The 56,731-nt window shown below is 64.1% G+C and carries 55 protein-coding genes, 1 rRNA gene and 2 pseudogenes (1 of these 58 cut by a window edge); 23 read left to right on the top strand and 35 right to left on the bottom strand.

Translation table 11 applies throughout. From position 1 onward, the window contains the following. From CH305_RS16850 to CH305_RS16835, 4 genes are all read left to right on the top strand, one after another. A protein-coding gene (locus CH305_RS16850; RefSeq protein WP_256983817.1) for a helix-turn-helix domain-containing protein crosses the window boundary here: on the top strand, window positions 1–748 show its 3' portion. The gene continues 197 nt to the left of window position 1, outside the view; the window shows 748 of its 945 coding nt (coding positions 198–945); its start codon lies beyond the left edge, outside the window; its stop codon occupies window positions 746–748. Window positions 749–815: 67 nt separating this feature from the next. Then, window positions 816–2,192, top strand: a complete 1,377-nt coding sequence (locus CH305_RS16845; RefSeq protein ID WP_094704316.1) for an NAD-dependent succinate-semialdehyde dehydrogenase — start codon at window positions 816–818, stop codon at window positions 2,190–2,192. A 67-nt stretch (window positions 2,193–2,259) separates the two neighbouring features. Continuing rightward, the gene (locus CH305_RS16840) at window positions 2,260–2,553 is read left to right on the top strand and encodes an antibiotic biosynthesis monooxygenase (RefSeq protein ID WP_094704315.1); all 294 of its coding nucleotides are present in this window, start codon (window positions 2,260–2,262) and stop codon (window positions 2,551–2,553) included. Between the two features lie 47 nt (window positions 2,554–2,600). Then, entirely contained in the window at window positions 2,601–3,464 is an 864-nt protein-coding gene (locus CH305_RS16835; protein ID WP_094704314.1) for an alpha/beta fold hydrolase, read from the top strand. Between the two features lie 2 nt (window positions 3,465–3,466). Here the strand turns inward: CH305_RS16835 and CH305_RS16830 are convergent, their stop codons facing one another. After that, complete coding sequence (locus tag CH305_RS16830) at window positions 3,467–4,819, bottom strand: cytochrome P450 (protein WP_094704313.1); 1,353 nt, start codon at window positions 4,817–4,819, stop codon at window positions 3,467–3,469. 85 nt (window positions 4,820–4,904) lie between these two features. Between CH305_RS16830 and CH305_RS16825 the strand changes: the two genes are divergently transcribed. Further along, window positions 4,905–5,522 carry a TetR/AcrR family transcriptional regulator gene (locus CH305_RS16825; protein WP_179278318.1) on the top strand — a complete coding sequence of 206 codons (618 nt, stop codon included), beginning with the start codon at window positions 4,905–4,907 and terminating at the stop codon, window positions 5,520–5,522. A 73-nt stretch (window positions 5,523–5,595) separates the two neighbouring features. Here the strand turns inward: CH305_RS16825 and CH305_RS16820 are convergent, their stop codons facing one another. From CH305_RS16820 to CH305_RS16795, 6 genes are all read right to left on the bottom strand, one after another. After that, window positions 5,596–6,960, bottom strand: coding sequence for an acetamidase/formamidase family protein (locus CH305_RS16820; RefSeq protein WP_094704312.1), 1,365 nt, complete (start codon window positions 6,958–6,960; stop codon window positions 5,596–5,598). An 81-nt stretch (window positions 6,961–7,041) separates the two neighbouring features. After that, window positions 7,042–7,482, bottom strand: a complete 441-nt coding sequence (locus CH305_RS16815; RefSeq protein WP_141215857.1) for a hypothetical protein — start codon at window positions 7,480–7,482, stop codon at window positions 7,042–7,044. A 212-nt stretch (window positions 7,483–7,694) separates the two neighbouring features. Beyond that, entirely contained in the window at window positions 7,695–9,383 is a 1,689-nt protein-coding gene (locus CH305_RS16810; RefSeq protein WP_032404086.1) for an ABC transporter family substrate-binding protein, read from the bottom strand. 35 nt (window positions 9,384–9,418) lie between these two features. Continuing rightward, window positions 9,419–11,320 carry an ABC transporter ATP-binding protein gene (locus CH305_RS16805; RefSeq protein WP_094704310.1) on the bottom strand — a complete coding sequence of 634 codons (1,902 nt, stop codon included), beginning with the start codon at window positions 11,318–11,320 and terminating at the stop codon, window positions 9,419–9,421. Next, window positions 11,313–12,233 carry an ABC transporter permease gene (locus tag CH305_RS16800; RefSeq protein ID WP_080730695.1) on the bottom strand — a complete coding sequence of 307 codons (921 nt, stop codon included), beginning with the start codon at window positions 12,231–12,233 and terminating at the stop codon, window positions 11,313–11,315. Before CH305_RS16800 ends, CH305_RS16805 begins: the two co-directional genes overlap by 8 nt. Window positions 12,234–12,265: 32 nt before the next feature. Continuing rightward, a complete protein-coding gene (locus tag CH305_RS16795) occupies window positions 12,266–13,246 on the bottom strand; it encodes an ABC transporter permease (RefSeq protein WP_032394960.1) in 981 nt (326 codons plus the stop codon). Window positions 13,247–13,566: 320 nt separating this feature from the next. Between CH305_RS16795 and CH305_RS29500 the strand changes: the two genes are divergently transcribed. Then, window positions 13,567–14,523 (top strand): hypothetical protein, encoded by a 957-nt coding sequence (locus tag CH305_RS29500; RefSeq protein ID WP_256983816.1) that lies wholly within the window; start codon window positions 13,567–13,569, stop codon window positions 14,521–14,523. Next, window positions 14,520–15,182, top strand: a complete 663-nt coding sequence (locus CH305_RS16785; protein WP_094704309.1) for a hypothetical protein — start codon at window positions 14,520–14,522, stop codon at window positions 15,180–15,182. The genes CH305_RS29500 and CH305_RS16785 overlap by 4 nt, the downstream gene beginning before the upstream one ends. Here CH305_RS16785 and CH305_RS16780 read toward each other — a convergent pair. From CH305_RS16780 to CH305_RS16770, 3 genes are all read right to left on the bottom strand, one after another. Then, window positions 15,115–16,383, bottom strand: a complete 1,269-nt coding sequence (locus CH305_RS16780) for a DUF4185 domain-containing protein (protein WP_094619725.1) — start codon at window positions 16,381–16,383, stop codon at window positions 15,115–15,117. The genes CH305_RS16785 and CH305_RS16780 overlap by 68 nt on opposite strands. Before the next feature lie 142 nt (window positions 16,384–16,525). Continuing rightward, window positions 16,526–16,939, bottom strand: coding sequence for a hypothetical protein (locus tag CH305_RS16775; RefSeq protein WP_094704308.1), 414 nt, complete (start codon window positions 16,937–16,939; stop codon window positions 16,526–16,528). An 83-nt stretch (window positions 16,940–17,022) separates the two neighbouring features. Then, window positions 17,023–17,589, bottom strand: a complete 567-nt coding sequence (locus tag CH305_RS16770) for a peptide deformylase (RefSeq protein ID WP_094704307.1) — start codon at window positions 17,587–17,589, stop codon at window positions 17,023–17,025. Here CH305_RS16770 and CH305_RS29695 point away from each other — a divergent pair. The 4 genes and pseudogenes from CH305_RS29695 to CH305_RS29750 all read left to right on the top strand — a co-directional run. Then, window positions 17,471–17,740, top strand: a pseudogene (locus CH305_RS29695) (DUF2256 domain-containing protein); the annotation flags it as partial. The gene CH305_RS16770 and the pseudogene CH305_RS29695 overlap by 119 nt on opposite strands. A gap of 15 nt (window positions 17,741–17,755) precedes the next feature. Next, entirely contained in the window at window positions 17,756–18,007 is a 252-nt protein-coding gene (locus CH305_RS29490) for a DUF3253 domain-containing protein (RefSeq protein WP_230592547.1), read from the top strand. A 46-nt stretch (window positions 18,008–18,053) separates the two neighbouring features. Then, on the top strand, window positions 18,054–19,481 hold the full coding sequence (locus CH305_RS16760; protein WP_256983814.1) for a DUF222 domain-containing protein: 1,428 nt from the start codon (window positions 18,054–18,056) through the stop codon (window positions 19,479–19,481). A gap of 9 nt (window positions 19,482–19,490) precedes the next feature. Then, window positions 19,491–19,673: pseudogene (locus CH305_RS29750) on the top strand (HNH endonuclease); the annotation flags it as partial. A gap of 7 nt (window positions 19,674–19,680) precedes the next feature. Here CH305_RS29750 and CH305_RS16750 read toward each other — a convergent pair. Further along, complete coding sequence (locus CH305_RS16750) at window positions 19,681–21,177, bottom strand: acyl-CoA synthetase (protein ID WP_094704306.1); 1,497 nt, start codon at window positions 21,175–21,177, stop codon at window positions 19,681–19,683. A gap of 89 nt (window positions 21,178–21,266) precedes the next feature. On the opposite strand from CH305_RS16750, the gene CH305_RS16745 reads away from it, so the two are divergent. Then, on the top strand, window positions 21,267–21,800 hold the full coding sequence (locus CH305_RS16745; RefSeq protein WP_094704305.1) for a DUF2231 domain-containing protein: 534 nt from the start codon (window positions 21,267–21,269) through the stop codon (window positions 21,798–21,800). A gap of 38 nt (window positions 21,801–21,838) precedes the next feature. Here the strand turns inward: CH305_RS16745 and CH305_RS29485 are convergent, their stop codons facing one another. Then, window positions 21,839–22,288 (bottom strand): hypothetical protein, encoded by a 450-nt coding sequence (locus CH305_RS29485; RefSeq protein ID WP_256983813.1) that lies wholly within the window; start codon window positions 22,286–22,288, stop codon window positions 21,839–21,841. 173 nt (window positions 22,289–22,461) lie between these two features. Between CH305_RS29485 and CH305_RS16735 the strand changes: the two genes are divergently transcribed. Continuing rightward, the gene (locus tag CH305_RS16735; RefSeq protein ID WP_218828597.1) at window positions 22,462–24,765 is read left to right on the top strand and encodes an excinuclease ABC subunit UvrA; all 2,304 of its coding nucleotides are present in this window, start codon (window positions 22,462–22,464) and stop codon (window positions 24,763–24,765) included. Window positions 24,766–24,838: 73 nt separating this feature from the next. Continuing rightward, window positions 24,839–25,762, top strand: coding sequence for an ABC transporter substrate-binding protein (locus CH305_RS16730; RefSeq protein ID WP_094704303.1), 924 nt, complete (start codon window positions 24,839–24,841; stop codon window positions 25,760–25,762). Here the strand turns inward: CH305_RS16730 and CH305_RS16725 are convergent, their stop codons facing one another. The 4 genes from CH305_RS16725 to CH305_RS16710 are packed head-to-tail and all read right to left on the bottom strand — an operon-like array spanning window position 25,763 to window position 28,513. Then, window positions 25,763–26,293 carry an LpqN/LpqT family lipoprotein gene (locus tag CH305_RS16725; protein WP_179278317.1) on the bottom strand — a complete coding sequence of 177 codons (531 nt, stop codon included), beginning with the start codon at window positions 26,291–26,293 and terminating at the stop codon, window positions 25,763–25,765. Beyond that, entirely contained in the window at window positions 26,290–27,237 is a 948-nt protein-coding gene (locus CH305_RS16720; protein ID WP_143545289.1) for a hypothetical protein, read from the bottom strand. The genes CH305_RS16725 and CH305_RS16720 overlap by 4 nt, the downstream gene beginning before the upstream one ends. Further along, window positions 27,234–28,217 (bottom strand): hypothetical protein, encoded by a 984-nt coding sequence (locus CH305_RS16715; protein WP_094704300.1) that lies wholly within the window; start codon window positions 28,215–28,217, stop codon window positions 27,234–27,236. Before CH305_RS16715 ends, CH305_RS16720 begins: the two co-directional genes overlap by 4 nt. Further along, window positions 28,214–28,513 (bottom strand): type VII secretion target, encoded by a 300-nt coding sequence (locus CH305_RS16710; protein ID WP_094704299.1) that lies wholly within the window; start codon window positions 28,511–28,513, stop codon window positions 28,214–28,216. Before CH305_RS16710 ends, CH305_RS16715 begins: the two co-directional genes overlap by 4 nt. 155 nt (window positions 28,514–28,668) lie before the next feature. Here CH305_RS16710 and CH305_RS16705 point away from each other — a divergent pair, with 155 nt between their 5' ends. Then, entirely contained in the window at window positions 28,669–29,787 is a 1,119-nt protein-coding gene (locus tag CH305_RS16705; RefSeq protein WP_094704298.1) for a YbfB/YjiJ family MFS transporter, read from the top strand. 16 nt (window positions 29,788–29,803) lie between these two features. Here CH305_RS16705 and CH305_RS16700 read toward each other — a convergent pair whose 3' ends face one another. Continuing rightward, window positions 29,804–30,478 (bottom strand): GntR family transcriptional regulator, encoded by a 675-nt coding sequence (locus tag CH305_RS16700; protein ID WP_037148513.1) that lies wholly within the window; start codon window positions 30,476–30,478, stop codon window positions 29,804–29,806. Window positions 30,479–30,677: 199 nt separating this feature from the next. Here CH305_RS16700 and CH305_RS16695 point away from each other — a divergent pair, with 199 nt between their 5' ends. Together CH305_RS16695 and CH305_RS16690 are read left to right on the top strand one after the other, a co-directional pair. Beyond that, a complete protein-coding gene (locus tag CH305_RS16695) occupies window positions 30,678–32,096 on the top strand; it encodes an MFS transporter (RefSeq protein WP_094704297.1) in 1,419 nt (472 codons plus the stop codon). 3 nt (window positions 32,097–32,099) lie between these two features. Then, window positions 32,100–32,765, top strand: coding sequence for an aspartate/glutamate racemase family protein (locus tag CH305_RS16690; protein ID WP_037148516.1), 666 nt, complete (start codon window positions 32,100–32,102; stop codon window positions 32,763–32,765). Between the two features lie 4 nt (window positions 32,766–32,769). Here CH305_RS16690 and CH305_RS16685 read toward each other — a convergent pair whose 3' ends face one another. The 10 genes from CH305_RS16685 to CH305_RS16640 form a co-directional block, all read right to left on the bottom strand. Next, window positions 32,770–33,396 (bottom strand): SRPBCC family protein, encoded by a 627-nt coding sequence (locus CH305_RS16685; RefSeq protein WP_032402924.1) that lies wholly within the window; start codon window positions 33,394–33,396, stop codon window positions 32,770–32,772. After that, the gene (locus CH305_RS16680; protein WP_032402925.1) at window positions 33,393–33,896 is read right to left on the bottom strand and encodes a (2Fe-2S)-binding protein; all 504 of its coding nucleotides are present in this window, start codon (window positions 33,894–33,896) and stop codon (window positions 33,393–33,395) included. Before CH305_RS16680 ends, CH305_RS16685 begins: the two co-directional genes overlap by 4 nt. Further along, a complete protein-coding gene (locus CH305_RS16675) occupies window positions 33,893–36,259 on the bottom strand; it encodes a xanthine dehydrogenase family protein molybdopterin-binding subunit (RefSeq protein ID WP_094704296.1) in 2,367 nt (788 codons plus the stop codon). Before CH305_RS16675 ends, CH305_RS16680 begins: the two co-directional genes overlap by 4 nt. Beyond that, on the bottom strand, window positions 36,256–37,107 hold the full coding sequence (locus CH305_RS16670) for a xanthine dehydrogenase family protein subunit M (protein ID WP_032402927.1): 852 nt from the start codon (window positions 37,105–37,107) through the stop codon (window positions 36,256–36,258). The genes CH305_RS16675 and CH305_RS16670 overlap by 4 nt, the downstream gene beginning before the upstream one ends. Further along, window positions 37,107–38,537 (bottom strand): MFS transporter, encoded by a 1,431-nt coding sequence (locus CH305_RS16665; protein WP_242640194.1) that lies wholly within the window; start codon window positions 38,535–38,537, stop codon window positions 37,107–37,109. Before CH305_RS16665 ends, CH305_RS16670 begins: the two co-directional genes overlap by 1 nt. Further along, the gene (locus CH305_RS16660) at window positions 38,534–39,793 is read right to left on the bottom strand and encodes an FAD-dependent monooxygenase (protein ID WP_037148522.1); all 1,260 of its coding nucleotides are present in this window, start codon (window positions 39,791–39,793) and stop codon (window positions 38,534–38,536) included. Before CH305_RS16660 ends, CH305_RS16665 begins: the two co-directional genes overlap by 4 nt. 1 nt (window position 39,794) lies before the next feature. Further along, window positions 39,795–40,826 carry a hypothetical protein gene (locus CH305_RS16655; protein ID WP_032402929.1) on the bottom strand — a complete coding sequence of 344 codons (1,032 nt, stop codon included), beginning with the start codon at window positions 40,824–40,826 and terminating at the stop codon, window positions 39,795–39,797. After that, window positions 40,804–41,697 carry a carbon-nitrogen hydrolase family protein gene (locus CH305_RS16650; protein WP_052077594.1) on the bottom strand — a complete coding sequence of 298 codons (894 nt, stop codon included), beginning with the start codon at window positions 41,695–41,697 and terminating at the stop codon, window positions 40,804–40,806. Before CH305_RS16650 ends, CH305_RS16655 begins: the two co-directional genes overlap by 23 nt. Then, the gene (locus tag CH305_RS16645) at window positions 41,694–42,326 is read right to left on the bottom strand and encodes a flavin reductase family protein (protein ID WP_052058148.1); all 633 of its coding nucleotides are present in this window, start codon (window positions 42,324–42,326) and stop codon (window positions 41,694–41,696) included. The genes CH305_RS16650 and CH305_RS16645 overlap by 4 nt, the downstream gene beginning before the upstream one ends. A 159-nt stretch (window positions 42,327–42,485) precedes the next feature. Then, a complete protein-coding gene (locus tag CH305_RS16640) occupies window positions 42,486–43,520 on the bottom strand; it encodes a formamidase (protein ID WP_037148524.1) in 1,035 nt (344 codons plus the stop codon). A 112-nt stretch (window positions 43,521–43,632) separates the two neighbouring features. Here CH305_RS16640 and CH305_RS16635 point away from each other — a divergent pair, with 112 nt between their 5' ends. After that, window positions 43,633–44,703, top strand: a complete 1,071-nt coding sequence (locus CH305_RS16635) for a LacI family DNA-binding transcriptional regulator (RefSeq protein WP_052077595.1) — start codon at window positions 43,633–43,635, stop codon at window positions 44,701–44,703. Here the strand turns inward: CH305_RS16635 and CH305_RS16630 are convergent. The 4 genes from CH305_RS16630 to CH305_RS16615 are packed head-to-tail and all read right to left on the bottom strand — an operon-like array spanning window position 44,659 to window position 48,865. Then, window positions 44,659–45,597: a PfkB family carbohydrate kinase gene (locus tag CH305_RS16630; protein ID WP_037148526.1), complete on the bottom strand. Its 939-nt coding sequence runs from the start codon at window positions 45,595–45,597 to the stop codon at window positions 44,659–44,661. The two genes, CH305_RS16635 and CH305_RS16630, sit on opposite strands and share 45 nt — an antisense overlap. Next, entirely contained in the window at window positions 45,594–47,060 is a 1,467-nt protein-coding gene (locus tag CH305_RS16625) for a cytosine permease (protein WP_032402932.1), read from the bottom strand. Before CH305_RS16625 ends, CH305_RS16630 begins: the two co-directional genes overlap by 4 nt. A gap of 30 nt (window positions 47,061–47,090) precedes the next feature. Beyond that, window positions 47,091–48,092 carry an ADP-ribosylglycohydrolase family protein gene (locus CH305_RS16620; RefSeq protein WP_094704293.1) on the bottom strand — a complete coding sequence of 334 codons (1,002 nt, stop codon included), beginning with the start codon at window positions 48,090–48,092 and terminating at the stop codon, window positions 47,091–47,093. A gap of 35 nt (window positions 48,093–48,127) precedes the next feature. Next, window positions 48,128–48,865, bottom strand: coding sequence for a GntR family transcriptional regulator (locus CH305_RS16615; protein ID WP_179278316.1), 738 nt, complete (start codon window positions 48,863–48,865; stop codon window positions 48,128–48,130). A gap of 285 nt (window positions 48,866–49,150) precedes the next feature. Between CH305_RS16615 and CH305_RS16610 the strand changes: the two genes are divergently transcribed. Together CH305_RS16610 and CH305_RS16605 are read left to right on the top strand one after the other, a co-directional pair. Continuing rightward, on the top strand, window positions 49,151–50,902 hold the full coding sequence (locus CH305_RS16610; protein WP_094704291.1) for a pyruvate dehydrogenase: 1,752 nt from the start codon (window positions 49,151–49,153) through the stop codon (window positions 50,900–50,902). A gap of 197 nt (window positions 50,903–51,099) precedes the next feature. Next, the gene (locus CH305_RS16605) at window positions 51,100–51,804 is read left to right on the top strand and encodes a tellurium resistance protein (RefSeq protein ID WP_094704290.1); all 705 of its coding nucleotides are present in this window, start codon (window positions 51,100–51,102) and stop codon (window positions 51,802–51,804) included. Here CH305_RS16605 and CH305_RS16600 read toward each other — a convergent pair whose 3' ends face one another. Further along, complete coding sequence (locus tag CH305_RS16600; protein WP_094704289.1) at window positions 51,805–52,872, bottom strand: DNA polymerase IV; 1,068 nt, start codon at window positions 52,870–52,872, stop codon at window positions 51,805–51,807. Between the two features lie 34 nt (window positions 52,873–52,906). On the opposite strand from CH305_RS16600, the gene CH305_RS16595 reads away from it, so the two are divergent. Continuing rightward, window positions 52,907–53,335 (top strand): DoxX family membrane protein, encoded by a 429-nt coding sequence (locus CH305_RS16595; protein WP_094704405.1) that lies wholly within the window; start codon window positions 52,907–52,909, stop codon window positions 53,333–53,335. Here the strand turns inward: CH305_RS16595 and CH305_RS16590 are convergent. Beyond that, window positions 53,329–54,321 (bottom strand): isopenicillin N synthase family oxygenase, encoded by a 993-nt coding sequence (locus CH305_RS16590; RefSeq protein ID WP_094704288.1) that lies wholly within the window; start codon window positions 54,319–54,321, stop codon window positions 53,329–53,331. The genes CH305_RS16595 and CH305_RS16590 overlap by 7 nt on opposite strands. A gap of 87 nt (window positions 54,322–54,408) precedes the next feature. Here CH305_RS16590 and CH305_RS16585 point away from each other — a divergent pair, with 87 nt between their 5' ends. Both CH305_RS16585 and CH305_RS16580 read left to right on the top strand, forming a co-directional pair. Then, window positions 54,409–55,077: an SIMPL domain-containing protein gene (locus CH305_RS16585; RefSeq protein WP_094704287.1), complete on the top strand. Its 669-nt coding sequence runs from the start codon at window positions 54,409–54,411 to the stop codon at window positions 55,075–55,077. Window positions 55,078–55,100: 23 nt separating this feature from the next. After that, entirely contained in the window at window positions 55,101–55,850 is a 750-nt protein-coding gene (locus tag CH305_RS16580; protein WP_256983810.1) for a YqjF family protein, read from the top strand. Here the strand turns inward: CH305_RS16580 and CH305_RS16575 are convergent. Both CH305_RS16575 and rrf read right to left on the bottom strand, forming a co-directional pair. Then, complete coding sequence (locus tag CH305_RS16575; RefSeq protein ID WP_179278314.1) at window positions 55,829–56,449, bottom strand: DUF6188 family protein; 621 nt, start codon at window positions 56,447–56,449, stop codon at window positions 55,829–55,831. The two genes, CH305_RS16580 and CH305_RS16575, sit on opposite strands and share 22 nt — an antisense overlap. A gap of 183 nt (window positions 56,450–56,632) precedes the next feature. Continuing rightward, window positions 56,633–56,731 (bottom strand): 5S ribosomal RNA (gene rrf, locus CH305_RS16570); the annotation flags it as partial.

Raw genomic sequence — 56,731 nt, 5'->3', positions numbered from 1 at the left:
GGCGCCGCTCGACGCAGTGTTCGTCAACCTCCAGCTGAAAGGAACATGCCTCGCGGAGCAGGACGAACGCCGCTCGCTGATCACGCCTGGTTCGATCACCGTTTTCGACACCACCCGCCCGTACCAGATGGAGTACCGCGAGACCGAGAGCAGAGAGATGTGGAAAGTGCTCTCGTTCCGAATCCCGCGGGAGCTGTGTAATCCCGACGCGGTGACGGGCACCAGCATCGACACCACGACGGGTGCGGGTGCACTGGTGGGATCGATGATGTCGGTTCTGTGGAAGGAGAGCTCGACGCTCGACCCCGGCGCGCTCGCGACACTCGATCGATCGTTCGTCGACGTGCTGACCGCGGTGGCCGGATCGACGACGAACACACGCGAGTCGGAGACACGCGACAACGCCACCCGAATGATGATGCGCCACTACATTCGCACAGCCCTACCGTCCGGCCGCGTCAGTGCCGACGCCGCAGCGCGCGAGGCGATGATCTCGACCCGCACGATGCACCGCCTACTGAACGCAGCAGGCACCACCTTCTCCGAATGTGTGCGCCACGAACGCATGAACGGCGCGATACGAGACATCCTCACCGCGGATCCCGCTGTCACCCTCGGCGAGATCGCCGCCCGGTGGGGCTTCTACGACAGCTCGCACCTGACGCGTACATTCCGTCGTCAATTCGATTGCACGCCCATGGAGTACCGGACGCGTCACCGCGACGCCGGAACTCGGACCCCTTCCTGACCACCGCCGGAGCATCCGATTTGCCCGATTAGGAACAACGGGCCCCTCCCCGACCGTTGAACGGATCATGACGACCTACAAAACTGTCAATCCTGCCGACGGCACAACTGTCAAGGAATTCGAGACTCTCGACGCGGCCGGCGTCGAGCGCGCACTGGCCGACGCACATGCCGGTTTCCAGACGTGGCGCAAGACCTCACCTAAGCACCGTGCCGAAATTCTGCACAAGGTCGCCGACCTCTACACCGAGCGTTCCGACGAACTGGCCCGAACCATCTCGATCGAAATGGGCAAGCCCCTCACCGAATCCCAAGGCGAGGTGGAGCTGTCCTCGAACATCTACCGCTACTACGCCGACAACGGCCCCGCGCTGCTCGAGGACGAGACGCTCGACGTGCCCGGCGCGGAAGACACTGTGCTGCAGCGCAAGCCGGTGGGAGCCCTCGTCGGCGTCATGCCGTGGAACTTCCCGTACTACCAGGTGGCCCGGTTCGCCGGCCCGAACCTGATGGTGGGCAATACGATTCTGCTCAAGCACGCACCGAATTGCCCGCAGTCGGCTTTGCTGATGGAGGAGATCTTCCAGCAGGCCGGACTCCCCCAGGACGCGTACATCAACATCTTCGCGACCAACGACCAGATCGCCGACATGATCGCCGACCCACGCGTGCAGGGTGTTTCGCTCACCGGTAGCGAGCGGGCCGGCACCTCGGTCGCCGAAACCGCAGGACGCAACCTCAAGAAGGTCGTGCTCGAACTCGGCGGCTCGGACGTGTTCATCATGCTCGACTCCGACGACATGGACGCCACGGTCGAGTCCGCAACCCGGGCGCGGCTGTCCAACGCAGGCCAGGCCTGCAACGCCGCCAAGCGCATCCTCGTCGCCGAGGAGTACTACGACGACTTCGTCACCAAGCTCACCGCATCGTTCGAGGCCGTTCAGACCGGTGACCCGTTGGACGCGAACACCACCCTCGGCCCGCTGTCGTCGCAGACCGCCGCCGACACGTTGATCGAGCAGATCGACGACGCCGTCGCCAAGGGCGCAACACTGCTCACCGGTGGCAAGAAGATCGACGGGCCGGGTGCATTTGTCCAGCCGACGCTGCTCACCGACGTCACCCCGGACATGCGTGCGTACAGCGAAGAGCTGTTCGGACCGGCAGCGGTGATCTACAAGGTCGAAAGCCCGCAGCAGGCAATCGAACTGGCGAACTCCTCGGCATACGGCCTGAGCGGCTCGGTGTGGAGCGCAGACCTGGACAAGGCCCGCGACGTCGCCGAGCAACTCGAAGTCGGCATGGCCTTCGTCAACGAACACGGCACCACACTCCCCGGCCTGCCGTTCGGCGGCGTCAAGCGCTCCGGCGTCGGCCGCGAACTGGGACCGTGGGGCATGGACGAGTTCATGAACAAGAAGCTCGTCAGAGTTTCAGCGAAATAGATCTGTTGACATGGCTCCCCGGGCAGTTGTCCGGGGAGCTTTGTCATGCCGCGGTCATACTGTTCCGATGATCGTCGAACATGCTTTGTTGCACGTCCCCAGTCGAACCGACGAATTCGAGGCCGCGTTCGCCGACGCGAAGTCGATCATCTCCTCGATGCCGGGGTTCGTGAAGCTGACACTGTCCAAGGGCATCGAGCAGCCGAATACGTATCTGCTGCTGGTGCAGTGGGAACGCCTCGAAGACCACACCGAAGGCTTTCGACAGTCCGACCGGTATCGGGACTGGAAGACCCTGTTGCATCACTTCTACGAGCCGTTTCCCGTCGTCGAGCATTTCGAACCGATATCGAAGGCCTAAGAGATAGGTTCGAGTCTCGTCCCCATCGCCGCTCCGAGGAGATTTTCGTGGCCAACGCTTCGTCGTTCGTATCCAAGCAGGACGACATCGAGATCAGCACCTACACCTGGACCACGTCCGTCGATCCGGCTCGCGGCGTCGTACAGATCGCGCACGGTCTCGCCGAACACGGCAGCCGCTACGCCCGCTTCGCCGCTGCACTGAACGACGCCGGATTCCAAGTCGTCGCGTCCGATCATCGCGGCCACGGAGAGTCGATCGTCGACACACCGGGCGACTTCGGGGCTGCCGCGTTCGCCGGGTTGTGGGCCGACATCGAGCAACTCGGCGAATCGTTGCTGAACGAGTACCCGGACCTGCCACTGTTCCTGTTCGCTCACTCGATGGGTTCGTTTGCCGCGCAGCATGTTCTGATCGAGCGATCGGATCTGTACGAGGGTGTGGTGTTGTCGGGATCGACCACGCTGGACGTTCTCGCCGCCGGAATGGCCGACGCCCCCGCCGGGGACCTGAGCGTGTTCAACGTCGCCTTCGAGCACCGCACCGGATACGAATGGCTCTCTCGCGACGAGGCCGAAGTGGACGCCTATGTCGCCGACCCGCTGTGCGGCTTCGACCTCCCCGAGTCGACGGTCCCTGCCTTGTTCGGTGAGGCCGAGAAGCTCGCCGATCCACACAACCTCGAGCAGATCCGCTCCGACCTGCCACTCCTGATCACGTCGGGAACCGACGATCCGCTCGCGGGCGGAGGTCAGTTGATCGAAACCCTTGCTGCCCGATACCGCGAGGCCGGCATGAGCGACGTGACCGTCACTCTGTACCCCGGTGCCCGCCACGAAATTCTCAACGAAACCAACCGCGACGAGGTCACCGCGAACATCGTCGGCTGGCTCACCGACCGCGCCGGATAGACCTACCGCTTTCGCAGCTGCACGGGCTGCCCGTCCTCGGGAAAGGGCAGGGACGTGAAGTTCAGTGGCGCAACGTAATCGGGATCGACCGACCAGTCGAACCGCAGCAGCAGGTGATGCATGATCGTCTTGATCTCCGCGCCGGCGAAGAACATCCCGATGCACTTGTGCACACCGCCGCCGAACGGCTCCCACGCATAGCGATGAACCTTGTCCTCACGACGGTCGTCGGCGAATCGGCCGGGGTCGAACTCCTCGGGGTTGGGCCAGTACTGCGCCATGTGGTGCGTGAAGTGCGGGGCGACCGACGCATACGTCCCCGCGGGGACGAACTTGCCCTGCACCTCGGTGTCCTTGATTGCGCGGCGGGCGACCACCGGGGTCGGCGACACCAAACGCAAGCATTCCTTCATGACCAGGTCGACGCTGGGCAGTTCGTCGAGCTGCGCCAGCGTCGGCGCATCGGTGCCCAGCGACTCGGACTCGGCACGACACTTGTTCTGCCACTCCGGATGCTGGCCGAGGTACTGCATCATCGTCGAGAGCGTGATCGTGGACGTGTCGTGCGCAGCCATGAGCAGGAAGATCATGTGGTCGATCACTTCGTCGTCCGAGAAACGCTCGCCGTTGTCCCCTTCGATGTGGCACAGAACCGAGAAGAGGTCGTCGGTTTCCTGTGCGCGCCTCGCCGGTAGGTAGCGGCGGAAGAAGTCGTCGAGCACAGCCCGGCCGTCCAGCCCCCGCTTCCAGCGGGTACCCGGAACCCGATAGCGCACGATAGAGGTCGCGGCCTGGACACACGCCACGAAACTGGCATTGAGTTCTGCGATGTCGGCATCGGTACTGTCCTCGGCCCCGCCCATGAAGATGGATGTTGCGACCTCGAGCGTCAGCGCTTTGAGCGCCGGGTAGACCTGAAAGTCGCGTCCGCCCTGCCAAGCGTCCAATCCTGTTGCCGTGACGGGGTTCAACGCGTCGACGGATTTGGTGAGCCGATCGCGAGTGAACGCCTGCTGCATGATTCGGCGGTGCCGGAGATGCACCTCGGAGTCGAGCAACATCAGCCCGCCGTGGAAGAACGGTCCGATCAGCAGAGACCATCCGTCACCGTTGACGAACGCTTTGTCCGCGTTCTGCAGCACCTGCTGGCACGCGTTCGGCCCGAGGACGGTGATCCACTTCTGGCCGGCCATCGTCAACCACGACACCTCGCCGTACTTCTCCCACCGACTACCCAACAGCTTGAGGGGGTCGCGGATGTACTCGAGGGTGTGACCGATTACCGGCAGACCGCCATCGCCGAACACCGGCTCGAGCGTTGAATCAACAGGTGGAGCAGCCAAAGCACGTGCCATTGTCGACCTCCATCCATCTGACAGAGCGGCCTGTCAGATGAGATGTAGTCTGCGTCACACGCGCTCCGTCTGTCAAGATCTATCCATGGCCTCCACCACGCGCCGCTACAACGGCATGAGCGCCGACGATCGCCTTGCCGACCGTCGGGCCCGTTTGCTCGATGCCGGGCTCGAGGTATTCGCGGCTGCCGGGGCCAAGGGTGCAACCATGACCGCCATCTGCGCGCACGCCAAGCTGACCGAACGCTATTTCTACGAAAACTTCAGCAGCAGAGACGATCTACTCGAACGAGTGGTGGATTCGATATCCGACGAGATCCGAGCCAAGGCGCTCGACGCGCTGCACTCCCCCGCACCTACCGTCGAGGAACAGGTGCACAACGCCATCGCCGCGTTCGTCGGCGTGCTCACCGAGGACCCACGTAAGGGCCGCGTCGCGATGATCGAATCGCTGGCCGTCGACTCACTCCGGGCGTACCGACGAAAGTCCATGCGCGCCTTCGCCCATCTGGTTGCCGAACAATCACGCGAACTCTACGGTGAGCAGGCTTTTCCGCAACCGCAATCGGAGATCAACGGCCTGCTGTTCATCGGCGGACTCGCCGAACTCGTGATTGCCTGGCTGAACGACGAAATAGACATCACCCCAGGCGACATCGTCGACGCCGCAACCCGGCAGTTCATCGCGACGGCGCACCGCTGAGGTGCCTTCGGCAGTGGTGTGATCAGGTGCCCGCTGAGGCACTCGAACGCACCACTGCGCCGAAGGCGCACTCCTACCGGTCGAAGTGTGCCTTCGAGATCTGGCCGTGCACGCCGACCGTCTTGTCGACCACCTGCGAGACGGTGAAGTTCGCGGCCGCGGAGAGGTACGCGTAGGCCGTCGCGCGGTCCATGCCGAGATCCGTCTCGAGGAAATCCAAAGCGTTGACCACGGCGCGACGCATGGCGGCGTTGAGGTCCGAACTCTGGCCTCCGACGGCACCGTCCGGATCGGACAGGCCGATCGGGATCCACGAATCCTCGTTCTCGGCAAAGGGATACGAGTACGCGACGGACGGTGCGTCTCCACTGCCTGCCTTGCAGACGGTGAGACGGAAGGTGCCGCGCAGCGACCCCTCCATCGCGGTGAGCGCCACCTCGCCGTCGCCCATCGCCATGTGTGGATCACCGACGTAGAACAACGCTCCCTCGGCGAACACGGGGAGATAGAACGTCGATCCGACGCCGAGCAGACCGACATCGATGTTGCCGCCGCCGAGCGTCGGGGGAATCGAATTGGCGTTCGGTGACGTCAGACCCGGGTCACTGGCGAACGCAACGCCCATCATGCCCATGAACGGTCGCAGTGGAAAGCGCACGGCCGCATCGCCGTACCGCATCACGCCCTGCCCGTCCTCGACCGCGGTGAACGTGGACACGTTGCCGTACTGCGTCGGGTCACCCGACTTTCTGCCATCGCTTCCGATCGGCGGCATGACTTCGTCCAGGCTGATGCCCGCAGGTGCCTCACCGGACGCGGTGACCGCCAGAGATCCCTTGCCGTGCCTGCTCGACACCACGCCATACGGAACGCGTGGAATCACCTCGAGCGTCTCGATCTTGAGCACGTCGCCGCGCTGCGCACCCTCGACGAACACCGGACCCGTCACCACGTGCGGTCCGTCGACGTCGAAGTTGCGGACCGTCCGGTCGTACCCGCCGGCAATGTCGATCGCGTCCTGCAGCACATCGGACTCGGAAACACCTTTGCCGCCGAAGAACTCGACGGGGTCGCGGCCCTGGTCCTCGAGGATCCCCTCATGGCTGAGCGCGTCGATGGTCACCGTTTCACCGGACTTCATCTGCAGCACCGATTCGGACTCGACCGTCGGGACATAGCCCCACAGGACCTTGTCGACCTCCGAGCTCAGGTAGTGATCGCCGGAGATGTCGCCGGCTCCGGGCTGAAGAATCCCTGCAGCGGTAGGTGCCGGTGCCGACGAACTCGCGGCGGCGGTGCTCGTCGACGACGTAGAACACGCTGCCGTTCCGGCGATCCCGACACCCGCGCCCAGTGCGGCCACCGCCTGGATGAATCCGCGACGACCGATCCCCTTGGTGATCGTCTCCGCTGCCTGCTCCGCCATCGACCGCGCCATGGTGCCTCCTGAATTGTCCGAATCTCGAACGTAGATCAGGGGTGTTTCTCGGCAGTTACGAACGCGCGTCGCCCCAATTGCTCAGCTGGGGTCGCTGCCCCCGATTGCCGACCACCAGAGCGCGGTGACTGCAGCCAGCAGAGTGACTGCGAGGAACTGAGCGAATCCTCCCCCGTCGACGATCAGCCACAGCAGGCCGATGATCGGGCCGGCCACCGCGGCGGGGGCGTCGAGCATGATTCGGCGGCGCAGCGATCCGAATCTTTCACTGCGCGTGCGTAGATCGGACTCGTTGAGACGAGGGGCATCGAGGGGTGTTCCGGGAGGTAACGAGGTGCGACGACGCCCCGACGGCAGCGCAACTATCCCCGGTTCGACGACAAAGGCGCGGCGTCCGAGGATCGACCTGCTCGCGTGCGCGCCAGCGTCCGGGATGATCGCCAGCAGCCCGGTGTGAAAGTAGATCGGGTACCAGGCCCGCCCTTTGTTCTCGTGGACCTCCAGGTAACCGCGCGACCGCATGCGGTGTTGAAACCGAACTCGCCGCACGGTGGTTCGTACAGGCCCGGACTTGGCTGACCGGCGGGCGAGTACGGCGCACGCCATCGACCAACCCGTCCAGACAAGGACGACGAGCGCAACGAACACGCTCAGTGGTGCGATGACGACAACGGTCGATGCCGCGACAACCAGAGTGGCTGCCGCGACACCGACCGGATAGCCGAGCCCGTTCTTTATTTCAGGAACCCGACCTTCGAGTAGTCGAGATCGCCGAATCCCGGTGCTCCGAAGTTCGCGAGATTCGACTTCGTCGCGTAGGTGAACGGACGCTGGAACATCGTCAGGCTGTGGCCTTCCGCCCAAATCGCCTTGTCCGCCTCGTTGTAGTCGGCGATACGTGCATCGTCGTCGAGCTCGCCGGCCGCCTTGTCGAGCAGACCGTTGATCTCCTCGGACCCGACCTGGCCGTAGTTCTGCAACGTACTGCCGGGCGTCAAACGGAAGATGCCGTCACTGCTGGAGGTGTACGGCGTTCCTTCCCAGGTGAAGTGCGTGACGTCGAAAGCACCGACCAGAATGTACTTCTCGAAGAAGTCGTCCGACGGCACCGCATCGATGATGAGGTTGGCGCCGACAGCCTTGAGGTTCTGCTGGATGATCTGCGCTTCCTGCGTCGCATTCGGGGTATCGGCAGGAATGATGTCGTGTAGATCGAGCTGCTGGCCGTCCTTCGAGCGGAACTCACCGTTCATTGTCCAACCAGCTGCGTCGAGCTCGGACTTGGCCTTCTCGGGGTCGAAGGTGATATCGCCGTTGTTGGCCTGATAGCCCTTCTGACCGTCGACGTAGATGTGGCTGTTGAGCACCGTCGGATTCGACGTGATCTGACCGAGCTGCGACGTGGCCAAATAGTCGCGGTCGATTGCCTTCATCAGGGCCAGCCGCACGGCCTTGTCGGACGTGATCCGACCCGGCGCACCGTTGAAGTCGAAGTGCCGGTACTGCGACCCGAGGCTCTGCCGAAGGTCGACGTCCGGAATGCCTCGGGCAACCTTGAATGCATCGGCACTGCTGCCCAGTTCGAAGTAGTCGATCTCGCCGCTCTGCAACGCGCCGATGGAGGCCGTGGTGTCGAGAGGCAGGTACGTGATGGTATCGAGCACAGCCGGATTCTCGCCCCACCAGTCGGGGTTGCGCTCAGCAACAATGCGTTTGCCACCCGGCTCGATGGTCCGGATGCGGAACGGTCCTGCGGTGGCGGGCATCGTGCTCACCGACCCGGTGTTGAATGCGTCGACACTGCTCATTGATTCCGCAGGCATCAGGGGCACGAACAGCGAACGCCAGTCGCCGAACTTCTCGGCGTACGTCAGGATCACCTGCTGGTCGTTCTCGCCGCGGACGACCGATTCGACCTTGTCGTACCCGGCCGTCGACGATGCCTCGTACGCCGGGTCCTTGCCGCTGTTAGCAGTCCATTGGGCGATGAGGTCGGTGTAGTCCAACGGACGGCCTGTGCTCCACTTGGCCTTCGGGTTGATGTTGTAGGTGATGACCTGCTTGCCGTCGACCTCCGACTCGGTGATGTCGGTGAAGAAATCGGTCGCGGTCGACAGGCTCGCGTCGGGCGCTGCCTTGAACGCCGTCGGCATCAGCGCGGCGTAGTACCGCGCGGCATCGACCGTTGTGCCGTCGATTTGGAAGTAGTTGTAATTGGTCGGCACCTGCGAGAGCGGGAAGTTCATGTTCCCGCCCTGTTGCAGATCGCTGATCGGATGCGGATTGATCTGTGCACCGCTGTCGAAGGACGCAGGAGCATCGGGGTTGGGCCCGGTATCGCCGGAGCTGCACCCCGCCACCAGTCCCACAGTGGTCACGGCCACCGCGATCGGGACCAGTGCCCGAAATAGCTTGGCTCTCATCAGTTCACCTTTCTCAGTGTGCCGTATCTTGCGGGTCAGATGGCGTCGGCCAGTTTTGCGGCCTCGGCGATTCGGGCTCGTTGGAGCACGGGATCGGGGATGGGGATGGCTTTCAGTAGTGCCCGTGTGTACGGGTCCTGGGGTGCGTCGAAGATCTGCGCCGTCGGGCCCTTCTCCACGAACACTCCGTTGCGCATCACGGCCACTTCGTCGGCGAGGTGGCGCACCACCGACAGATCGTGCGAGACGAACAGATATGCCAGACCGAGCTCCTCCTGCAGATCCTGCAGTAGGTTCAGCACGCCCGCCTGGATCGACACGTCGAGCGCAGACACAGGCTCGTCGAGGACCAGGATCGACGGCTTCAACGCCAAAGCCCGTGCAATACCGACACGTTGACGCTGCCCGCCGGAGAACTGGGTGGGATACCGATCCGCGAGCTCGGGACGCATTCCGACGGTGTCCATCAGTTCCCGAACCCTGCGGGTGCGCTCGTCGACCGGGACGCCGTTGATCTTCAACGGTTCGGCGATGATCTCCCCCACCGGCATGCGGGGATCGAGCGAGCCCATCGGGTCCTGGAAGACGATCTGGATGTGTGCGCGCAACTTTCGTTGCTCGGCGCGGCTCAGGCTGTAGGGCTCGACGCCGTTGATCTCGATCGAGCCTTGCTGCGGCTTCACGAATTCCATGATCTCGAGCAGGGTCGTCGACTTGCCGCACCCGGATTCACCGACGATGGCCAGAGTGGATCCGGCGTGCACGTCGAAGCTGATGCCTTGTACGGCAGGCACGTCCCCGGCCCGACGCCGCAGCACGGAGCCCTTGAACATCGGGTAGCTCTTGTGCAGATCGGTCACCGACAGCACCGGAGCATCCTTCGGCACGGTCACCACCAACTCCGCCGGTGCCTCCGACCGCGGGGCACCCTCGAACTCGGCCTCCACCGACTCGGCTGTGGCCGCATCGATGCGGATGCACGCCGCGCTGTGATTCGGGGCAACCTGAATCAGCGGCGGTTCACCCTTGTCGCAGGCCTCCGTGTGCAACGGGCATCGAGGCCCGAACGGGCAGCCCGTCGGAAGATTCACCAGCGCGGGCGGCGTACCCTCGATGGGCACCAGCCGCTCCTGCGCAGGACGGTCCGGGCGAGGGACGGAGCCGAGCAAGCCCACCGTGTAGGGCATCGACGGGTGTGCGTACAGCTCGTCCACCGGAGCAGTTTCGACGGCGCGCCCGGCGTACATCACCATGGCCCGATCGGCAACTCCGGCAACGACTCCCAGGTCGTGCGTGATGAACACGACGCCTGCTCCGGTGACGTCACGGGCCGTGCGCAGCAGGTCGAGGATCTGCGCCTGGATCGTCACGTCGAGAGCAGTGGTGGGCTCGTCGGCGATGATGAGATCGGGATCGTTCGCGATGGCCATCGCGATGACGACGCGTTGGCGCATACCGCCGGAGAACTCGTGCGGATACGACTTCGCCCGCGTTTTCGGATCGGAGATGCCGACCAGATCGAGCAACTCCAGGGTGCGCTCCTCGACCTTCGCCTTGCTCAGCGACGGATTGTGTACGGAGATCGCTTCGGCGATCTGATCGCCGATGCGGTAGATGGGAGTCAGCGCCGTCAGCGGGTCCTGCGAGATCATCGCCACCGAACACCCACGCTCACGAGACATCTCGCGATCGGACAGTCCGAGCAGCTGACGGCCGTTCAGCTCGATGGACCCGGTGACGCGTGCGCTCTGCGGGAGCAACCCCATGACGGCCAGGGACGAGACCGACTTTCCGGAGCCGGATTCGCCGACGATTGCCATGACCTCGCCCTTGTCGACCTGGTAGTCCAGGCCACGCACTGCCGTGACACGGCCTTCTTCACTCGGGAAGCTGACTTCGAGTCCGCTGACCTTCAACACCGGCACAGTCTCAGCCACGTGCCTGTCCCCTCGTCGAGTTCGGATCGAATGCGTCGCGCAGGCCGTCGCCGACGAAGTTCGTCGCGAGCACGATCAATACCAGTGCGCCACAGCAGAACGCGAACAGCCACGGATACGTCAACGCGGACGACGTACCGTCCGCGATCAGTGTGCCGAGCGAGACGTCGGGCCGCTGGACACCGAAGCCGAAGTAGCTCAGCGACGCCTCACCGATGATGGCGATACCCACGTTGAGCGTGACGTCGACGATGAGGATCGAGGCCATCGACGGCAGCACGTGCTTGCCGATCACGCTGCTCGGCGTTGCACCCATGTACTTTGCGGCACGGATGAATTCGCGCTCGCGCAGAGATCGCGTCATCGCCCGGATGATGCGCGAGGTGATCATCCACGCGAACGCCGCAAGCAGCAGCACCAGGATGAAGAAGCTCTTGTCGCGGAACAGCGGTGAGCAGATCGCGATGACCAGGAAGCTAGGGACGACGAGCAGAACATCGGCGACCCACATCAGCGCGCGGTCGGTCCAACCGCCGAAATACCCCGCCACCGCACCGACGACACCGGCGAGCACCGTGGAGATCAACGCGACGAGCATGCCGATGATCAGCGACTTCTGCAGACCACGCAACGTCTGAGCCAGGACGTCCTGCCCGATCTGGTTGGTGCCGAACCAATGCCGGGTGGTCGGCGGCGAGTTGAGCGCGTACGCGTCGAGTTCCTCGTAGGTGAACGGGATGAAATGCGGGAGCACGAATGCGCCGACGAACATCGCCACGAGTACCACGATGCCCACCAGCGCCGGCCGGTTGCGCAGGAACCGGCGCAGCACCAAGCGCCTGCGGGTGATCGGAGCCGTCGAATCGCTCGGGCCGTCCACCGCGGTGATCTCGGGAACCACGGGTGTCGCCATCGCCAGTCCTTTCTTTCGTCCGAGGTGGTGGGTCAGTCCGCGTAGCGAACGCGCGGGTCGAGAGCGGCGGTGAAGATGTCGGTCAACATGCCGGAGACGAGCACCGACAGAGCCGTGAACAGCGAAACCGCGAGCGTGATGTTGATGTCCTGACTGGTGATGCCGTAGATCAGCCAATCCCCCATGCCGTACCAACCGAAGACGCGCTCGGTGAACGTGGCACCGGTGATCACCGCGCCCATACCGAACGCGAACAGCGTCGCCATCGGGATCAGAGCAGTACGGAAACCGTGCTTGAAGATCGCACGGCCGCGGGTGAGCCCTTTGCCGCGGGCCGTGCGGATGTAGTCCATGTTCAGCTCGTCGAGCATGGAGCTGCGCATGTAGCGGCTGTAACCGCCGATGGTGAACAACATCAGCACGACGGTCGGCAACAGCAAATGCTGTGCGCGGTCGATAATTTCGTTCATCAGACCGGGGGCGAGCGTTGTCGACGTCTCACCGGTGTATTGGAAGAACTGGCTTCCGGTGCTCTGATTGACCTGCACAGCAAGGTATTTGAGAACCGGTGCCAGAACCAGGATCGGAGTGCTGATGAGGATGAACGTCACGACAGTCGCGACGTGATCGAAGATCTTGTACTGCCGGACGGCACCGTACGCACCGACGAGCGTGCCGAGCACTGCGCCCAGGACGGTGCCGAGCACTACCAACCGCAGCGAGACGAGGATGCGTCGCCACAGTTCGTCGTTGACGGAGCCGGCCGCGATGGTCTGACCGAAGTCGCCATGAAGCACAGCCCACAGCCACTTCAGATAGCGCAGCACGGGGTTGTCGTCCAGATGCAGCGCCGCGCGCTTGGCGTCGAGTACAGCGCTCGAGGGCGGCGGATTGCGACTGAGCAGATTGGACAGCGGATCGAACGTGAGCGAGGCCAGAAGGTAGGTCAGAAACGTCGCGATGAGCAGTAGGACGACGTAGTTCAGCAACCTCCGCGCAAGATAACCGCCCACGCGCAACCACCTTCCATCGAGCACCACGGCCGTGCCCGATGGCACTGCTCTCGGCATTGTTCACACCGCGTGTTACCTGCTTGTTTCGTTAGCGGTGGAAACAGACATTCCACAAGATAGCACCACGAATTCGTCTTTCGTTCACGGTAGCGGAAGTACCTCCGGTACATCGGACAATGCGGAACAGGCGGTGCCAGAACAAGTCTGAACGTCGAGTTTACGAAGGTTCACCTAAATCATCGGTTTCTGGAACGAATTCCCGACATTGCGGACAAGGCCGGAAATAGGTGCTTTCATCTCACATCGGTAGATTCTCGACCATGCCGACTGATTCCACACCCGACGGGTTCGCCTTCGAGCGGTTCGATGTCATCGATGCCGGATCCATCGCCACGACCTTCGCGGCCAAGGATCACCGATCCGGGCTGTACGTCCTGCACTTCACGAACGACGAGGCCTTCGTCGGATACTCCCACTCCGTGGCAGCCCAATTCGCCGCCGACCGCGTCATCTGGGCCGACATCGAGTCGCTCGACTTCACCCCCGGAACCGAGGACAAGCTCGAGCAGTTGACAGCGCTGGTCTCGCAACTGACCGACCTGCGTCAGCGTCCGGCGGAGCCGACCGCGATCGGCGACGCACCGAGCGCGAAAGCCGCATTGCCGAAGGAACGCGCCAAGCGCGCAACGCTGCTGGACGCGGCCGTCGGGCAGAGCCGTCGACGGTTCTGGGAGCTCTCCGACCACATCGCTTACCCCGCCATCCGCAGCATCGTGGCCGACTACATCAACTCCTCGATCCCCGATCCGGCGAACACCGAGAAGTACCTGTGGCAGATCAGCGCCCTGTCCGACGCACAGGACGACACCGGTCCGCGACGTCTACTGACGCTGACGTGCGGCGGATTCGAGACCCTCCGCGTCGACGAGATCATGCACGACGACGACACGATCGAGCTGGACCTGCGCATCAATACCAACGTTCCGCGCGACCGGACCGACGAGCAGCTCGAGATCTCCAACGAGACCGTCAGCGCCGGACGCGGACCGTATCGAGACGAACGCGTGTGGTCGTGGTCGATCGACCTCGGGGCGCTGCTGGAAGAGGACGTGGACGTCGACCTGGGTATCGACGACGACACGTTCGACGACCTCGCCTACGGCCTCAACGCTCGACTGATGCGGTCCGGAAACTCAACGGGCGCAGCGGCACACAACCACGATCTCGCGGCCGACCTACTCGCCGAGGCGTACCGGCAGCTGTTCGAGGCCGAATGAGCGAACGGCTGTGGTACGTCTCGTACGGGTCCAATCTGCTGCGCGAGAGGTTCTATACCTACCTGACCGGATCCGACGAGCACTCGGAGTTCGGCGCGCACCCGCCGGCACCCACCTCGTCACTACCTGCCGAACAACGGTGGCTGTGGATCGATCATGCGCTGTACTTCGCGGGAGTATCCCGGCGCTGGACCGGAGCATCCGCCTTCGTGTCGACGACGGTCGATCCTACGAATCGTTCTGTAGCGCACGGCTATCTGATCGAACGAGCCCAGTTCGCTCACCTGGCCGCGGTCGAGAACGTCGTCGCAGCCATCGATGTCGGGGCGACGGAGTCGCTCGCCGTCGGACAGTGGTCGCAGCTGGAAGTGGATCGCGAGGGCGAGAGCTTCCACGGGAAATACGATGCACTGCTGCGGCTTCCGGACATCGACGGAATTCCGGCCTTCACGCTGACCAGCTCGATCGTGCGGGAGCCCGGCGCACCGTCGAGCAGATATCGCTCGACGATTCGCCGCGGGCTGCTCTCCGCAGCGCTCGATCAGGACGTCGACGCCTACCTGGAAGCCGCCATCGAACGATCGGCGAAGCTCACTTCAGCGCATCGAGGTTCGTCTTCAGCAGCAGCACGTTGTAGTCCGACCACCGAGATGCAGTGAAGTACAAATCTTTTCCGCTCGACATCGGATGAATGAACGGTGCGTAGATACCGCCGGCCGTCTGGTTGGCATCGAGGATCGTCTTCGGCGCGCTCCACGGCCCCTCTGGATTCTCGGCAGTACGCGCGACCAACGTACGAGAGTTCTCGTCCCCGTACATCATCACGTAACGGCCGAGGTAGTCGCTCCACGCAACGGACATCTCGCTGACCGGTCCCTTGACGATAGCGACGGTATCGCCGATGTTCTTGGACCACTGCTTGGTTGGGTCGGGATCCTGCGTCGAGTACTCGTACGCGTCGAGATTCTCGATGTCGGCCGACGCGACTCGTGAGACGAAGGCATCACCGAATCGCCCGTTGGGGGTGCCGAACTGGTACAGGGTCTTGCCATCGCGGCTCAGTACGTAGGCACTCTGCTGGAATTTCCCTTGGCTCTCGTGGACATTGGTGAAGCCGGGGATCGTGACGCCCTTGTTGACGCGGATCGTCTTGGGATCCGTCGTCCAATTCTGGCCGTTGTCGGTCGATTTGGCCGTCGCGGAGTAGTTCGTGATCCAGCGACCGGGTGCGCCCCAGCTCTGCACGGACATGTAGTTGATGTACTGGGTGCTGCCGATCGCGATGGCCGCCGTGGGGATGGTGGTGTCCTCGACGCTCGGTAGCTTTGCGCTCGAGATGATCTCGGCGGCGTAGCGTGGATTGTTGGCTCGGACAACAGCACCCGAGGTGCTGTTGTTCGGGTCGGCCGGGCCGATCTTGATTCCTTGTGAGAGATCGGTCGACGCCTTGTCCGACCGGAACAGAGCATTGCTGCGCCACTGCGCATTTCCCGAGGAGCAATCACCGAACGTGTCGCCGAACGCCGTCAGGATCTGGCCGGAGCCGTTGTCCCAGCTGATGCCCAGGTCGGTTCCCGACATCGCCAAAGTGTTGTAGGTGTCGTTCACGCTCTGCGGGCCGGTGACCCAGGCGATGCTCTGCGTGTTGCCGGTGATGCGCGGAAGAGGCCCCTGCGGACCCTGGGGGTTCTTGCCCGACATCCCCGCGCTGCCCGAGGACCCGAAGAGCGGCGACGAGCCCGGTCCGCCGAGACCACCACACGGCTCGGCCGAGACGGTAGGCGCGGTCAGAGCGCTGAGCCCGCTCACTGCCAGTGCCAGGACAGCCCCGACAGCGATCTGCCGACTACGTACACGCATGGACGAACCCACCGTTTCCCGTGTGACTCACGATACTCATGTGACTGATGGGACGAGTGTTACGCAAATCTACTTATCGCGCAACAAATGGGGCGTGTTGGTACTTGACAAATCGACTACGGCGGGAATGACACTCGTGTGATTAGCCGCTGATCATGCGGGCGTGCGCCGTGTCCAGAACCAGCAGGGCTACGCCTTGGACCACAACTGCTGTTCCGTGGCCCAACGCCTGGTCGGCAGTGATCCGGCGGCCGAAGCGAGGCTTCCTGACGGCGATGTGCGCACCGGTCGCGATGTAGAGGACGTCGAGACCGGCATTGATCCACAGCAGCCGGCTCAGGCTCGCAGCCGTCGGCGGCTTCGAACTCAGTGCGCCGGCACCCGCGATCGCGAGATCGATCGCACCCCACCCGGCCGTCTGCAGACCGAACGCTCGTCGTGCGGGCGACGAGCCGCGCAACGCCAACACCGCTCCGGCGAGCACACTTCCACCACCCCACACCGTGAGGCGACGGCCGAGCCGCTCGGCGACGATGGGAGCTTCGATTGGGGTCATGGTTTCCAGTGTGCCGTGTTCGGCGGCAGCGCCGTTTGAATAAGGAGCGTTCGACAGCGTGCGCCGTCACCGGGGCGTGCTGATCACCAACCGAACGGATTCGAGTCGGATCCGGGCAGCCAGCTGTTGCCTGGTACCGACCACCCATTGGCTTTGATCATCTTCTTCGCTGCACGCTGATTGCGGCCGATCAGACGGTCGAGATACAGATGTCCGGCGAGATGGTCGCACTCGTGCTGCAGACACCGAGCCAAGTAGCCCTCGCCCTCGACCGTCACCGCGTTCCCCTCCATATCGACGCCGGTGACGCGGGCCCACTCGGCGCGTCCCGTGGGGTACCGCTCCCCCGGGACCGACAGACACCCTTCGGAGTCCTCCGGGGCGGGCATCGTCTCCGGGATCGGCGACGTCTCGAGCACGGGATTGATCACGTGCCCGCGGTGACGCACTCCGCCGTCGCGCAGGTCGTAGACGAAAGCTGCACGCGGATCACCGACCTGATTGGCAGCGAGGCCCGCCCCGTGTGCGGCGATGTTCGTCTCGAACAGGTCGTCCACGAACGCCGCCAGTTCCGCATCGAACTCGGTGACGGGAGTGGCTCGGGTCGTCAGACGCGGGTCGCCGGCAATGAGGATGGATCGAATCGCCATGCGACGAGGTTACTGTCGAAGTATGGCTCACTCCCGTCGCTCCCCCACGGCTCACCCCGCGGACAAGGTCTGCGCATCGTGCGGGCGGAGAATCGAGTGGCGCAAGAAGTGGGAGAAGAACTGGGATGACATCAAGTACTGCAGCGACACATGCCGGCGACACAAGGTGAGCACCACCGACAAAGAGCTCGAAGACAAGATCCGCACCCTGCTCGACGCCAGATCCCGCGACGCCACGATCTGCCCCTCCGACGTGGCACGAGCACTGTCCGACGACGGATGGCGCGAGCTGATGGAGCCGGTCCGCCGCGCTGCTCGCCGCATGGTCGACGCGGGAGAAGTCGAGATCACCCAGAAGGGGTCCGTGGTCGATCCCTCGACTGCGAAGGGCCCGATCCGTATTCGTTGGAAGCGTTGACCGGCGTCGTAAAAACGTGTCGGTGGGTGGGTATAGCTTTCGTTGTGTGAAGACATGGGGGGATGTGTTCGGGCTCGCGAACCAGGAATTGGTCTCCGAGCTCTCTGACGTGACCTCCCTCGAAAACGCACTCGCTGCAACCAGATTGACACTGCTCGCCGAAATCGACCGACGCGGCTTGGCGATGAAACTCGGTCACTCGTCCGTCACCCGCTGGTACGCCCGATCGGTCCGAATCACCGACGGATCAGCGGCCCGCCAGAACGCACTGGGGTACTGGCTGCACGATCACCACACTGTGCTCGATGCCCTCGCCTGCGGTGAGATTCACGCCGCTCACGCCGCAGCAATCGCCGAGGGCTACGACGTCGTCCTGCTGGCAGACCCCACCCTCGACGAGCAACGACGCGACGCAATCGTCGCCGAACTCCTCGACACCGCGATACGCAATACCGCCGGTCAGGTCACCTCACGTGCGCAAGCACTGGCGCACTCTGCGGCGGACGACGCCCGAGCTCGACACGAGAAGGACCGACGCGAGCAACAACAACGAGAGCAGGAAAAGAGGGAGCCGGAGCATCAAGATCAGGCGGGACGGAGCGATCACTCAGCGACTCCAAGCGGCAGGCTGCCCAATCCGGAACCGCCTGCACCCGAGCCTGTTCCGCCGACTCCCGCGCCGGCACCGGTGTCGGAGAACCCGGACCTGAACCGATTCGATCTTCATCCCCTTGCCAACGGCCGCTATCAATTCGGTGGCAACGCCGACCGGCTTCTCGCCGAGAAACTGCTCACCGCTTTGTCGCCGTTGACTGCACCGCGGCCAGGTCCCGGTGGCGAACGCGACCCACGTGGTCCCTCGCGACGTCGGGCCGACGCACTCGATCAGATCCTCGACCGACACCTACACGGCAGCACCCGCGGAACTGCAGGTGAGTCGCGGGCGTCGGTGCACCTGATCGTCCCACTACGAGACCTGCTCGCCCACGGCGGCAAAGAGCAACCCAGAAGCGCAACAACGGATTCGACGGGAACCGGTGCCGGCCACGACAGGGTCGGTTCCAGCGTTGATGCAGTGCGCCGCGAAGAGGGCGACAGCACCGGTCCCACCGACCCGCGTTCCGATGGCGCTGCCCGAGGCCATACCGACGCTCGCGGCGAAGCAACAGCCGGTGGTGATACTGCCGGTGGTGATCGTGCCGCGCAGAAGTCTGCGCCCGAGCCGGGCGACGCCGACTGGCCGTTCCACCTCGACTGGACCGGCCCGATCAGTCGCTTCCTTGCAGAACTTCTCACCTGCGACGCAGACCTGACCCCGGTCATCGTCGACCACCACGGTGTCCCTCTCGCGCTTGGGCGCACCACCAGACTCGCCAGCGACGACCAACGCATCGCCCTGACCATCCGCGACACCTGCTGCGTGATGTGTGGCCGCCCCGCGCAGTGGTGCCAAGCCCACCACGTGAAATTCTGAGAAGACGGTGGCGTAACCGATCTGAACAACCTCGCGCTGGTCTGCGGAGAATGCCACCGACTCGTCCACCACGGCGACTGGCAAATGATCATGGGCGACGACGGACACCCCTACGCCATCCCACCCGAATCCGTCGACCCCCCAAGACAACCCATCCCCAGCTACCACCGACGAAAACGGCGAGCAGCCTGAGGACAGGTCAACCGCGCAACTCTCGCTTGAGCAGCTTCCCGCTCTGGTTGCGCGGTAACTCGTCGACGAACGTGACGGTCTTGGGCACCTTGAACGGCGCGATGCGACCCTTGACGTGGTCGATCAACGCCTCCGCCGACAACTCCTGCCCGTCTTTCAGCACAACGACAGCCGTCACCGCCTCGATCCACCGGTCGTCGGGGGTCCCGATCACCGCGACCTCGGCCACCGCCGAATGGGTGTAGATCGCATCCTCCACTTCGCGTGACGCGACGAGAATGCCGCCGGTATTGATCACGTCCTTGATCCGGTCGACCACGGTGATGAACCCTTCGGCATCGCGGGTCACCAGGTCGCCGGAATGAAACCACCCGTCCGAGAATGCATCTGCCGTCGCCTCCGGCTTGTCCCAGTAGCCGTCACACAACTGAGGGGAACGGTAGAGGATCTCGCCGGGCTCACCGTCCGGCACATCGTTGCCGTCGGCGTCGACGACGCGGGTCTCGACGAAGAACACCGCGCGGCCGCACGACGCCGGCCTCGCTTCGTGCTCGGCAGGCTGCAATACCGTTGCCAGCGGCCCTATTTCGGACTGCCCGAAACAGTTGTAGAACTCGATGTCCGGATACCGCTCTCGCAGTCGGGTGAGCACTGTGACCGGCATGATCGACGACCCGTACTGCGCCTTCTTCAACGACGAGAGGTCGCGCGTCTCCAGATCGGGGTGATTGGCCAGCGGAACCCAGACCGTCGGGGCCAGGAACAGCGACTTGATCTTCTCTTCTTCGATGCGGCGCAGGATTTCCGGAACGTCGGGCTTACGCATCAAACGCACAGTGGCACCCACAGACAGGTACGGGAGCATGAACACGTGCATCCCCGCCGAGTGGTACATCGGCATCACGAGCAGCGGATCGTCGTCCTGGGTGAACCCGAGCGCGATGACACACGAGACGTACTCCGCAACCAGCGCACCGTGAGACATCATCGCGCCCTTCGGTTTCGACGTCGTTCCGGAGGTGTAGAGCAACTGAGCGAGGTCGGTCGAATCGGCGGCGGGTTCGAGTTCGGAGCCGTCGCCGTCTATGCCCAGTACATCGGGAAGGGAGACCACGTGCTCGATCGTCAGGTCTCCACGAACGGACTCGAGGGTTGCCGTCAACGCCGGGTCCACGAGAACCACGCGGGAGCCCGACTGTTCCAGCAAGTACTGCAATTCCTCGCCCACGAGCGCGTAGTTGATCGGAACGTGCACCAATCCGGCTCGCGCACAAGCAAGGAACGCAACGACGTACGCATCCGAGTTCACGCCGTACGCCGCGACGCGGTCACCCTTGTTCAATCCCAACGCGATCAGTCGTCGGGCGGCACGGGTAACCGCGATATCGAGTTCTCCGTAGGTGTGACTGCGTCCCTCGAACGTCACGGCGAGACGGTCGGGGAATTTCGCTGCCGACCGTCGCAGGACGCCGTCGACGGTGTTCACTCGTGTTCCGCTGCTCATCACCCGACGTTATAGGACGTCCAAGCATTTCTTCCCGTGTTTGGCTGCCCTTACGGTTCGCACCGGACAAGTGGGGCATGCGGGAAGGTATGACAGCCAAACAAGCACTCGACAGCCTCGAATCGGCCTCCTTCCTCGACGGAGCCGGCAACGCGATCAACGGAGTCCTCGCGCCCGCACTCGACGACACCGCCGTCGGTTCCGCGCTCCGCGGCCGGTGGATCGGACACCCGATCCACCCAGCGCTGGTCAACATCACCATCGGCAGCTGGACGAGCGCAGTGGTTCTCGACCTGATGAATCACCAGTCCCGGGCGAGCAAACTGGTCATCTCCGTCGGGCTGGCGTCCGCGCCCGCCGCTATCGCCACCGGTTGGGCCGACTGGTCGACGATGAACGTTCGCCAGCGGCGGGTCGGGATGATCCACGCGGCCTCGAACGCGACCGGCGTATTCCTGTACCTCGGCTCCTACCTACGACGCCGCAAGCACACCGACGGTGTTGCCAAAGCGCTCGCCGCGGCTGGTCTCGCTTCCGCCAGCGTGGGTGGACTCATCGGAGGTCACCTCGCCTACAGCTCCACCGGGGAGGAATCAGCCCTGACCGGCAAGCACGACATGTGATTCGCGCGGTGCCGACGCCGGCGGGTGCCCGCAGCCTGTCAGCAATTGTTCGGCTCACCGACCTTCACCGCGGACAGCAGTGCATCCCCCTCACCGATGAGAGTCCCTGCGGGTGGATCCTGCGCTACGACAATCCAGTTCGAGTCGTTGACCTGCATCCGGCTCGCACCGGACGCATCGACACTCCGGGAGTAGAAGACCCCTGCCGCCTGAATCGCATTCTGAGCAGTCTGCAGATTCATACACACGACCGGAGGCATGGCGACGAGGACGGGCTCCGCAGCAGGCGGTTCGGACGCGGTGGTGTCCGGGACGACAGTCCTTTCGGCCGTTGTGGGCGCGGGAGCGGTCGCCTCCACGGTCACTGTCCGCACTTCGGTTCGAACCTCGGGTTCGGTGGAGTCCGTGGATCCGCAGCCCGCGAGGACGAACACAGGAAGGGCGAGCACGATGGTCGATCGCACGCGGAAACGACTGTTGCTCGTCATGAATACCTTTCGACACGACCGACAGCCTGATGCAACCGGTGCCCATGAGAGATCGCCAAACCGGTAAGTCTGTTACGGCTGGTGCTCTCCGAGCATTTCCGTACGCCGTACGGTAGACTGCGGCGGCCCCGGGCGAACCAGCGCCGGGGGCGGCGAAAGGCGACTCCCGCGCAATGACTCCAGCCCAGCCGATGATCTCCACTCCGCCAGCGACACCTGCCCACGATCTGTCCACCATCGTCGTTCGAGGTGCCCGCGAGAACAATCTTCGCGATGTGAACCTCGACCTGCCCAAACGCTCGCTCGTCGTGTTCGCGGGCGTCTCCGGGTCGGGGAAGTCATCACTCGTGTTCGACACCATCGCTGCCGAAGCTCAACGGCAGATCAACTCCACGTTCACCGCGTTCGCGCAGACGTTCCTTCCGTCCTACGGCCGTCCCGACGCGGATCTGATCGCCAACCTGTCGGCCGTCGTGATCGTCGATCAGAAGCGACTCTTTGGTGGCCCGCGTTCGACGGTCGGCACCATCACCGACATCGGCGACTGGCTGCGCATGCTCTGGTCCCGAGGCATCACTCCGTCGATCGGGTACGCCAACGCATTCTCGTTCAACGACCCCGCCGGCATGTGCCCCGAGTGCGAGGGGCTCGGCGAAGCAAAGGTCGTCGACCTCGGCGAACTGGTGGACGAGTCGAAGTCCTTGCGAGAAGGGCCGTTCAAGCATCCGGACTTCGAGGTCGGCAAATGGCCGTACCGGGTGTTCTCCGACTCGGGTCTGTTCGACCTGGACGTCCCGATCGAGCAGTACTCGGCCCGCGAGCGCCACATCTTCTTCGACGCCAAGCCCGGCGAGGTCGAGGTGACGAACCCCGACGCAGTCATGAAGAGCTACGAGGGCATCGTCTCCCGCTTCCGACGCAGCTATCTGGCGAAGGACGCCGATGCGCTCAAGGGAAAGTCCAAGCTGGCGTTCGAGCGCATCGTCACCCGGGGCACCTGCGAGGCCTGCGGCGGCTCCCGCTACAACGAGACCGTCCGAGGTGCCACCCTCGAGGAGCTTTCCCTCCCCGAGGCGTTCGCCATGCAGGTATCCGAACTCGCCGATCGCATCGACGGTTGGAAGATCAAGGGCTTGGGCACCTTCACGAGCGAAATCGTCACGCAGCTCCGCAGACTCGTCGATCTCGGACTGGGCTACCTCAGCCTGGACCGCGCTACGTCGTCGCTCTCCGGTGGTGAATCTCAGCGCATCAAGATGGTCCGGCACCTGGGAGCCACACTCAACGACATGCTCTACGTTTTCGACGAGCCGACCACCGGGTTGCATCCTCGCGACGTGCACCGCCTCGACGACATGCTGCTCGCGCTCCGCGACAAGGGCAACACCGTCCTCGTCGTCGAGCACGACCCCGAGGTGATGGCCATCGCCGACCGCATCGTCGAGATCGGACCCGGTGCTGGAAAGGCCGGCGGCACAGTCGTGTTCGAGGGAACCTACGACGAGCTGCGTGACGCCGACACCCGGACCGGTGCCGCACTACGACGCGAGAACATCGAATTGCGCACTCCGCGTGCCCCTTCCGGCTGGTTGAGCATCACCGGAGCAAGCACCCACAATCTGCGCGACGTCAGCGTCGACGTTCCGCTGGGGGTGCTGACCGCCGTCACCGGGGTCGCCGGTTCCGGAAAGTCTTCGCTCATCCACGGACACCTCCGCGAGGCCGCGCCGGACGCCGTGATCATCGACCAGGCACCCATCCGCGGCTCGCGCCGCTCCTCCCCCGCGACGTACACCGGACTCCTCGACCCGATCCGCGCGTACTTCGCCAAGAAGACCGGCCAGCCGCCATCGCTGTTCTCACCCAACTCCGACGGTGCCTGCCCCGACTGCCAGGGCAGTGGCGTGATCTTCACCGACCTCGGTTTCACCGACCCGGTGACCAGCACGTGCGAGACGTGCCAGGGCAGGCGATTTCGGTCGGGCGCGATCCGGCACACCGTCGACGGCATCAGCATCGCCGACATCTTCGAGATGTCCGTCGAGGACGCGCAGGACTTCTTCGACATCAAGAAGATCCGCGACATCCTGCGGCGGTGCCGAGACGTGGGGCTCGGCTACCTCTCCCTCGGCCAGAACCTCTCCTCGTTGTCCGGTGGCGAGCGCCAACGCCTCAAGCTCGCCACCGAGCTGGTCGGATCGTCACCGGTGTTGGTACTCGACGAACCGACGACCGGTCTACACCCGTCGGACGTGTCGAATCTGATCGCGTTGCTGTCCGGGATGGTCGACGAGGGCAGATCGGTGATCGTCATCGAACACAACCTGGACATCGTTGCCGCCGCCGATTGGGTCATCGACCTCGGCCCCGACGGCGGGCACAACGGCGGCCTGATCACGTTCACCGGACCGGTGGACGGGCTGCTCACCTCGGACACCCACACCGGGCGGTACCTGGCGCGCAGCCTGGGACGGTGACCGAAGACCCGATAGTGTTGGCCCTCCAGGGACATCGGACACAGGAGTTGCAGTGCAGCGTCGATCGGCACGAATGATCTCAGCAGGGTTCGCGGCCGTCGCGCTTCTCGCAGCCGGGTGCGGTGGCGCGACGACCGATACCCCGGCCACCACCTCAGCCGCCGCGCCGACCGGGGAATTCCCCAAGTCGATCGCGTCGGGCTCTGACGGTGGGACCGTCACCATCGACGCGATGCCCCGCACGATCGTCTCGCTCAGCCCGACGGCGACGGAGACCCTGTTCGCCGTCGGCGCGGGTGAGCAGGTTGCGGCCGTCGACGATCAGTCGGACTATCCGGCCGACGCGCCCAAGACCGGCCTGTCGGCATTCACGCCGAGCCTCGAGGCGATCGTTGCGTACGACCCCGATCTGGTGATCACCTCCACCGACTTGGGCATCGTGACATCCACCCTGGCCGAGGCGGGGGTCCCGACGCTGTTGCTGCCGGCCGCGGCAAGCCTTGACGACGCGTACTCGCAGATCGAACAAGTGGCCGACGCGACCGGGCACGACGCCGAAGGCGACGCAGTGGTCGCGCAGATGCGTGACCGGATCGATGCGGCCGTCGCCAGCGTGCCGACGCGCGAAGAGCCACTGACGTACTTCCACGAACTCGACGACACGCTGTACACCGTGACCAGCCAGAGCTTCGTCGGGCAGATCTACGGCCTCTTCGGTCTGCAGAGCATCGCCGACGGCTCCGATGCAGGCGACTACCCGCAGCTGTCCGCAGAGACGGTGATCACCGCGGACCCCGACGTCGTCTTTCTCGCCGACGCCCAATGCTGCGGAGTGACAGACCGATCCGTCGCAGCTCGGCCGGGGTGGGGGTCGATGCGCGCCGTCCGGGACGGCAGGATCTTCCCGATGGACGAAGATCTGTCGAGTCGATGGGGTCCTCGAATCGCGGACCAGGTGGAGGCCGTCGCCGCGGTGGTGCAGCAGATTCCGACGTAATCACTCGTACCCGATCCGCACCTCGTCTACGAACTCCTCTGCTGCCCAACCCAATCGAGCCCTGGTCACGTCGGGCAGGGTGACCGTCATCTGTACGAGGTACAGATCGACAATGTGGTGGACGACGACATAGCGGGTCCGGGCGAACAGCGTCCGACCGTCCCAGTCGTATCGACCGGCGATCGAGACGGACGGGAGTCCGCGCAGCGGTGCTCGGTCGCGACTGACCTCGGCCCAACCGGGCAACGCCCGTGAGTCTCCGAACCCGCACTCCAGCAGCGATATCGGATCCACCGATCGCGTGAACTTCCCCACCAGAGCCATTGCATTCGGCACGAACCCGTCGACGGCATTCGCCGGCGAACACAGCACCGCGGTGGCATGCGGGAACAAGTGCTCGGGAACCAGGTCCCAGCCCGGCATTGTCGGCAGTTCGAGACCGAACCTGTTGCATTCGCTGCGATGCACGGGCACGAGCTCGACACCCTGCTGCTCGAGGAAACTTTCGATCGAGCCCTCTCGAACCGTCACTGAACAGCATCCCTTCGAGCGGAAGTAGATGCGGCTCGGTCGGCGCGGATACGCTCGATCAGACCGGGCGGACGCAGCAATTCACGCGCATCGTCCTGGCCCAGCTGCGCACGAGCCCAGGGATTGTCGCGACACCATTGCAACAGGGCATACAACGAGTTGGGCTCGACTTTCTTCTCGCACACCATCAGCGTCAGTTCCTGATCCGATTCGCTGTCGGCTGCGCGGTACGCGACTCGGATAGTGGGGTACCAGTGCGGATGTGACAGGGCCGGATTCGGATGCGTCTGCGGTTGCAGCTCGACGATCCCGTCCCACGGCACGACGGTGACGGCTGTGGTGACCTTCCACCCGCGGCGACGATAGATCTCTTGCACAATGCCATCGGGATGCAGTGAAATTCTGGTCCGGTTGACGACGAGCACACTCAACGCGAAGAACAGCAGACATATCGGAGCGCCGAAGTGCGACATGACTACGATCTTCAGCTGGTGCCGCGCAGCACCTACGGGTTCGTCTGCTCCCCACTGGACGTAAGTCATGCCGGCCACCAACGCGAATGCAAGTATTCCGCTGCGGTACAACACATTCCCCCGCCCCGGCACTGCCACGCCCCGGCCGACTCCGGCGACGTTCACCGGTCGCACGAAACGTGAAAGCCGGGCAGATCCGATGCCGGACAACAATACTGCGAGGGTGAGCGGCAAGAGCATCAACAACGTCAGCCAGGACATGGAGAGGAGTGTGTCCGCGTCGATTGTTCTCAGCAGCCCGGCAGTCACGATTGTCGCCACAAGGACGACAGACAGAACGCCGAGAGCTACGAGCCACCCCAGGTGAACACTGCGCCACGTTCTCACCCACAGTGGATACTTCTGTCCTACCACGCTTTTGCTCAGCACATCCTCACGCTGTGGCGTCCGGCTGTGCCTGTACTCGCTCATTTCCCTGCCGCCTCGAACAGCTTGTCCACTCCGTAGCTGACGAGTCCGCCCAGAGCGATTCCGGCAGCAGCGCCGGCCACCGTGCCCGGCCCCGGAAGAAAAGAACCCGCCAGGCCGCCCACCGCACCGAACGCCCACGTCGCAACTGCTCCAGCGGCTATCGGTGTGGCCTCGACGACGACCGCTTCGGCCGGGTTCATCCCGTCATCAATTTTTCCCGCGATCCCGGGAATCGCGCCCGCAACGACTCCGAAGACCCCGAGCCCACGGCCGATGTTCTTGGCAACATCGTCGACGGAATCGACACCGGGAAGTTCCAGCGCCCGCCTCGTCACGGCTGCCATGCCGCCGATCACCGTCGATGCTACGGTCGTCGGCCAGTCCGGCATCCACGAGAACGATCCGTCCGGGTTCTCGACGAACTTTCCCGGCGGGCTGCCCAGCGCAAGAGCGGTCAGCAGCTTCGTGGGCTCGGCCAACTGCTGCGCAGCATCGAGCGCCGCCCGCTCTGCCTGCTTCAGAGCATCTTGGATGTCTTCCGTCAACTGCGCTGCAGCAGAGCGCAGTTCGTCGGCCTGGCGTACTTTCTCTTCACCCAGGCTGTCCGGAATCAGCGCGATCATCCCGTCGGGATCGACCACACCGTCTGTCTGAACGGCGAACCCGCTCGCGGTCGCCGCCGACACCTGCGCCTGCAGGTGCGCCTTCGCGGCGTCGACCATTCCTGCTGCGGTCTCGAATGCCTGACCGAGTGAATCGATCTCACCGCACACCGAGCTCATCCGGGAGCATTCGGTCACCACGCGTTCTGCCGCGGCGCTCGCTGCCTCGCCGGTCCACGTCTCGGCCAGCACATCCTGCTCCTCCAACACCCCGGTGCGCTGGCCGTTGACGCGCTCGACGATCTCGGCCAGTTCGATCATCGTCTTGCGCATCGACTCCGGCTCCCAGCCCGCAACGTGCGGCACGGTCGGCGTCATTTCGGCTGATCCATCGCAGCGAGGCGGCGGGAGAGTTCGTCGTCGGCGATCTCGTAGTTCTGCGCGACGCCGCGGGCGATGTCTGCGACGCATTCGGCCCGGCCGGCCAGTGCTGAAACGGCTCCCGCCGCCGCTGCCGCGGCCGCCGCACATGCTGCGCCGAAGTCGGTACCCTGCAGCGCATTCTCGGACTCGCGGAACGGGGCGAGGGTATCCAACTCGGCGATCGCCTCCCCCGTTCCCGACAACACATTCGAAAACTGCCGCAGGATCACTGGATCCACATTCACTGTCATGACGCTCCCCCGAGTCGCACCGTATCGACGCCCGGTGAATCGGCGTCATCGGGTTTGACGCCCGTGGGCTCGGATCGGTTCCGTCCGGTCCGATTCCGGAGTCGTGAATGCGGCGGGTACCGTTGGCCCGGCTAACGACCCAAGGGGGCAACCGCATGAACGGCCGTCGACTGTCGTTCGCTGCCGCAGCCGGACTCGCGGCGGCGATGGGCGTCGGGCGATTCGTGTTCACGCCGCTACTACCGATCATGGTCGACGCGGCGGAGGTGACACCGAGCAGCGGTGCCGTCATCGCGACCGCGAACTACGCCGGCTATCTCGTCGGCGCAATCGTGCTGTCCGTGCGCCCGTCGATCAATACGACGACATCGTTCCGACTGTGGACAGTGGTCCTCGTCGCCAGCGAGTTGGCCATGGCTACAGTCCATTCCACCGCAGCGTTCTCTGCACTGCGATTCCTGGCGGGCCTGGCGAGCGCCGCAGTCTTCATCGCGTGCGCGAGCACCGTGACGAAGCATCGCGCCGACGGTGCCTCACCCGGTATCGCGTTCGGCGGTGTCGGCGCAGGCATCGCGGCGTCGGGAATTCTGACGCTGCTTCTCGGACCGCACCTGTCCTGGGAGGCGCTGTGGGTGTGCTCGGCGCTGCTGACGGTGGTCCTCATCGCCCCGGCGTGGACGCTTTCGGTGCATCCCGAGCCCACAACGCGTGCTGTACCCGGCGAGTTCGACCGCAGAACCCGAACCGTATGGCGGACATTGCTGTTCGCGTACTTCCTCGAGGGTCTCGGCTACATCATCGTCGGTACGTTTCTCGTGGCGACGGTCGGTGGCCACGGCAGCACATCGGTGGGTCCGACGGTGTGGATCGTCGTCGGATTCGCCGCGGTACCGGCGACGGTGCTGTGGCAGGCGGTCGCCCGCAAAACCAGCATGCGCAACGCCCTGGTGGCAGCGTTCGCTTTGCAATCGATCGCAGCGGTACTCCCCGCCCTGACCGGGAACACCGTCGCCGCAGTGTTCTCGGCTCTGCTGTTCGGCGGAACGTTCATGGGCATCACGATGCTGACGATGAGCACCGCTCAGACACTGCCCATCGGACGTACCGCGGCGACGCTGACCGCGGTCTACGGCGTCGGGCAGGTACTCGGCCCACTGATCGTCGCACCTGCCATCGGCGACTCCTATTCGATTGCCTTCGCTGTCGCGACGGGAGTGCTCGTGCTCGGGACTGCCGGGGCCGTACAGGTGTCCCGACTGACCGCGTGGCGCTGAGGACAGAGCACTCGGCTCAGTGCTGTGGGTCGTAACCCGGAACTTGTGCCAGAGTCTCGAACGTGCGTGCCCGGCCCCATTCCACGTGGGCGAACGCAACAGCGGCAGCCAAGTCCGGGTCCCCCTTGGCGATGGCGTCGACCAGAGAGACATGCTCCCCGTGCCGCAGCGACGGATCCCTTTCGAGGTTGGCCATGTTGAGGCGATTGCTGCGCTCCCGCAACGGTTCCATGATGACCGGGAACAGCCTGTTGGCGGACAATGCCTCGATCCCCGAGTGCACTCCTGAGCTCGCGTGATGAAATTCGAGTAGATCGCCCCGGTCGAGCGCTGCACCTGCACGGGACACGGCATCGACCAACGACGAGGAATCCGAACCCGCCGCCACCGCGGACGCTGCCCGTCGAGCCACGAGTGGCTCGAGCGCAGACCTGATGTCGTACAACTCGTCGACCGAACTTCGGGTCACGGCCGTGACCACGGCAGGACGTCTCGGCGACAGCGTGACCAACCCGGCTGCTTCGAGCAACGGAAGCGCCTCCCGAATCGGCACCCTCGACACCTGGAGCTCAGCTCCCAGGTTGCGCTCGCTCAGCGTTTCACCAGGCTCGAGGCGGCCGTCGAGGATGCGTGTTCTGATCGCTTCGAACACCGAACGCGACAGCGATTCGCGACCTTCAGTGGATGCCATGATGCTTGTATACCAGCGAACTGAAGGTATACCGCGTATCCACAGGTGACATCGGCAGACTTTGCCTGACGAAGACCTAGACAGGAAGCGGCAGGTGAGAGGACCTGGAAACACAAGTGTTACCGCCGAGAAACCTTCCGTGGCGCAGAGCTCAGTAAATTCTCCGCTGTTGGTATACCACTGAACGAGAGGCACTGGGATGAGCGTCCCGACCACGAACGAGAAGCCGTCACCGATCGACCCACCGCCCGAGCAGAGCAGTCTCAGCGAACAGATCGAGGCGTCGTACTCGAAGATCGGCCTCACCACAGCTCACTTCGGCATCGTCGCCATGGTCCTGTTCGGTGTGTTCTTCGACGCCGTCGAACAGAATGCCGTCGGCATCACCGGTCCGCTCCTGCGTGAATCCTGGGGTCTCGGTGGCACCGAGATCGGACTGCTGAACACCGCGACGTTCACCGCCGTCGCACTCGGGCGCATCCTGGCCGGAGCGGTGATGGACCGTTTCGGTCGTCGAACCCTCCTCGGTGCCAACCTTCTCGTCTTCGCGTTCGGCTCGCTACTGTGCGCATTCGCACCCAACTACGAGGTGTTGGTGGGCGCTCGATTCCTGGTCGGTCTCGGACTCGGCGGTGAAATCGCCGTGGCGGTGATCATGCTCTCGGAGTTCTTCTCCGCCAAGCATCGTGGTACCGCGGTCGGCATGATCAACGTCGCGGCTGCCGGCCTGGGCAACATGCTCGCTCCACTGTTCGGGGTCATCGTCTTCGCGATCTTCACCGGTGACGACCGCTGGCGTTGGCTGTTCGGTCTGCTCGTACTGCCCGCACTCGCGGTCGTGTTCTATCGCCGCTCGCTTCCGGAAACACCTCGCTTCCTCGCCGCGACGGGCCGTGTGGCCGAGGCCAATACCGTCATCAACCGTCTGGCGCAGGGCAAGCTTCGCGGCACCCTCGACTCCGAGCTTCAGTACTTGAACATCGATACCTCGGTCGACGATCACGCCGCACCGCGCGCACGGTGGACGGAAATGTTCGGGCGGCGTTACCGCAGAAGCACTCTCGCCCTCGGCATCGCCGTCTGCATGTCCTACGCAGCACAGATCTCGATGCTCACGCTGATCCCCGTCATCCTGACCGAGCGGGGCATGTCGATCTCGAGTGCGCTCTGGTACACCCTCGTGATGCAGTCCGGGTCGCTGATCGGCGCGCTGACCGCTGCGCTCATCGCTCGCAAACTCCCCCGCAAGGTCACGCTGACCGGTGGCGCTGTGCTCGGTATTGTCGCCGGACTCGGATTCGGCTTCTTCGCAACGTCCATCGGCCTCGTACTGTTCTTCGGTGCTCTGTTCAATTTCTCGGTCATCATCCTCAACACGACGATCTGGCTGTTCGCACCCGAGCAATACCCGACTCGCATTCGTGGCCTCGCGACGTCGGTGATCCTGGCGCTGGGCTCTCTCTCCGGCGGACTGTTCCCGCTCATCGCCGGAGCCGTTCTCGACTCGTCCGGCGTCGGCGCGATGTTCGGGATGCTGGCAGGGCTGTTCATCGTATGCGCGATCGCCGTTCAGTTCCCGAAAGAGACCTTCGGACAACCCATGCCGGAAGATGGCTGAACCGTGAAGATTCTCCTGATCAATCCCAACTCGAACACTGCAACGACGCAGCTGCTCGTCGACGTCGCGCGGCGTTGGCTCTACGACACAGAGTTCACCGTCATCGGGGTCACCGCGGGTACCGGACCGGCGATGATCACCGGCACCGAACAGTTGCGTGCTGCCGGAGCGGATGTCGTAGCAGCGGCCCTCGACGCGATCGAGCACCATGACCCGGCCGCCGTGATCGTCGGCGCGTTCGGTGATCCCGGTGCGGCCGAACTCCGAACCCTCGTCGACATTCCGGTCGTCGGGATCGGCGAGGCAGGAATCCTGCACGCCGCACGAGGCGGTCGCCGCTTCGCGATCGCCACCACCACAGCCGATCTCGCCGCCCCACTCGATGCACTGACTCGTGCCACCGTGCCCGACGGCGATTTCGCGGGTGTGTTCCTCACTGCGTCATCGCCGTTGGTCCTGGCCGAGGACCTGGCATCGAGCGTTGTCGAACTGGGAACAGCGGTCGATGCAGCAGTGGCCGCCGGAGCGAGCGCCGTCGTCATCGGCGGCGGACCGTTGAGCGATTCGGCTCGGCGGCTGGCGCTGCGCACCGACGTGGACGTCATCGAGCCGGTTCCGAGTGCCGTTGCGATGGTCGTCGACAGAATCTCGAGCGCGGTGCGCAGCTAGATCTCTACCGACGCCCGAAGGCCCTGGACACCAGCCAGCCCTCGACCATTCCGGCGAGGAAGATGCCCGCGATCGGTGCGTACTTGCGCACCGGTTCGGGCATCAGGCTCATCGCGTTCAATTCGCCGCCCATCGGGCTCGCAACAGCAGTCCTCACCGCTGTGGGCGTGTTTGGATCGGCCGTAGCCGAACCACCGAGCAGCGCACCGAGATTGACGGCGAACTGCTGCAGCACCTTGTTCGAGACCGCGACGATCGCGCCCTTGCCGAACGAGACGATCTTTCCGCTGATAACCAGATCGGTGTTCAACGTCAACCGCGAGCGGTCGCCGATCGCCTCGACCGACAGATCCACCTGAGCCTCGGCATCGCCGTTTCCGTGCGAGTCCGCGCCCTTGGCTTCGAGTGAGAGCGTGCGGGTCTCGGCGTCGACGTCGAGGAACCGAATGGTGCCGGCGTACGAGGCGCTGATCGGCCCGACCTTCACTTTGACTCCGCCGAGAAAAGTCTCGCCGTCCTTGCCGGTGATGGCGGCACCCGGCACACAGGTCGCCACCTTCTCGACGTCGTTGATCAGCCGAAAGACGTCATCGGCCGATGCGTCGATCTCGAGGGTATTGGTCAGTATCACTGGGAAACTCCGTTCACACAGCCGACGCAGCGGCGCTGTTCGGCGCACGAGTCGATGGCCTCGACGATGGTCTGGTATCCGGTGCAGCGGCAGTAGTTCGAGGCGACCACCTCGCGGATCTCCTCCTTGGTGGCGTCCGGATGCTCGGCGAGATAGCCCTCGGCCAGCATCAGAAATCCAGGCGTGCAGAATCCGCACTGCAGGCCGTGGTGGTCTGCGAATGCCTGCTGTAGGTCGCTCAATTCGCCGTCCCGGCCGAGTGATTCGACAGTCCGGATCTCCGAACTCTCGACCTGCGCCGCGAAGGTCAGGCAGGCGCGAGCCGGTTTGCCGTCGATCAGAACGGTGCAGGCACCGCACACGCCGTGCTCGCAACCCACATGAGTTCCGGTCAGCTGCAGATCGTGCCGTAGCACGTCGACCAGGGTGCGTCGTGGTTCGGTGATCACTTCGTACTCGGTACCGTTGACGGTCAGTTCGATCAGTTGCTTGTTGCTCATGGCCTTCCCTTCGCCAGTGCCGCCTGTACTGCGACGGGAGTGATCGGTGTGTCGTTCAGTTCCACTCCGGTGGAACGTAATCCGTCGTTGACTGCATTGAGGACCGCGGCCGGTGCGCCGATCGTTCCACCCTCACCTGCCCCTTTGGCTCCGGATTCGGTGAACAGGCAGGGAGTTTCGAGGTGATGGATCTCGATGTCGGGAATCTCGCACGCCGTCGGCACCTTGTAGTCGATGAAGCTGGCGCACAGCGGGTTTCCATTCTCGTCGTAGGACACCTGCTCGAACAACGCACCTGCGATACCCTGCGCGATCCCGCCGCGGCACTGGCCCTCGACGATCTTCGGATTGATCGCGACTCCGCAGTCCTCGACACAGACGTACTTCAGGATCTCCACTTGTCCGGTGCCCTCGTGCAATTCGACGACGACGCCGTGGGTGGCGTTGGAGAACGTGCCGTCGTTGAACACGTCGAAACTCGCCGTCGCGGACAACCCCGGCTCGACCCCCTTGGGCAGCAACTGCGCCTTCAGATACGCGACGTCGGCGATGTCCCGGTAGGTGACGCACTTCGAGTGGTCGTCACGCTGACGCACCCGCCCCGAGGCCAGCTCGACGTTGTCGTCGCGAGTCTCCAGCAGGTGCGCGGCGATCTCACACAGCTTGTCTCCCAATTTGGTCGACGCCAGCGCCACCGCACTGCCGCCGATGGTGATCGAGCGAGAGGCGAACGATCCGAAGCCGTAGGTGATCCGGTCGGTGTCGCCCTGCACGATCTTGACCTGATCGACCGTGATTCCCAGTCGGTCGGCCACGATCTGCGCCATGGTGGTCTCGTGGCTCTGGCCGTGGCTCATCGTTCCGGTCGTCACGACAACGGTGCCGGAGGTGTCCATCCTGACCTCCGAGATGTCGAATCCCGGGACCACGTTCATCTTGCGGGCCGCAAAGGCGCTGCTGCCGTAGCCCGTCCGCTCGCTGAAGCACGAGTACCCGATGCCGATGTGTCGGCCGTCGGCGGTAGCGCGCTCCTGAAGGTCGTACCAACCGCCGTCGCGCAGCGTCTGCTCGCACAGGTTCAGCGCCTCGAGGTACGAGCCCGGGTCGTAGGTGATGTTGTTGACGCCGGTGTACGGGAAGGCGGTGATGACGTTGCGACGCCGGATTTCCACTGCGTCGAGAGCCAATTCGCGGGCTGCTCGCTCGAACAGTCGCTCCATCACCATGACGTACTGCGGCCGGGACACCCCTCGGTACGGCGCGGTCGGTGCCTTGTTGCTGAACACGGAACGGCCCCGCACCCGATATGCCGGAACCTGATACACCCCCGGCATTTCGGCCGAGGCCATGAGCGGCTCGATGCCCGCGGTGAAGGGGTAACACGAGTACGCACCCATGTCGCACACGACATCGGCGTCGAGGCCGAGAATGTGCCCCTCGGAATCGAACGCGGCCCGCACGTCGTACTGCTGCTCGCGTGCCAGGAACGATGCCGTCAGTGCGTCCTTGCGATCCTCGATCCACTTGACGGGACGACGGAGCTTCAATGCAGCTGCCGCGACGGCGATCTCCTCACGGCCGACGACGCACTTCTGTCCGAACCCGCCGCCCATGTCGGGCACGACGACCCGAACCTGGCGTTCGTCGAGACCGAGGCACTGTGCGGTGACGGTGCGAACCTGGTGCGGGACCTGCGTGCAGATGTAGATGATCAACTGCTCGTCGCGGTCGTCCCAGTACGCGATGCATCCGCGGGTCTCGAGCGGCAGTGCGTTCTGACGCCCCGTTCTGGACTGCACGGACACCACGGTGTGCGCGTCGTGAAAGATCTCGTCGATGGCCTCGGTGGCGAACATCTGCACGTCCACGACGGTGTTGTTCGGAACCGAATCGTGAACCAGGGGCACGCCCTCGGACATGGCCTGATCTGCGGAGGTGACGGCGGCGACGGTCCGGTAGGACACCCGGGCTGCTTCGAGTCCGTCCTCGACGCTGTACGCATCGGCGGCGACGACGATGGCCAGCGGCTCACCGACGTAACGTACGACGTCGTGCGCCAGGACGGGCATGTCGGTGGGCACGAATTCGCTGAGCGGACGGGATAGTTCCGCTCGAATCGGCCGCAGGTCCAAGTCCGCCGCGGTGAAGACGCGGTGTACCCCCTCGACCCCGGTGACATCACCGACATCGAGACCCGTGATGTGGCCGGCCGCCACGGTGCTGCGCACGAACTGGGCGTGCAGCATGCCCGGCATCGCGATGTCGTCGACGAATCTGCCGCGGCCGGTGAGCAATCGAGGGTCCTCGCGGCGTGCGACCGAGGTGCCGACGAACTTGGGTGTGAGAACCTGATCGACGCTCATGTGGGCACCCCCTGCGATACCAGTGCGTCGCTGCAGGCTTCGGCCACCAAGGTGCGCACCAGGGTGCGTCGATACTCGGCGGTGACCATGCCCTCGTCCTCCAATTCCAGTGCCTCGGCTGCGGCGTCCGCACAGTCGCCGAACGTTCCACCGGCGGCCAGAACGGCCTCGCCTGCGGACGATCGCACGGGAGTCGCGCCCACTCCCGCGAGAGCGACGCGTCCACCCACCACGGCCACACCGTCCAGATCGAGGGATACGGCCGCGCCCACGATCGCAAAATCACCCTGTCGCTCGGCATACTCGGTCACCGCAGCGTGTGGTGCCGGGTTCGGGAACACGATCTCGACGATCATCTCGTCGAACGCGAGATCGGTGGAGTAGTACCCGAAGAAGAACGAGTCTGCCTCGACGGTTCGCCGCCCCCGCATGCTCTCGACGACGATGCGGGCGTCGAGCAGGATGGCGAGCAAGCACCATTCCGCGGTGGCGTCCGCATGAGCGATGCTGCCCCCGACCGTGCCGCGCGTACGGATCGGGTAGTGCCCCACCCACCGCATGGCCTCACGAAGAACAGCGAAGTCCGTTCCCACATCGCCGGATTCGACGTCGTGGTGGGTGGTGAGCGCTCCGATGTGCAGGCCGTCGGATTCGCGCCTGATGTAGCTCAGAGTGTTCAACCCACCCACGTCGACCAGATGCCCGGGGCGGGCGAGGCGGAAGTTCATCATGGCGACCAGGGACTGGCCTCCGGCGATGATCTTCGCGTCCTCGCCCAGCTCGGCCAACAGGCGTACTGCACCCGAGACATCGCGCGCCCGGTGGTAGTCGAACTGTGCGGGCTTCATCAGACCCGAGCCTCGCCCGCGACTACCTCGGCGGGTTCGTCGACGAGGGTGTCGAGTTCGCGCCCCTTGGTCTCCGGTGCGAAGTAGGCCATCCAGATCACCGCGAACAACACGAACGCGGTGACGATGCCGAAGGTCAACGGAAGACCCAGGATCGGCCACATGACCGAACCGAACAGGAGAGGAGCGAATCCAGTGGCCACCCGACTGACCGAGGATGCGTAGCCGAATCCCGAGGCGCGAATGTTGGTGGGGTACAACTCGGAGACGTAGCAGTACAGCACCGGGATGGTCAGCTGGATGACGAATCCGAAGATGCCCAGCCAGATCAGCGCCGCAGACTGGATGTCGAGCATGACAGCGAACATGACCAACGCACTGCCGGCGACAGGACCCGACAATCCGATGACCCACTTGCGGCCGAATATCTCGACGATGAACGCGGACGTGAGCACGCCGACGATGCCGACGCCGGTCATGAGCGTCGTACCGGCGAAGGCTGCGAATTCTCCGTAGCCCTCGGCCCGGAGGATGGACGGCATCCAGCTGAGCGCTGCGTAGTAGAGCAGCATGATCGACACGAACAGCATCCAGGCCGCGGCGGTGATGCGTGGGCTGTAACGCCAGACCGATTTCAGCTGTGTCAGAGCCGCTTTCATGCCACCCGGCCCCTTCGGTGCCGTATCGGCGACGATGACGTAGTCGACGGCCTCGGATCCGGTGCGGGTGACCATGTCGTCGATGACGGCGCGGGCCTCGACTTCACGTCCGACCTTGGCGAGGTAGATCGGCGACTCGGGGATGCCGCGTCGAACCCAGAACAGCAGCAGCGCTGGCAAAACCATGAACAGCAGCATGTAGCGCCAACGAACGTCTCCGTCGATCGGGACGAGAAGCGTGGCGACGACGCCGCAGATGGTGGCACCGATGGGCCACCAGACGTCCATCGCGGACAGAATTTTGCCGCGAATGCGGCGTGGTGAGAATTCGCTGACCAACGCGTAGTCCACCGGGATGCAGCCGCCGAGACCGAACCCGGCCAGGAACCGCAGGATGATGAAGATCTCGAAGCTCGGCGCGAAAGCGCCGAGGACCGAGAACAGCGCAAAGATCAACAGCGTCAACGAGAATGCGCGCTTACGCCCGACTCGGTCGGCGATCGTTCCCCACACGACGGCACCGACGGCCATGCCGATCAGGTTGCCGGTGGCGACGAGCCCGCGCTCGGCCTGGGAGAGGTCCCAATAGCTGCCGAGCAGCGGAGTCAAGAATCCGTTCAGCGCCACATCCCAGGCGTCGAACATGTAGCCCAGCCCGCCGATGATGAAGATCTTGCCCTGCACACCCCATTTCCAGGGGAGCTCCTGTACTACCTGATCACCAGTCTTCATCGCAGCCTCCGGCGCGGTGTTGTGGTCCGAGGTCGTCATCGGACGAACGAGTAATGGAATTTCTCGTCGTCGCTGTCGTCGAGCGGAGTACCGCTCCACAGCCAGTCGTACGAGATGTCGGACTCCCCATCGAACGACGCCAGTGTTGCGTCCCGCTTCTGCTGCTCGGGTCCATCGGGTATGTGGTAGAAAGTCTTGTTCTGGAGGCTCGCGTCCTGCACCATCCGCGCATGCCGGGCTCGGCGAAAGACGTAGCGTGCCAACGCGTCATCGATTCCGCTCGAAGTGACCTTCGCGAGTTCCTCGGCGAGCACGGCCGCATCTTCCATCGCCTGCGATGCGCCCTGCGCCTGGTACGGCAGCATGGCGTGGCACGCGTCGCCCAGCAACGCGACGCGGCCGTCGGTCCAGCGAGGATCGGGTCTGCGGTAGTAGAGCGCCTGGCACAGCACGTTCTCGTCGGCCTTCGACAACATCGCGTGGGCGCGGTCGTCCCAGTCCGGGAACGTCCCCATCAGCTCCTCGGGCCCGACGAGCCGCGGCCCGCCGTCGCGAACCTCGTCGGTACACGGGGCCAGCGCCACGACATTGAGGTACTCACCGTTACGGATCATGTAATGCACCAGGTGTCGGTCGGGTCCATACCAGATGGTGCTCTGGTATCGGTCGACGAGCCAGCGGGTGGCCGGGTCCTTGACGATGCGATCACCCGGAATCAAAGCGCGATAGGCCATTTCACCGGAGAAGACGAGAGTATCGGGAAGACCGATCAGATCGCGCACGGTCGAACGAATACCGTCGGCTCCGATGAGCAGGTCCGATTCGTAGCGTCTTCCGGTTCCGGTCACCGCGACGGGCCGCGTCGGATTCGTTCGATCGACCTCGACGACCTTCGCGTCGGTCTCGAACACCACCATCGGGCCTGGGCCGTCGGGGTCGAGGCACTGCGCATGAATGGCCGAATGCAGGTCTGCGCGGTGGTAGTGCCAGTACGGCGCATTGAATGTCTTCTTGCAGTACTCGCCGAGGGCGGTGAGCGCAATGACTTTGCCGTTCTCCCACCGCCTGCGCACCTGGTCCATCGGCTCGGTCTTGATCGCTTCCAGCTTGTCACGCATCCCGAGTGCGATGAGGATCCGGCTGGCGTTGGGAGCGGTCTGAATTCCTGCACCCACCTCGCCCAATTCGGCTGCGGCTTCGAGCACCGTCACCTGGATGCCCCTGTGCCGCAAAGAGAGCGCTGCGGTCAGCCCGCCCAAACCGCCGCCCGCGATCACCACTTCGATCGGTGCCATGTCAGCTCTCCACCAATCGACCCTCGGTGACGACATCGATGCCGTCGATCGATACGGTGCAGGCGCGCATTCCGATGTCCAGGTGCGCGTAGGAGTCTCGGCCGAGTACGGGATGCGGGCCGGTGGACCACAGGAAGCTGCCGGCGAACGCTCGGGCGTCCATACCCATGATGTCGTCCTTGCCGTACATCGCCGCAGCGAACCAGTCGCCGGTCTTCATCAGTCCCCAGCCCATGTGAGACAGGTAGCGAGCCCACTTGTCGTTCGAGTCCGCGAAGAACATGTTGAGCAATGCAGCTTCACCGCCGCCGGTCACCTCGTCGATGTGGCCGTTGGTGACCGTCAGCGTCGTCTCGTCTCGGACGTATTCCTTGAACGGCAACAAGATATCGCCCTCGGAGAGCACGATCTTTCCATTCGAGATCTCCGGCCAACACAACACCATGGTCGACGGCCAGTGATCCCAGCGGCCCTTGTCGTCGGCGAAGCCCACCTGGAACTCGGGCTGCGAATTGCTCAGCTGAACGGTCAGATCGGTGCCTGCGTCGTTGGTGATGCGCATGGTCGAGCCGCTGCGGATCAGATCCACCCCTGCCTGGACCCGTTCCTTGTCGCCGTCCTGCGGCATGTTCCGGATCAACACGTCCGGGGCGTCGCAGACGAAGATGATGCGTGTGCCGGCAGCCAGAATTTCCTGCTGAATGGGCGCATGGATGAAGCCCTCACTGGTGAGGTCTACCACCAGGTCTGCACCCTTGAGCATGTCCTGAGCCACCGAACTGTTCATGACCGAGACAAGGCCGGGGCCCGCACCGGTGTGGGTGCTGGGCATCGGTGCGGGGCTGCCGCCCGGGACGGTGGCCGCGAGTACCTGTGCGCCCAGGCTCTGGGCCGCTCCGAAAGCAGCCGAGATGTAGTCACCACGGCTCGACGGTTCCGCGAGAATCACCACCTGTTCTCCGGGCTGAACTTTGCACAGCTCGAGCTGACGGGTGAAGGCGCGCAACAGATCAGCTGATCGCAGATCGAACATCTCGGTTCCTCTCGTGATCGTTCTCGGTCGTTCGTGTCTCGGTGATACCGCCCAGTCGGGCAAGATCTTTCAGATAGGGCACTTCGTCGCGTGCGTCTTGCAGTTCGCGTCTGGAGACCGTCGCCGAGACCGATCCGACGGTCTCGGCCATCTCGACGATGGTGCGGCCCTGCGGCCCGACAATGACGCTGTGTCCGGCGAACCGCGGTCCGTCGCCGGTCTGCCCGGTGAGCCCCGCTGCGGCCACGACAACACCGTTCTCGAGTGCGCGTGATCGTGTGAGCAGCTTCCACACGTGCAGGCGGACGTGACCGAAGGCCGACGGCACGGCGATGATATCGGCTCCTCGCTGCACCAGATCGCGGACGGTCTCGGGAAACCCTGCCTCGTAACAGATCACGACGCCGATGGATCCGAACGGGGTGTCGACCAGCAGACCGCTCTGCGCACCCGGGGTGAACACCGTGTTCTCACGGTCCCACAGAAACCGTTTGTGTCCCAGGGCAAGCAGACCGTCCGGACCCACGACGAGTGAGCTGTCGAAGACGACCCCCTCGGAATCGCGGAACACCATTGCCGTCACCAGAACCGTATCGGTCTCGGCGGCGAGTTCGCCGAGCGCGATCGATGTGCGGCCGGGCACCGACTCGGCCATCGCGTCGATGCTGCCGAGATCGTAACCGCTGGCGAACAGTTCGGGCAGCACGATCACCTTGGAGCCACCGGCGGCGAGAACACGAACTTCCGAGCTCACCGCGTCGATATTCTGCTGCCAGGCACCGGTTCGCGAACTGGTCTGCACCACAGCGATATCGAACGTATCGACAACCCGCCGAGTGTCGACGCCGCGCAGATGCGCCGAGGTGGTCATTGCGCCACTCGATTCATGTCGGTTGTGTAGAACGGGCCGGCCAACCTGCCGAGGAATCGGTGTTCGAGCGTGTCGACGTGCAGATCGTCGGTGAGCAAGCCCGGTCTGCTGGTCACCGTCGTGACGGTCCCGAGCACGAGAGTGTCGGAACCGAGTGCGATTTCCTGGAGCGTCCGGCATTCGAGAGAGACCAGGGATTCGAGCACCGACGGAGCCGAGACAGACACCGATGGAACGGCCGTCATATGCGAGAGCTCGAACTCGTCGACGTCCGCGTCCACTGTCGCGAAACTTGCGGTCACCGCGTTCACAGTCTCCGCCGACGGGATGTTGACGACGAATTCGCCGGTGTCGCGAATGTTGACCAACGTGTCCTTGAATTCGCCTGGAAAGCCGATGCGCTCACCGATGGAGATCATCAGGGTGGCCGGGTTCCGTGAGGCGACGTTGAAGAAGCTGAACGGTGCCAGGTTGCGAACGCCGGTGCTGGACACCGTGGAGATCCAGGCGATCGGGCGTGGCTGCACCGCACAGGACAGGAGTTTGTACACATCCCCCGAGGACATCGAATCGATGTCGTGGCGGGTGCGGTCCGTGAGCTCCAGAGAGTCGCCTACCTGGGAAGTCATCGACACGAGCCTTCTTTCGATTGCGTTGCAACCGGTCGTGCAACCGATTGCGTTGCTCTGACGATAGAGGGGTTTCACGCTCGATGTCGAGCATTGGCCAACAAATCGAGGACCAATTAATGGCACTGTTACACGGGCACCGGCCGCGTAACCTCCGCCTTACTCTCCGCGCAGACCGGCTCGCGCAGAATCGGCTGCACTGCCGGGCCGACGCGGGGGCCCGTACCCCTCCGACGTCCCGTCCACGATGCGAACCTCGTCTTCCCACGGCACTCGATAGGTTCCGGCCGCCAGATCACGGACGAAGGTGTACGGGCAGTCCTGCGCGCCACCGGCCAACGCCGTGTACCCGCGGTGTCCGAGCTGATAGATGTTGTTCTCCACGCCCCACTCCCGCCGAGCAGCGTCGGCGCGAGCCGGTTCGATCGACACCGTCACCACCCGGTCGGGGGTGGAGTCGCCGCGCTCGACGATCGTGCCCTCGAAGTCGCACACCATCGCCTCACCCATGGACGGGATACCGTTGCCGTCCTCCCCGGCCAAACAGACCGAGGCCGTGTACGCCAGGTTGTGGAATGCATTGGCCTCGTTGGTGATACGCCAAGACTGCCGAAGCGGGAACTTGTACCCGGCCGTGCGCAGCAGCACATTGGCACCGCGGTAGCTCGCCTCCCGCGCCATCTCGGGGAACATCCCGTCATGACAGATCAACAGCGACAACACCGAACCCTTCGGCCCCGCGCAGACCGGTAGGCCGACGTCGCCCGGCTCCCAGGGCTCCTTGGGCGTCCAAGGATGAAGTTTGCGAACGTACAGGGCTATCTCACCCTGATCGTCGACGATGATTCCGGAGTTGAACGGTGCTCCGCCGGGGTTACGTTCCATGATGCTGAAGCACCCCCAGACCTTCGACTCGCGGCACGCCGCACGCAATCGCTCCACCTGCGGACCGTCCATGTCGCACATCACCTCGTCGGACGCCCACGAGGACTTCCGCAGGCCGTGCAACGAATACTCCGGGAACACAACGAGGTCGAGCGCTGCGAACCCGGCCTTCGCCTCACGCAGTTGCCTGCACACGCGATCGGTCGTCTCGTCCACATCGGCCATGCTGGTGATCAGCGGAACCTGCTGCTGCACCAAGCCAAGAGTGAGAGACGTCGGCGATGGATTGAGACCACCCAAACCTGTCATCAGAAGTCCGTTCCTCGGGGGCAACTTATTGCGCAAGCGATTGCGCACGGTGCTAGCTTAGGTGCCAGCAGGGGTCGGGGCAGGTCCGACGGATGATCGAGGGGAACCGCCAGTGGACAGCACCAGTTCGGGGAGCGTCACGCTCAAAACGGTCGCGGCTGCTGCGGGAGTGCATGTCTCGACCGTCTCCCGAGCGCTGCGCCGCGTCGCGCTCGACCCGGCCGGCGCCAGTGCCGGAGATCTGCGACTGTTCGAGCTGGCCCGCGAGATGGACTACGTGCCCAATCCCAACGCGGCGAGTCTGACCACGAAGAAATCCACCGCCTTCGGCGTCCTGGTGCCACGACTGACGGATGTGGTTCTCTCCGCGATGTACGACGCCATCGAGGAAACGGCCAACCGGGCAGGCTACGAGACGTTCGTCGCGAACACCCACGACGATCCGGTGCAGCAGCGGCGACGAATAGACCTTCTCCTCGGCCGCAACGTCGACGGACTGATCTTCGGAGACGCCCGCCTCGACAGTGAGAACCTCGAGAACCTCGATCGTCGGGGGATCAAATTCGTCCTCATCAGCCGCCGATACCCCGGGATGGCGTCGGTGACGTGCGACGACCATCGCGGCGGCTATCTGGCCGGCGAACACCTCGCCCGACTCGGCCACACTCGCGTGGGCATCGTGTCGGGTCCGGCCTGGGCCAGCACTGGAATCGACCGGCTCGATGGCTGCCGCGCAGCTCTGCACGACGCGGGCATCGACGTCCCGGACGAGTACGTTCGGGAAGAGGGGTTCGATCCCGATGCCGGAAGGCGCGGGGCGAGCGCCCTTCTGGCGCTGCCGACTCCCCCGACGGCCATCTTCGCGACCAACGATTTCAGCGCCATCGGAGTGCTCGGCGTGCTGCGTGAGTCGGGGCTGCAGCCAGGACGCGACGTAGCCGTCGTCGGCTACAACGACATCTCGATCTGCAGCGAGTTGACCGTTCCGCTGACGACGATTCACAGCCCACACCGCGAAATCGGGACGCGCGCAGCAGAAATGCTGCTGGCGGTCACCCATGGACTTCCGGTGTCCTCGATGGCGTTGACACCGACGCTCGTCGTGCGCGACTCGACGGTTCCGGGACGGACTCGCCTCTCACCCGTCGAGAGGCCGACCGCGGATCAACGCGTCGGTACGTGACCGAGGTGGAGCCGTCGCCGGTCCTCGCTCGGTGACCGCAAGTGCTGCAGCAGCATTGGCCCGCAGCGCCGCGTCGTACAGACCGAGCCCACGGGAGAGTCCCGCCAACAACACCCCCGCGTGAGCATCGCCCGCACCGTTCGAGTCCACCGCCTGCACCTCGAACCCCGGAACCGATTGCGATGTTCGTCCACCGCCCGCGATTCGACAACCGTCCGGACCGGTACGGAGTACCACCGCCGCATCGGGCCGCACCCTCGTCACCAATTCGGCCGCGATGGAGTCGATGTCGACCTCATCCGTCATGAGCATGCCCTCGCGTAGATTCACGCTCACGATGTCGGCACGGGCGAGAACGGCGTCCACCACGTCGCGGTTCAGCGTGGCGATCAATGGGGACGGATCGAACAGCACCGTGACGTCCGCGGGAAGCGTCGGTAGCCACGCGGTCAGTGCCGCGGCGTTGCTCTCGTGCGCCAACCCGTAGCCGGTGACGTACACCAAGTCCGCACTCCGTACCCCTGCCGCCTCGAGATCTCCGATGCTCAGTTCCGCCTCGGCCCCCGGGTAGGTCACGAACGTGCGCTCGGTGTTCGCATCGACGAGCGCGATGCAGAATCCCGAGTCCTGATCAGCCGGAACGCTATTGACGACGACGGCCCCGCTGGAAGACAGAGCTTCACGGACGATCGAACCGTAGTGGCCGGACCCGTATCTGCCGGCGAAGATCACCGGCAGGTCGTCACGGATCGCGGCGACCATCACATTGAGCCCACCGCCCGCGGTCTCGTTCAGTGACGTCGCCACGACGTCACCTCCCGGAACCGGCACTTCGGGTACGGCCATCACCACGTCGACGATCACTTGACCGGTGTGGATCAATCGCGGAGTCACCGAGAAACCGTCTCGGTTCGCCGCGCTCCACCGGTGACGAGATAGAGCCCGGCGGCGATCACGAACGACGCCACCCAGCCGAGTCCGTTGTCACCGATCCAGCTGCCGGACAGCGGTCCGGTGTAGATCACGTCGCCGTCCACCGTGATCGCCGTGAACAGGAAGCCCACCACGATTCCCGCCGCCCAGCTCGCGAAGGCGTACCAGTTGACTCCGCCGGTGTACCAGTAGCGACTGGTGTTGCCCACGTTCATGATCGATGCCGCGTCGTACGTCTTTCGTTTGATCATGTCGGACATGAACACTCCGAGCCACGCGGTGAGCGGAACCGCGAGAACCGAGATGAACGTGATGAACGGGCCGTAGAAACCGTCGGAGATCAGCATGAAGTAGATGGCGCCGACGAACGTGACGAACACGTCGACTCCGACCGCATAGACCCGCTTGATCCGAAAACCGAGGGTCAACGTCGTGAGACTGGCCGAATACACCGAAAGATGGTTGGACAACAGCAATCCGCCGAATGCGGTGATCAGATACGGAACCGCCATCCAAGCAGGCAGAATTTCTCGGATTGCCGCAACCGGATCCGATGCGGACGCAAGGCTGTTGTCGCCTGCCGACAACAGCGCGCCGAGTCCGATCAGCAGAACGAGAGGAATTCCGGCTCCGGCCGCGCTGGAGAGCACCAACGAGCCGGCTCCCACACTCTTTCGCTGATATCGCGACATGTCGGCTCCGGCATTCGCCCAGCCGATACCTGTTCCGGCAGCGATGGTTCCGACCCCGATGACCATCGCGCTGATGGATCCGGCTGGAGTACTGGTCACTGCAGTCCAGTCGACGGTGGCGATCAGGAAGATCGCGACGAAGATGTTCAGCGCACCGAAGATCCACGTCGACCAGCGTTGAATGACGAGGATCGCCGCATGCCCCAGACCGCTGACCACGAGTGTCAGCACGATGAAGACGACGATGGAGACGATCGTGACGACGGCATGATCCTTCGCGACGCCGGATCCACCGAAGATCAGTGTGAAGATCGACAGCAGCACAAATGCCGCGGTCGTGGTGTTGACGGTTTCCCAGCCGAGTCGCGACATCAGTGAGACCAGAGTGGGTCCGATGTTTCCGCGCACCCCGAAGGTTGCCCGCGACAACGTGAGACTGGGTGCCCCGCCACGTTTGCCGGCAATCGACACGATTCCGACGATGGCGAACGAACCCGCCGCGCCCACCAGCGCGACAATCAATGCTTGCCAGATGTTCAGACCGGTGAAGACCACCAGGGTTGCCCCGAGCGGTAGACCGAGGATGGAGATGTTCGCGGCGAACCACACCCAGAACAACTGCAGCGGGTTACCGTTGCGCTCGTCGTCCGGAACGGGCTCGATCCCCCGAGTTTCCAGCGACAATACGTCGACTGTCGTGTCCGATGCAGACGTGGAAGCGGATGAGGTCATGGTTGTGCTCCAAGGGTGAGTCGAACTGTGTCAGTTCGTGTTACGGAGAGCGAGCAGTCGATCGACGATGGGCTCCAGATCGAGCTTGTTCACGTCGGTTACCGTTCGTATCGCTTCGCCGGGCCACGCTGCCAGGCCGCCGACGGCACCGCGGACAGCACCTGCTATCGCTGCGATGGTGTCGGTGTCGCCGCCGATGGTGGCGGCTGCCAGTACGACGTCCCACGGGTCGTCGTACGCAACGGCCAAAGCGAAGGCCGCTACCACTGATTCCTGTGACGCGACGGACGTGCCGATGACGTCTGCCACTGTGTCCGTGATGTGCACGTCGGCGGAGTTACCGACCAGCTCGACTGCCCAACGAATACGGGCTGCGATGTTTCCGCCGGCGACCCAATATCCACGGGTGGCCCCCTCGGTGGCGGCGGCGACACCGATGTCGACCGCCTCATGCAAATCCGCACCTGCGATCCCGGCGCTGATGGCACCGGCAACCGCTGCGGCGGAGGCTATTCCGAGAGAGGTGTTGTGGGTGACGAAGCTGCAACTGTAGATAGCGTCGACGAATGGCACGATACCGCCGTCCAACGATGCCGCAATTGCCGCGGGTGTGATTCGCATGGCCGCACCGTTGGTGCTGCCGAACTTGCCCGCCTCGTTCGGGTCCGAGCCGTCGAGTATTCGTTCCACGGCTCGCTTGGTGGACGGTCCCAGCAGATCCAGCGATCCGCGCGCGGACATCTCGGACTCCCATGCGATCAAGGCGCGGGCGAAAGCCGAGGGATCGACCACACCGTCACCGTCGACGATCAACTGCGCCAGCATGATCGCTTGCTCGGTATCGTCGGTGATCGAGCCTGCCGACATACCGTGCGCGATGAGCTGACGGGGACCGGCGTCGACGAATCCGCGCAACTGTCCGTAATCCTCGACGATGTCCTCCCGGCGCATCGATTGCGTCGGCATTCCCAGGGCATCGCCCAGCGCCAGTCCGTAGAAGGCCCCGAGGGCGCGATCACGCGAAGTAGACATGTACACAGTCCTTGCCGGTGAGGCGATGAGATAGATCAGGAGTTGAAGGTGAGATGGAGTCGAAAGCGCTCGGGTGCAAGGAGACTGACGACTTTTTCGACGAATCGACCCGATGCGTCCCGACTGACCCGGATGCTGTGCAGGTAGGGGGTGCCTACCGGCACTTCGAGAACTGCCGCATCGGCCGAGTCCACCGGAACCACCGACACCCATTGCTCGCCACTGGCCGCCACGAGCCCCGCGGACCTCAAGGTTGCCGTCAGTGAGTCCCCCGCCAATCCGTTCTCTGGCAGGTCCGCAAGCGTTCCCAGTGCCGGAATACGGCTGCGCTCCAACGACACCGGACGCCCATCGACCACGTGTCGCACTCGATCGACGGCAACGAAGTTCAGAGTCGGAGTTCCGGCCTCGGCAGCCAGTTCCGGGTCCACGATGCGCTCGATGCGGAGAGTGCGAGTGTGCATCTCGACACCGGCAGACGACAGCGCCCGAGCCCAACCGTCTGCGGTCTCGATCTGATGGCCGTCGAAGGTGACGAGCGATCCTATGCCGCTGCGCTTTTCGATCAGCTTCTGATCTTCCAACGCACTGAGCGCAGAACGAATGGTTCCGCGGCTGACCGAGAACTCGCGGGCGAGTTCGTTCTCTCCTGGCAGGAACGAGCCGGAAGGGATGTCGCCGGATTCGATGGTGTTCTTGAGCGAGGCGAGCACCTGGTGACGCTTGTGCCGCGCACGCTCCGATGTGCGCTGGGTCATAGCGGGCTCGGTCATGTCAGTACCGTACATCGCAAAAGTGAACCTGTACAGAGCCTGTTCATTTTCGCCGAACTCTCCAGCGGACGACATGTCGGGACAGCCCCAGTCTTCGATGGGTGCTGGCCGGAATATCGCCACGTGACGGAGATCGCGCCGGGCCTCTACCTGGGCTTTCCTCTTGCGGTACCGATCGCTCTGCACTTCTATGTTTGATACGCCCTCGGCACAGGGAAGGCGTCGAACTGGCGCACGTGAGGCACATCGATCCGAACGCGCCACTACATCCGAGGAGAATTGCACATGCCCACCACAGTGGCCGATCAGCTCGTTCGAGGACTCGTCGACGCCGGCGTACAACGCATCTACGGCATCGTCGGCGACAGTCTCAATCCTGTGGTCGACGCAGTGCGTCGCACCGGCGGATCGGCCAAGGGCGGCATCGACTGGATTCATGTACGCCACGAGGAGGCCGCTGCGTTCGCTGCTTCCGCCGACGCGCAAACCACCGGCGCGCTGGCCGTGTGTGCGGGTTCGTGTGGCCCGGGCAACCTGCATCTGATCAACGGACTGTTCGACGCACACCGTTCCGGCGCACCGGTTCTGGCGATCGCGTCGCACATTCCCAGCAGTGAGATCGGCTCGGGCTACTTCCAGGAGACACACCCCGATCGACTCTTCGGCGAATGCTCGCTCTACAACGAGTTCATCTCCACCGCGGAGCAGGCACCTCGGGTGTTCCGTGCGGCGATCAATGCCGCCATCACCGGGGGCGGGGTGTCTGTTCTGACGCTCCCGGGCGATATCGCTGAGCTGTCGGCCGCCGGAACGATGGACCCCATCGCCATTCCCTCGGCACCAATCGTCACACCGCCCGCGGCGGACATCCAGACACTGGCCGACGCCATCAACAACGCCGAGAAAGTTGCCATCTTCGCCGGTTACGGCGTCAAGGGTGCCCATGACGAGGTGGTCGCATTCGCCGACACCATCGGCGCTCCCGTCGGACATTCGTTGCGCGGCAAGGAGTTCATCCAGTACGACAACCCATACGACGTCGGCATGACGGGGCTGCTCGGGTACGGAGCTGCGCATGCCGGGATCCACGACGCCGATCTGCTCATCCTGCTCGGCACCGACTTTCCGTATCAGCAGTTCCTTCCCGAGGACGTCACGACCGCGCAGATCGACATCGATCCCACCAAGCTGGGACGTCGAACCTCGGTGCAGTACCCGATCCACGGTGATGTTCGGGCAGCCTTGAATGCGTTGCAGCCATTGGTCACTCGCAAGACCGACCGCCGCTACGTGGAGAAGTGGGTCGACAAGCACAACGACCTGATGGGGAAGACCGTCGGCGCGTACACCCGCAACGCCGAGAAGCTCGTTCCGATCCACCCCGAGTACGCCGCATCGGTTCTCGACGACCTTGCTGCCGACGACGCAGTGTTCACCACCGACACCGGCATGTGCAACGTGTGGACCGCGCGCTACATCAACCCAACCGGCAGAAGAGCTTTCGTCGCGTCGATGCTGCACGGATCCATGGCCAACGCGTTGCCACACGCCATCGGAGCGCAGTTCGCCAATCCGGGCCGCCAGGTCGTGTCGATCTCCGGCGACGGCGGGTTCTCGATGCTGCTCTCCGAACTCTTGACCGTGGCGATGTACAAGCTGCCCGTCAAAATCGTATTGTTCGACAATTCGACGCTGGGCATGGTCAAGGCCGAGATGCTCGTCGACGGCCTGCCCGACTTCGGTGTGGACGTGCCCCAGGTCGACTACACGGGCATCGCCGCCGCAGCGGGTCTTCACGCGCAACGCGTCGAGAAGCCCGAGGACATCCGCGGCGCGCTCGAAGCTGCTTTTGCGGTCGACGGCCCGGCACTGGTCCAGTTGATCACCGATCCGCTCGCGCTGTCCGTTCCGCCGACCATCACCGGGGAGCAGATCAAGGGGTTTGCACTCGCGATGAGCAAGGTCGTACTCAACGGCGGCGTCGGCGAGGCGGTTCGGATGGCGAAGTCGAATCTGCGCAACGTGCCCCGGCCGTAGTCACACCTCTCGACATCGGCGCGACGGGTTACCCGCGAGGTCTCGCTCGTCGCGCCGAGTTCTGTCGCACGTGCCTCGATCCACCGGTCGACGTCCGGCCGACACCGAGCGTCGATCGCCAGGTTTGCGGCTATTCTCGACGGACCGCCCAAACCGGACATCACGATCCGGGAATCGACCGTTCGGAAGGCACCACCATGGCCATCGACTACACCCGCAAGCCCTCGACCGGGCAATCCTCGGCGCCGCAGGCCGGTGCTCCGGTCAGTCTGAGCAAAGTGACGCTGTCCAAGGCGTCGCCGACGATCAGCCTCACCAAGTCCGGCGAGAAGCAGGGTTCGATGCGGGTCAACCTGAACTGGTCCACCGGCGCACCCGCTGCACAGCCGAAGAAGAAGGGCTTCCTGGCCAAGCTGGCTGCCGCGTCGTACGGTTCGGGCGGAGTCGATCTCGACCTCGGGTGCCTCTACGAATTGCGCGACGGCTCCAAAGGCGTCGTACAGGCGCTCGGCAACAGCTTCGGTTCGCTGCAGGATGCGCCGTTCATCGCGCTCGACGGCGACGACCGTTCCGGCTCGCTCAGCGGCGGCGAGAACATGCACATCAATCTCGCCCACCCCGAGAAGTTTGCCCGCATCCTGATCTTCGCGATGATCTACGACGGCGCACCGAACTGGGCGGCCGTCGACGGAGTGGTGACGCTGTACCCCACCAGCGGACCTCAGGTGGAGGTACGACTCGACTCGGCCGAGAACTCTGCGCGGATCTGCTCGATCGCATTGTTGGAGAACACGTCTGCCGGAATCACGGTCACCCGTGAGGTCGAGTACATCCAGGGTAGCCAGGCCGACCTGGACAAGAAGTACGGTTGGGGACTGCGCTGGGCGGCGGGGCGCAAGTAGTCAGAGAGGTTGCGGCGGAGTCATTTCCAGCCGGACGCCGATCAGTCGAACCTCTCGATTGTGGTCGAGGCGATCGACGAGGGCCACTGCAGCCGAGGTCAGAATCTCCGGATCGAAGGTCGGCGCACCGACGATCGGCGCGCTGACAGTATGCGTCTCGAACGGTGCGTAGCGGATCTTCAGTGCCGCTCGCACGGCCGGCCGGTTCTCGGCTTCGATGTCTGCCAACACTTTCGACGTCAGAGCCGCGACCTCTTGCCGAATCACGGCCCAATCGGCGACGTTGGTCTGGAACGTGACTTCGCGACTGTGTGATCGCGCTACCCACGGCTCGGACGTGACCGGCGCGAGATCGATACCCCGCCCCTTCGTACCGAGCCAGGGGCCGATCTTCGGTCCGAACGCCGCAGCCAGGTCCGCATCGTCGGCATCGGCCAATTCACGAACGGTCGAGATGCCCAGTGCGGTGAGCCTCTTCGAGATCTTCTTGCCGATCCCCCACAGAGCGTCGGTACCACGCTCACCCATCACCTCGAACCAATTGCTCTGTGTCAGGCGGTAGATGCCCTGCGGTTTGTCGAAGTCGGTGGCGATCTTGGCTCGTAACTTGTTGTCTCCGATGCCGACCGAGCAATGCAACCCTGTCGCGTCGAACACCGCGTCGTGCACTGTCTTGGCGAAGCGCTCCGGGTCATCGGTCTCGACACCGAGAAATGCTTCGTCCCAGCCGATCGCCTCGACTACGACACCCAACGTCCGCAGCGTGTCCATCACCATCGCCGACACCTCGTCGTATGCCGGTTTGTCGACCGGGAGAAAGACCGCGTCAGGGATCTTCTTCGCTGCAATGCGCAGCGGCATCCCAGAACCGACACCCTTGGCCCTCGCCTCGTACGACGCCGTCGAGACCACACCGCGCTCGGTGGGATCTCCCCTACCGCCGACCACCACGGCTTTGCCTACCAGATCGGGGTTGCGCAGCACTTCGACGGCAGCGATGAACTGGTCGAGGTCGACGTGCAATACCCATCGGCGACGCCCTGGGTCGGTTGGGGTGCTCCCGGTCATGGTGCCCAGTGTGCCCGTGGTGTCTCATGACGCAATGACGAAATCGATATCTCGCACCATCGGCCGGGTCGTACTCGGGGCGTTCCTCGTCTTCGCCGGCCTGAGCCACCTGTTCTGGGCGCGCAGTACTTTCGCCGCCCAGGTGCCCGGGTGGGTGCCACTGAGCACCGACTTCGTCGTGCTGGCATCGGGAGTCGTCGAGATCGCGCTCGGGCTGGCACTGCTGTTCTGGACTGCTCGCGCACCGCTCGTCGGCTGGGTGGTCGCGGCCTTCTTCGTCGCGGTATTCCCCGGCAACATTTCACAGTTCGTCACGCACACCGACGCGTTCGGCCTCGACTCCGACACGGCACGAGGAATCCGATTGCTGTTCCAGCCATTGTTGATCCTGTGGGCGCTGTGGTGCACCGGGGCATGGGCGAAGTATCGACTGTCACGACACGGGCGCAGCCGGAGTCAGTAGGCGGACCGCAGCCCGGCAGGAACGATGCCGTGGTGCAACTGCGCCACGTCGGGGTGTGCTCGTGTGCGGGACTTCCATGCGTTCTCGCCGTAGGTGCTGTAGATGGGGTTGTCGGGGTCGTTCTCGACTCCCCGTGAATGCTGCGCCAATTCGGCAGGCATCTCGATGACCGGTACGACGGCATCGAGCGCCGGGCTCAGGAAATGCGGCACCGACACTCGGTCGGTGCCGGGGCCGGGTGCGACCACCCGGTGCCGCGTGGCCCGGAGGTAACCACCGGTCGCCACTTCCAACAATTCGCCGATGTTGACGATGAATGCCCCGGCCAACGGCGGCACATCGATCCACGTATCGGGAGTCGTCTCCACCTGCAGTCCGGACGAATCCGGTTCGACGAGGAGCAGCGTCAGCACTCCGGAATCCTTGTGTGCGCCGACGCCCTGCGAGTGGTCAGGCGTGCCCGGATAGCGGACGACCTTCATGAGCGTTGCGGGCGCGGTGGCGAAGGCCTCGTCGAACACATTCTCGGGGGCTCCGAGGGATTGCGCCCAATGCCGTAGGAGACGAAGTCCGAGACCGGACACCGTGCGTTCCCAGTCCTCGAACGTCTCTCTGAACCCTGGGGGCTGTGACGGCCACAGATTAGGTCCCTGAAGGTTCCAGTACCCCTCGGCCCCATCGAGTGCCGGCCGTTCGGGTCCGATGTCGATCTGCTCCCGCCAATCCACTCGGCCGTTGGTCAGCTCTCCGCCCACCCGCGAATAGCCGCGGAAATGAGGGCTCTTCAGCTGACTGATCTCGTCTTTGACATCGTCCGACACAGCAAAGAACTCCCGTGCCAGACGCAGCACGTCGTGCATTCGCTCGGTCTCGATCCCGTGCCCGACAAGGTAGAAGAAGCCCGACCGATGGGCGGCCTCGCGTAGTGCCCGGTCGAACGCGGAGGGGTCCTTTTCGGCCGAAGCAAGATCGAGAACAGGAAGCATGCTCGCGATTGTCCTCCCCACCTGACGCGTCGGCCAGCACTGTTGAGGTTCCGTGAATATCCGTGCGCGAATGCCACACTGGACGCCATGAGCCATGGAGCACTCGACATCACAGTCGTCGGTCACGGCGCAGCCACCTATCCGCCCGAGCAGTGCACGCTGTCGCTGACCGTCCGTACCGACGGACGAACGGCGGAGTCGGCGTCCGAGCCGGCCCAACAACTCGTCCGCGAGCTGACGCGTCTTGTCGAGCCGCTCTACAGCAGCGACGGTGGCCCCATCGATCGATGGTCCGTCGATCAGGTGCGGCACTCGCGGAACCGGCCGTTCAACCACGACGGCGAGCAGCTGCCGTACGTCTACCAGGCGGAGGCGTCGGTGGAAGTACAGTTCAGCCAGCTCGACCTCGTCGATGCCTTCGTCTACGCCGCCTCTGCGCTCGAGGGTGTGTCGATCGATCACTTCGATTGGGACCTGACCGAATCGAGCCGGATCTCGCACACGCTGGCAGTACGCGAACTCGCCGTTCAGGACGCGGTGGCCAAGGCCGAGGCTTACGCGTCGAGCCTGGGGAGAACGGGCGTGCACGCCGTCGCGATCGCCGATCCAGGTCTGCTGCCGGGGACCGCCGAGCACGGTGGCCCCGACGCCTCGCCTCGCATGTTCGCCGCGAAGTCGGCCCCGGCCGGGTTCGCGCTCAAACCCGAGAAGATCACGATCGTTGCGAGCGTGCACGCCCGATTCACAGCTACCTGACGCCGCGCGCATACGCTCGAACCATGAATCGAGACGATGCCCGACGCCTCTGGCCGCGGCCACCGCTGTTGCCTCGTCCGATCCTGATGGATCAGCGCTGGGAACGGCTGGTCTTCTTGCATTGGCAAGTCCCGAGTTCGGCCGTCGCCCCGCTGCTTCCCGAAGGATGTGAACCGGACGAGTTCGACGGTTCGACCTGGGTCGGCCTGATCGGCTTTCACATGGTCGGTGCCGGACTCGGATATCGGCACCCGGTTCCTTACTTCGGCACGTTCGGGGAGATCAACGTCCGGCTCTACTCCGTCGACGCAGAGGGTCGACGCGGCGTCGTGTTCAGATCGCTGGAGGCTTCCCGACTGGCAGTCGTGTTGGGCACCAACGTCGCCCGCATTCCGTATCGATGGGCATCGATCGACATCGACGACGACACCACCACGATCGGCTACCGCAGCAAGCGGCTCGCTCCCCCGCATCGTGGTGCCACGACCGATTTCGGAATCGTCCGAGGAACACGCGATATGTCCGAGAACTCACTGGCCGTGTTCCTCACCGCGCGCTGGGGGTTGCACACCTCGCTGGCCGGCCGGCTGCTGTACGTACCGAACGTGCACCGACACTGGAACCTGGTCGATGCCGAACTGACCCACTGCTCCGACGAACTCGTTGCTGCGGCAGGCCTGCCCGGCGTCAGCACACGACCGCCGGACTCGGTGCTGTATTCACCGGGAGTCGAAACCCAGTTCGGAAAGCCCTACGCGGTTCGCGGCCGATAGAAGATCACGTGTCCCGAGGACAGCTCGACTACCCAATCGCCGCGGGCCTCGTCGCCTTCTTCGGAGCTCGAGCTCGACGTGACGCTCTCCCGCAAGACGAGATAGCCGGAATCGAGCGGAAGGTCGAACAACAGCTTTGTGCCGTCCGAGAATTCGACAGCCGGCTCGTCACCCGTCGACAACCGGACCACAGTGGCTCCGATGGACGGGAGACCTTCGACAGTCGGCCCATCCGTACTGGGGTGCTCGGGGGCCGGCCACGATTCGACGGCTCCATCCGGTCCGCACAGGACGGTGGACCCGTCTGCGGCGCAGTACTCCCAGGATTCGACTTCGTCGCGGGGACGAGCCACCACTGAGTGTCCGCCCGCGAACGCCATTCGCAGCACGCCCGATCGGTCGTAGTCGACGTCCTCGCACACGAGACCGTGCAAGGCTGCGAAGGCCCGCAAACCCTCGAACTGATTGTCTTCGTCGACCGTGAGGTCATCGATCACCACTTCGCTGAAGGAAACGGTGGCTCCATCGTCGAATTCGATGGTCAGATCGAAATCGAGCAGAATTCTGCTGACACGGTGCTGATCGACGGCGAGTTTCATCGACTCCGACTGTGCCACAGAGCCGAGTCCCGGTACACAACCGAGCACGGCACGCCCGGGGAGTCGAGGGCTGGAGAGTCGTCGGTGTCGCGATCGGTGCGCACGGGTTCGGTTGTGACTGTAGGTGGTTTCGAAATGCGTAATGCCCCCGACTGTGAGGTCGGGGGCATTACGTTAAATTGTGTTCGGCGGTGTCCTACTCTCCCACACCCTGTCGAGTGCAGTACCATCGGCGCTGGAGGGCTTAGCTTCCGGGTTCGGAATGGGACCGGGCGTTTCCCC

It is taken from the genome of Rhodococcus sp. 15-649-2-2, from assembly GCF_002258645.1.
GTDB lineage: Bacteria > Actinomycetota > Actinomycetes > Mycobacteriales > Mycobacteriaceae > Rhodococcoides.
This window is presented reverse-complemented; position numbering and strand designations above follow the sequence as displayed.

Excerpts from the sequence above, each read along its gene's own strand:
- CH305_RS16735 (WP_218828597.1), top strand. The coding sequence starts at position 22,462 with ATGACTCCAGCCCAGCCGATGATCTCCACTCCGCCAGCGACACCTGCC.
- CH305_RS16600 (WP_094704289.1), bottom strand. The coding sequence starts at position 52,872 with ATGACCGGGAGCACCCCAACCGACCCAGGGCGTCGCCGATGGGTATTG.
- CH305_RS16695 (WP_094704297.1), top strand. The coding sequence starts at position 30,678 with ATGAGCGTCCCGACCACGAACGAGAAGCCGTCACCGATCGACCCACCG.
- CH305_RS16660 (WP_037148522.1), bottom strand. The coding sequence starts at position 39,793 with ATGGCACCGATCGAAGTGGTGATCGCGGGCGGCGGTTTGGGCGGGCTG.
- CH305_RS16720 (WP_143545289.1), bottom strand. The coding sequence starts at position 27,237 with ATGAGCGAGTACAGGCACAGCCGGACGCCACAGCGTGAGGATGTGCTG.
- CH305_RS16625 (WP_032402932.1), bottom strand. The coding sequence starts at position 47,060 with ATGACCTCATCCGCTTCCACGTCTGCATCGGACACGACAGTCGACGTA.
- CH305_RS16840 (WP_094704315.1), top strand. The coding sequence starts at position 2,260 with ATGATCGTCGAACATGCTTTGTTGCACGTCCCCAGTCGAACCGACGAA.
- CH305_RS16820 (WP_094704312.1), bottom strand. The coding sequence starts at position 6,960 with ATGGCGCGGTCGATGGCGGAGCAGGCAGCGGAGACGATCACCAAGGGG.
- CH305_RS16620 (WP_094704293.1), bottom strand. The coding sequence starts at position 48,092 with ATGTCTACTTCGCGTGATCGCGCCCTCGGGGCCTTCTACGGACTGGCG.
- CH305_RS16745 (WP_094704305.1), top strand. The coding sequence starts at position 21,267 with ATGACAGCCAAACAAGCACTCGACAGCCTCGAATCGGCCTCCTTCCTC.
- CH305_RS16580 (WP_256983810.1), top strand. The coding sequence starts at position 55,101 with ATGAATCGAGACGATGCCCGACGCCTCTGGCCGCGGCCACCGCTGTTG.
- CH305_RS16800 (WP_080730695.1), bottom strand. The coding sequence starts at position 12,233 with ATGGCGACACCCGTGGTTCCCGAGATCACCGCGGTGGACGGCCCGAGC.
- CH305_RS16595 (WP_094704405.1), top strand. The coding sequence starts at position 52,907 with ATGACGAAATCGATATCTCGCACCATCGGCCGGGTCGTACTCGGGGCG.
- CH305_RS16705 (WP_094704298.1), top strand. The coding sequence starts at position 28,669 with ATGAACGGCCGTCGACTGTCGTTCGCTGCCGCAGCCGGACTCGCGGCG.
- CH305_RS16650 (WP_052077594.1), bottom strand. The coding sequence starts at position 41,697 with ATGACCACCTCGGCGCATCTGCGCGGCGTCGACACTCGGCGGGTTGTC.
- CH305_RS16785 (WP_094704309.1), top strand. The coding sequence starts at position 14,520 with ATGAGCGAACGGCTGTGGTACGTCTCGTACGGGTCCAATCTGCTGCGC.
- CH305_RS16590 (WP_094704288.1), bottom strand. The coding sequence starts at position 54,321 with ATGCTTCCTGTTCTCGATCTTGCTTCGGCCGAAAAGGACCCCTCCGCG.
- CH305_RS16770 (WP_094704307.1), bottom strand. The coding sequence starts at position 17,589 with ATGGCGATTCGATCCATCCTCATTGCCGGCGACCCGCGTCTGACGACC.
- CH305_RS16775 (WP_094704308.1), bottom strand. The coding sequence starts at position 16,939 with ATGACCCCAATCGAAGCTCCCATCGTCGCCGAGCGGCTCGGCCGTCGC.
- CH305_RS16750 (WP_094704306.1), bottom strand. The coding sequence starts at position 21,177 with ATGAGCAGCGGAACACGAGTGAACACCGTCGACGGCGTCCTGCGACGG.
- CH305_RS16710 (WP_094704299.1), bottom strand. The coding sequence starts at position 28,513 with ATGACAGTGAATGTGGATCCAGTGATCCTGCGGCAGTTTTCGAATGTG.
- CH305_RS16610 (WP_094704291.1), top strand. The coding sequence starts at position 49,151 with ATGCCCACCACAGTGGCCGATCAGCTCGTTCGAGGACTCGTCGACGCC.
- CH305_RS16730 (WP_094704303.1), top strand. The coding sequence starts at position 24,839 with ATGATCTCAGCAGGGTTCGCGGCCGTCGCGCTTCTCGCAGCCGGGTGC.
- CH305_RS16680 (WP_032402925.1), bottom strand. The coding sequence starts at position 33,896 with ATGAGCAACAAGCAACTGATCGAACTGACCGTCAACGGTACCGAGTAC.
- CH305_RS16830 (WP_094704313.1), bottom strand. The coding sequence starts at position 4,819 with ATGGCACGTGCTTTGGCTGCTCCACCTGTTGATTCAACGCTCGAGCCG.
- CH305_RS16605 (WP_094704290.1), top strand. The coding sequence starts at position 51,100 with ATGGCCATCGACTACACCCGCAAGCCCTCGACCGGGCAATCCTCGGCG.
- CH305_RS29485 (WP_256983813.1), bottom strand. The coding sequence starts at position 22,288 with ATGACGAGCAACAGTCGTTTCCGCGTGCGATCGACCATCGTGCTCGCC.
- CH305_RS16780 (WP_094619725.1), bottom strand. The coding sequence starts at position 16,383 with ATGCGTGTACGTAGTCGGCAGATCGCTGTCGGGGCTGTCCTGGCACTG.
- CH305_RS16675 (WP_094704296.1), bottom strand. The coding sequence starts at position 36,259 with ATGAGCGTCGATCAGGTTCTCACACCCAAGTTCGTCGGCACCTCGGTC.
- CH305_RS16845 (WP_094704316.1), top strand. The coding sequence starts at position 816 with ATGACGACCTACAAAACTGTCAATCCTGCCGACGGCACAACTGTCAAG.
- CH305_RS16575 (WP_179278314.1), bottom strand. The coding sequence starts at position 56,449 with ATGAAACTCGCCGTCGATCAGCACCGTGTCAGCAGAATTCTGCTCGAT.
- CH305_RS16615 (WP_179278316.1), bottom strand. The coding sequence starts at position 48,865 with ATGACCGAGCCCGCTATGACCCAGCGCACATCGGAGCGTGCGCGGCAC.
- CH305_RS16665 (WP_242640194.1), bottom strand. The coding sequence starts at position 38,537 with ATGACGACCTCGGACCACAACACCGCGCCGGAGGCTGCGATGAAGACT.
- CH305_RS16715 (WP_094704300.1), bottom strand. The coding sequence starts at position 28,217 with ATGACGCCGACCGTGCCGCACGTTGCGGGCTGGGAGCCGGAGTCGATG.
- CH305_RS16670 (WP_032402927.1), bottom strand. The coding sequence starts at position 37,107 with ATGAAGCCCGCACAGTTCGACTACCACCGGGCGCGCGATGTCTCGGGT.
- CH305_RS16810 (WP_032404086.1), bottom strand. The coding sequence starts at position 9,383 with ATGAGAGCCAAGCTATTTCGGGCACTGGTCCCGATCGCGGTGGCCGTG.
- CH305_RS16655 (WP_032402929.1), bottom strand. The coding sequence starts at position 40,826 with ATGTTCGATCTGCGATCAGCTGATCTGTTGCGCGCCTTCACCCGTCAG.
- CH305_RS16815 (WP_141215857.1), bottom strand. The coding sequence starts at position 7,482 with ATGCGGTCGCGCGGTTACCTGGAGGTCCACGAGAACAAAGGGCGGGCC.
- CH305_RS16585 (WP_094704287.1), top strand. The coding sequence starts at position 54,409 with ATGAGCCATGGAGCACTCGACATCACAGTCGTCGGTCACGGCGCAGCC.
- CH305_RS29500 (WP_256983816.1), top strand. The coding sequence starts at position 13,567 with ATGCCGACTGATTCCACACCCGACGGGTTCGCCTTCGAGCGGTTCGAT.
- CH305_RS16640 (WP_037148524.1), bottom strand. The coding sequence starts at position 43,520 with ATGACAGGTTTGGGTGGTCTCAATCCATCGCCGACGTCTCTCACTCTT.
- CH305_RS16825 (WP_179278318.1), top strand. The coding sequence starts at position 4,905 with ATGGCCTCCACCACGCGCCGCTACAACGGCATGAGCGCCGACGATCGC.
- CH305_RS16645 (WP_052058148.1), bottom strand. The coding sequence starts at position 42,326 with ATGACTTCCCAGGTAGGCGACTCTCTGGAGCTCACGGACCGCACCCGC.
- CH305_RS16700 (WP_037148513.1), bottom strand. The coding sequence starts at position 30,478 with ATGGCATCCACTGAAGGTCGCGAATCGCTGTCGCGTTCGGTGTTCGAA.